Source organism: Phenylobacterium hankyongense (assembly GCF_003254505.1).
Taxonomy (GTDB): Bacteria; Pseudomonadota; Alphaproteobacteria; order Caulobacterales; family Caulobacteraceae; genus Phenylobacterium; species Phenylobacterium hankyongense.
In genome coordinates, this window is the sequence record NZ_QFYP01000001.1 from 2655935 (window position 1) to 2712373 (window position 56439).

Consider the following 56439-nt stretch of genomic DNA (forward strand, 5'->3'; position numbering starts at 1 on the left):
GACGCGGTTTTCCGCCGCCTTCGCCCGCGCCCCGTCCCGCTGCCGCGCCTTGCGGGCCTTGTTCAGATTGATCGGTTCGGCCATCCGCCGGAAACTCCACCGCACCTGATCCGTTTCCCAGCCTGCCCCGCAGACGAGGAGACGAGAAGATGATTCAACCGTCCGAGATCCACGAGCACATGGAAGTCGTAGGTTCCGACGGCGGCCATATCGGCCGCGTCGATCACGTGATCGGCGACGAGATCGAGCTGACCAAGTTCGGCCTAATGACCGGCCTGAAGCACCACATGATCCCGTTGAGCTGGGTCGACCACGTCGAGAACGACGCGCTCTGCCTCAACCTCACCAAGGACGCCGCCAAGTCGGCGTGGAAGACCAAGATGTAGGACTATTTCACCGCCGCGCAGAAACGCTGGATGCGGCCGCAGGCCTCTTCCAGCGTGGCGTTGGAGGTGGCGTAGCTGATCCGGAAGAAGGGCGAGAGACCGAAGGCGGCGCCGTGCACCACGGCCACGCCTTCGCTCTCCAGCAGCTCGGTGGCGAAGTCCTGGTCCGAGGCGATGGTGCGGCCGCTGGGCGCGGTCTTGCCGATCAGCCCCTCGCAGGACGGATAGACGTAGAACGCGCCTTCCGGCGTCGGGCAGCGCAGGCCCGTGGCCTGGTTGAGCATCGAGACCACCAGGTCGCGGCGGCCCTGGAACAGCTTCTGGTTCGGCTTGATGAAGGCCTGCGACCCGTTCAGCGCCTCGACCGCCGCCCACTGGGAGACGGACGAGGGGTTGGAGGTCGACTGGCTCATGACCTTGGCCATCAGCTTGATCAGCGGCTCGGGGCCGGCGGCGTAGCCGATCCGCCAGCCGGTCATGGCGTAGGCCTTGGAGACCCCGTTCATGGTCAGGGTGCGGTCGTAGAGCGCCGGCTCGACCTGGGCGATGGTCCAGAACTCGAAGTCGTCGAACAGCAGGTGCTCGTACATGTCGTCGGTCAGGATCCAGACGTCCGGGTGGCGCAGCAGGACGTCGGCGATCGCCCGCAGCTCGGCCTTGGTGTAGGCCGCGCCCGACGGGTTGGACGGCGAGTTCAGCAGCACCCAGCGGGTGCGCGGCGTGATGGCGGCCTCGAGGTCGGCCGGCTGCACCTTGAAGCCGGTCTCGGCGCGGGTGGTCACGAACCGCGGCTCGCCGCCGGCCAGCAGCACCATGTCCGGGTAGCTCACCCAGTAGGGCGCGGGGATCACCACCTCGTCGCCGGGGTTCAGGGTGGCGACCATGGCGTTGTAGATCACCGGCTTGCCGCCGGGCGAGACGTTCACCTGCGAGGTCTTGTAGGTCAGGCCGTTCTCGCGGGCGAACTTGGCGACGATCGCCTCCTTCAGCTCCACGATGCCGTCGACGGTGGTGTACTTGGTCTTGCCGTCGCGGATCGCCTTGATGGCGGCTTCCTTGACGTTGTCGGGGGTGTCGAAGTCGGGCTCGCCGGCGGCGAGGCCGATCACGTCGCGCCCCTGGGCCCGCAGTTCGCGCACTTTCTGGTCCGCCGCCAGCGTGGCGGACGGCTTGACGCGGGACAGGGCGGCGGACTGAAGCGACATGGCGACACGAACTTCCGGATGGGGTTGCAGGAACGCCGCGGGGTTTAGCCTAAGCCGCCCCCGCGGCAAACCCGCCTCGGAAGCGCTAGATGAAGTTCTCCAGGCCGATGTCGGCGAGGGCCCGGCCGACCAGCATGATGGCGACGTCAGCCCCGTCGGCGGGGTTGCCGTCGGTGTCGGCGAACACCAGCACGTCGTCGCCCACCTGCGCGGCCACATAGTGCGCGCCGGCCGCCGAGATGTGCTCGTTGGCGATCGCCAGGGCATGCTCGTAGCTGTCGGTGACGAACTCCGAGTAGGAGCGCGGCAGGATCGAATAGGCGCTCACTTCCGCGAAGTGCAGGCGGTCGCCGGACTCCCAGTCCACGATCAGGTCGTCGAAGCCCTGGCCCGGCGCGGCGCTGGAGGCGAACTCGAACTGGTCGCGGCCGGCCCCGCCATAGAGCACCGACTGCTCCGCCGAGGCCGAGACGAGGGTGTCGTTCCCGTCGCCGCCCTCGGCCAGGCTGGCGCCGGGGCCATAGATCACCAGCATGTCGTGGCCGTCGCCGCCGCGCAGCAGGTCCGAACCGTCGTTGGAATAGAGGGTGTCGTTCCCGGCCCCGCCGCTGACGGTGTCGTTCCCCGCGCCGGCATGGATCTCGTCGTCGCCGAGGTCGCCGCTGATGTAGTCGTCGCCCTCCTTGCCGCCGATGAAGTCGTTCCCCTGGCCGCCGTAGAGGGTGTCGTTCCCCGCGCCGCCGACGATCTCGTCGTCGCCCTGGTTGCCATGCGCCCAGGAGCCCGCGGTCTCGCGGAAAGCGGAGACGTTGATCACGTCATCGCCCTTGCCGCCGTAGATGGTGTTGGCGCCTGCGCCGCCGTTCAGCAGGTCGTTGCCGCTGTTGCCGTGCAGCAGGTCGCCGCCGTCGAAGCCGTTCAGGGTGTCGTCGCCCGCGCCGCCGTAGAGGCCGTCCGAGCCGTCAAAGCCGGTGAGGACCTCGCGGCCCTCGCCGCCGATCTTCAGCCGCGAGTGGTCGGCCACGTCCACGCCGCCGCGCACGCTGAGGTCCGACAACTCCTCGCCGAAGGCCACGGTGCGGCCCTGGAAGGTGACCTCGATGCGGGCAGGGAGCGGCAGGCTCTCGGGGACGTAGGCGACGCTCACCTGGCTGGCCGGGCCTCGCGCGAAGGTCAGGTAGTCGCCGGAGCGGATGTTCAGGGCCTGCTCGGGGGTGATGGTCTCGAAGGCGTAGGTGGTCACGTGGCGTCTCTTTCGAAGCGTAGAGTCCCTCTCGGCCCCAGCTTGGCCGTAACGCCGTTAGGTGAGTGACATTGCTTAACAACGCAACTTAAAAATACGCAATGTAGCTGCGCCGCTTGACCGGCTCCGCCTGATCGGCGACCTCAGGCGCACATGCGCCGCCTGTTCCAGTTCCTGTCCAACATGGACGCCAAGGCGTGGCGGACGCTGGCCATCTCCTTCCTGCTGTTCGGCGGCGTCGGCCTGGTCTTCCTGTTCGGCGCCCAGCTGTTCGGCTTCGGCGGCGAGGCCACCGTGGAGCACTGGCTGACCGCGGCCAGCGGGCCGTGGTCGCTGCCGGTGGCGGTGGCGGGCTTCGCGGCCCTGGCCTTCGTGGGCGTGCCGCAGTTCATGCTGATCGCCGCCGCGGTGGTGGCCTTCGGACCCTGGACCGGGCTCGCCTACAGCTGGGTCGGCACCATGGTCTCGTCGCTGGTGGGTTTCTATCTCGGCCGCGCGGCCGGCGCGCGGACCCTGGAGCGGTTCTCAGGCGCGGGCGTGAAGCGGTTCATGGACCTTGTGGGCCGCAACGGCTTCTTCGCCAGCCTGATCGTGCGGCTGGTGCCCTCGGCGCCCTTCATCGTCGTCAACATGGCGGCCGGGGTGACGCCGATGCGGGTGCTGGACTTCGCGGCCGGGACGGCGATCGGCATCGTGCCGAAGATCGCGCTCACCGCCTTCGCCGGCAATTCGATCTTCCAGGTCATGCGCGGCCAGGTCGGCCGCAACGCCATCTGGCTGGCCCTGGCCGTGGCGGCCTGGATCGGGATCGGCTGGCTGGCGCGTTCGTGGCTGCGGGCGCGGGAAAAGACGGAGGGCTGATGCTGAAGCTGTTCTATTCGCCGGGCGCCTGTTCGCTCGCCCCGCACATCGCGCTGGAGGAGGCGGGGGCGAGCTACGAGTGCGTGCGGACCAACACCGCCGAGGGCGAGCAGCGTCGGCCGGAGTACCTGGCGATCAATCCCAAGGGCCGCATCCCGGCGCTGGTGACGGAGCGCGGCGTGCTGACTGAGACGCCAGCCATCCTCGCCTTCGTGGCCCAGAGCTTCCCGGAGGCCAGGCTCGCGCCGCTCGACGATCCGTTCGCCTTCGCCGAGGCGCAGGCCTTCAACAGCTATCTCTGCTCCACCGTGCACGTGGCGCACGCCCACCGTCACCGCGGCTACCGCTGGGCCGACGATCCCGCCGCCCTGGCGGAGATGACCCGCAAGGTCCCCGAAACCATCGGCGCCTGCTTCCAGCTGATCGAGGACACGATGCTGCGCGGGCCATGGGTGATGGGTGAGGCCTACACCGTCTGCGACGGCTACCTGTTCACGCTCGCCGACTGGCTGGAGGGCGACGGCGTCGATCCGCGGCGCTTCCCCATGGTGTTCGAGCACCGGGAACGGGTGCGCGCCCGGCCGGCGGTGAGCCGCGCGCTGGCCACGGAGTCCGGCGCCTGAATGTCGCGCCGCGGAAATCCGTCACCACCCCTGGCGGCGTGCGGGCATTTTTGTGCGGGGAGGGGGCGCTCTTCGGAAGAACTTGCCGCCGCGGCGTTTAATGCCCCGGCGCGACGCATGTCTGTTGCGGCCCGAGGCCGATTCCGGTACATGCGAGGCCATGCGTATGCGGCTCGACAGCCTGCTTCTTCTCCCGCTGGGGCTTAGCCGCCCCTGGGCGCCCCTGTAGGCTGCGCGTCTTCGCGGCCGGGCGCTCAGGGGCTTTCCCCTCGCCCGACCCCAGCAATTTCCGCGAAGAGACCTTTCCCATGACCGCCACCGTTCCCGGATCCGACGTATCCGACATCGCCCCGCCGCGCTCCGAGCGTGACCGGGTCATCGTCTTCGACACCACCATGCGCGACGGCGAGCAGTCGCCCGGCGCCTCCATGTCGCTGGAGGAGAAGCTGGAGCTCGCCAAGATCCTGGAGGACATGCGCGTCGACGTGATCGAGGCCGGCTTCCCGATCGCCTCCAACGGCGACTTCGAGGCGGTGCGCCAGGTTTCCGAGATCATCACCGAGAGCATCGTCTGCGGCCTGGCCCGCGCCGGGATGGCCGACATCGACCGCTGCGCGGAGGCCATCAAGAAGGCCAAGCGCGGCCGCATCCACACCTTCCTGTCCACCAGCCCCTCGCACCGCGACCACATCCTGCACGCCAGCCAGGACGACATCCTGGAGATGATCACCAAGTCGGTGACGCACGCGCGCAACCTGTGCGGCGACGTGGAATGGTCGGCCCAGGACGCCACCCGCACCGAGCAGGACTTCCTGCGCCGCTGCGTCGACGCCGCCATCAAGGCCGGCGCCACGACGATCAACCTGCCGGACACGGTGGGCTACACCTACCCCTCTGAGTACGCCGACATCTTCCGCGACATCATCGAGAACGTGGACGGCGCGGACCGGGTGATCTTCTCCACCCACTGTCACAACGACCTGGGCCTGGCGGTCGCCAACAGCCTGGCCGGCGTCCAGGGCGGCGCGCGGCAGGTGGAGGTGGCGGTCAACGGCATCGGCGAGCGGGCCGGCAACGCGGCGCTGGAAGAGATCGTCATGGCGCTGAAGGTGCGCGGCGACCGGCTGCCGTTCCACACTGGCGTCGAGACCCAGCACATCACCCGCGCCAGCCGCTACGTCTCGGCGATCACCGGCTTCCCGGTGCAGTTCAACAAGGCCATCGTCGGCAAGAACGCCTTCGCCCACGAGAGCGGCATCCACCAGGACGGGATGCTGAAGGACCGCGGCACCTACGAGATCATGCAGCCCGACGACGTCGGGCAGGGCGCCTCCAACCTGGTGATGGGCAAGCACTCCGGCCGCCACGCCTTCCGCGAGAAGCTGAAGGCCCTGGGCTACGAGCTGGGCCAGAACGCCCTGAACGAGGCCTTCCAGCGCTTCAAGGACCTGGCCGACAAGAAGAAGCACGTGTTCGACGACGACCTGGTGGCCCTGGTGGACGACGCCCTGGCGTCCGGCGCCGACCGCATCCAGGTCAAGCACCTGCGGGTGATCGCCGGCACCGAGGGGCCGCAGGAGGCCTTCCTGACCGTCACCGTCGAGGGTGAGGAGAAGTCCGCCCAGGCGACCGGCGACGGTCCGGTGGACGCGGTGTTCAATGCCATCCACGCGGTCATGCCGCACGACGCGATCCTGCGCCTGTTCCAGGTGCACGCGGTCACCGAGGGCACCGACGCCCAGGCCCAGGTCTCCGTCCGGCTCGAGGAGGACGGCCGCATCGCCACCGGCCAGGCCGCCGACACCGACACCCTGACCGCCTCGGCCAAGGCCTACGTCAACGCGCTCAACAACCTCCTCGCGAGGAAGGAAAAGAACGCGCCGCAGGCGATCGCCAGCGGGTTCTAGCCGCCCACCGCTCGTCGTCACCCGGCCTGGCCGGGTGATCCATTCCAAAGTCGATCGTCACCAGCTGCGGCTGTCGCTCCGGGCTGGATGGCCCGGACCAGCCGGGCCATGACGAGGTGCGGGGGCGTCAATGCTCTGGATATTCCTGACCGCAGCGGCGGCGCCGCTGCAGGTGGCGCGCAATGCGCTGCAGCGCGGGCTGGTGGGCGACGCCGGGCCGTGGGGCGCGACCCTGGTGCGCTTCCTGTTCGGCTTGCCGTTCTCGCTGAGCCTGTTCGCGGTCGTCGCCCTGCTGACGCCCGGAGCCGCGCCGCACTTTTCCTGGCGTTTCGCAGCCGCTGTGGCGATCGGCGGGCTGTCGCAGATCGGCGCGACCGCGGCCCTGTTGGTGGCCATGCGGCGCGCCGGGTTCGCCGTGGCGACCGTGCTGCAACAATCCTCGCTGCCGCTCGCGGCGCTGTTCGGCTGGGCGCTGCTGGGGGACGCCCTGCGGCCGCACGCCTGGGCCGGCATCGCCCTGACCACGGCCGGCCTGGCGGTGCTGTCGTGGCCCCGGCGCGACCAGCTGCAGGGCGTCGGGCTCGGCTCGGCCCTGGGCCTGGCTTCCGGCGCGGCCTTCGCCGTCGCCCTCAACGCCTACCGGCAGGCGGGGCTGGCGCTGGAGCCGCATCACGCGATCTATTCGGCCACCGCCTCGGTGTGCGCCGCGCAGGCGATCCAGTCCGCCTTCCTGGTGGCCGTGCTCGCGGTCTGGCGGCCGGGCGTCCTGGGAGCCGTGGCGCAGTCCTGGCGTCCGTCGCTGGGCGCCGGCTTCTTCGGCGCGGCGGCCTCCGCCTGCTGGTTCGGAGCGCTGGCCATGGCCCCTGCGGGGCCAGTGCGGGCGGTGGGCGTCATCGAGGCGCCGATCGCCGCGGCGGCGGGGCGCCGACTGTTCAAGGAAAGGCTCAGCGCGCGCCAGCTGGCCGGCGGCGCCCTGGCGGCGGCAGGCGTGGCGATCACCGCCCTGGGCTGAGTTGAGGCCGCAGGCCCCTTCGGCCATAGTCGGGGCGCGGCAGGGCTCGAGGTCAATGGCAGACGCGCTTTCGATCCAGGGCCTCGCCAAGCGCTATGGCGCGAAGCCGGCGGTGGACGACCTGTCCCTGACGGTCCGCGCCGGCGAGCTCTACGCCCTGCTGGGCCCGAACGGGGCGGGCAAGACCACCACCTTGCGGATGGTGGCCGGCCTGCTGAAGCCCGACGCCGGCAGCATCTCTGTGTTCGGAGTCGACGCGCTCGCCGATCCCGCCGCCGCCAAGCGGCTGGTGGCCTGGGCGCCGGACGAGCCGATGCTCTACGACCGGCTGAATCCCATGGAGTACCTGGAATTCGTCGCCGGCCTCTGGGGCATGCCGCCGGACGTGGCGCAGCCCCGCGCCGAGGAGCTGCTGCGGCTGCTCGGCCTGTGGGACGACCGCGCCCAGCGCTGCGAGGGCTTCTCCCGCGGCATGAAGCAGAAGACCGCGCTGGCCGGGGCGCTGATCCACGACCCGCGCCTCTTGATCCTCGACGAGCCGCTGACCGGCCTCGACGCGGCGGTGGCCCGGCAGGTGAAGGAGCTGCTGCAGGACCGGGTGCGGGCCGGCGCGACGGTGATCCTCACCACCCACATCCTGGAGGTCGCCGAGCGGATGGCCGACCGCATCGGCATCATCCAGCACGGGCGCCTGCTGGCGCAGGGCACCCTCGACCAGCTGCGCGAGCGCTCCGGCGACGCGGAGGGCACGCTGGAGGACGTCTTCCTGGAGCTCACCGGCCAGCTCGGGGACTCCGCGGCGTGAGCCTCGCCCCGGGCTCCACGGCCTGGCTGCTGCGGCACGAACTGCGCCTGACGCTACGAGGGCTGCTGGCGCGGCGGAGCAAGGGGCGGGGCGGGACGATCTGGCTGACGCTGGCCGTGCCGCTGTTGCTGGCCGCCGTCGCCGGCGCGCCGCTCGGCTTGGTGCTGCGCGAGGTGGACGTGCCGATGATCCCGGCGAGCATCCTGATCGCCGACGCCGGCCTGGCGATGCTGTTCACCCTGATGCTGTCGCAGACCCTGGCCGCGGCGGTCGAGGCGCTCTTCCAGCGCGGCGACCTGGACCTGCTGTTCTCCTCGCCGATCGCGCCGCGGAAGGTGCTGACTATTCGGTTCCTCGGGGTCGCGGCGGGGATCTTCGGCGCCTTCGGCCTGTTCACCGCGCCGTTCATCATTCCCGTCGCCTTGCTCGGCCATCCAGGCTGGCTGGCGGCCCTGGTGGTGCTTTTCGACGTCGCCCTGGCCGCGACGGCGGTGGGCCTGCTGCTGGCCACCGGCCTCTTCCGGCTGATCGGACCCCGGCGCACGCGCACGGTTGGCCAGTTGCTGGCGGCGCTGATCGGGGCGCTGTTCTTCCTGGTCGCCCAGGCCCGCAACATCCTGGGCGGATCGCGAAGCGACAGCCTGTTCGCCAGCCTCGTGGCGCTGTCGCGCGACCCGCGGTTGCAGCTGCCGCCCGGCGCCGACTGGCCCCTGCGGGCCCTGGTGGGCGAGCCTGCGCCGCTGCTGGCGATGACCGCGCTCAGCGTCGGCGCCTTCCTGGTGGCCAACAACGTGCTCGGCGCCGCCTTCGCCAAGGACGCCGCCAGCGCCAGCGGCGCCGACACCGCCCGGGTCCGCGCCGGGGCAGCAGGCGGGCCGGCCTTCGCGGCGGGCGCCTTCGCCGTCACCCTGCGCAAGGAGCTGCGGCTGCTGGCCCGCGATCCGGCCCTGCTCAGCCAGGTGCTGCTGCGGGTCCTCTACATACTGCCGCTGGGCTTCGTGCTGCTGCGCCAGGCGGTCTCGCACCAGAGCGTCGTCCTGCCGGGCAGCGCGGCGGCCCTGGTCGTGCTGGCGGGGCAGGTGGCCGGCAGCCTCGCCTGGATCACCATCTCGGCCGAGGACGCGCCCGACCTGCTGGCCTGCGCGCCGACGCCGGTGCGCACCCTGCGCCGCGCCAAGCTGGCGGCGGCCTTCATTCCGGTGGCGGGTCTGCTGGTCCCGGTGCTGCTGCCGCTGATCGTCCTGGCGCCTTGGGTCGGCGTGACGGCGGCGCTGGGCTGCGCGGCCGTGGTGGTGGTCAGCGGCCTCCTGAACCTCTGGTGGCAGAAGCCCGGCAAGCGCGCGGACTTCCGCCGCCGCCGGTCGGGCTCATGGTTCGTGGCGCTGGCGGAGTTCCTGATCAGCGTGCTGATCGCCGCCGCCACCGGCCTGATCGCCGCCGGCTTCGCCTGGGGCGTGGCGCCCGCGGCGCTGGCCGCGCTGGCGACCTGGGCCCTGCGGCGCAGCGACGCCCAGATCGCCCGGGCGCTGGCCGCGGCCTGAACCGAACTTTGCCAGCGGTGCGGGTTGGCGTTATGTAGATCGACTGCATAACGGAACCGCCATGTCGCCCGACCCCCTCAGCGCCGCCTTCAGCCTTCGCCGCGGCGCCGGCGCGCGGGTCGGCCCCGAGCGCATGGCGCTGCTGCAGGCGGTGGGGGATTTCGGCTCGATCCGCGCCGCCGCCCTGCGCGTCGGCCTGAGCTACAAGGCCGCCTGGGACGCCATCCAGGCGCTCAACAACCTGTTCGACGCGCCGCTGGTGGCGGCCCGGCCCGGCGGCCGACAGGGCGGGGCGGCCGAGCTGACCCCGCGCGGGCGGGCGGTGCTCGCCGCCTTCCAGCGGGTGGAAACCGAACTCGCCGAGGTGGCGCAACGGCTGGAGCGGGGGCTGGCGGGCGCGCCGGCCGACGATCTCGGCGCGATCTTCTGGAGCCTGGGCATGCGGACAAGCGCACGAAACGCCCTGCGCGGCGTGGTCAGCCGCGTGGTCGAGGGCGAGGTCAACGCCGAGGTGGCCCTGCGGGTCGCCGAGGGGGTCGAGATCGTCGCCGTGGTCACCCGCCGCAGCGTGGCGGCGCTCGGTCTGGAGCCCGGCCGCGCAGCGGTGGCGCTGATCAAGTCGAGCTTCGTCCTGCTGGCCAAGGGCGAGGGGCTGGTGACGTCGGCCCGCAACCAGCTGGCCGGGCGAGTGCTGGCCCGCGACGACGGCGGGGTGTCGAGCGAGGTCACCCTGGAGATCGCCGACGGCAAGACGCTGACCGCCACCATAACCCGCGAAAGCGCCGACCGGCTGGGCCTCGCGCCCGACGAGGCGGTCACCGCGCTGATCAAGGCGCCGCACGTCATCCTGGCCGTGGAGTAGCCGATGCGATCGCTGATCTTCGCCCTGGCGCTGGTCCTCGCCCCGCTCGCCGCCCGCGCCGCGGACGCGCCGGCGGTGGCCGCGGCGTCGGATCTGTCGGCCGCCCTGCCGGAGGTCGCCGGCGCCTTCCAGAAGGCCACCGGCCAGACCGTGAAGCTGACCTTCGGCTCGTCGGGGAACTTCACCCAGCAGATCCAGAACGGCGCCCCCTACGAGATCTTCCTCTCGGCGGACGAGAGCTATGTGCAGACGCTGCAGGCCGCCGGGCGGACGCAAGGGCCGGGCGAGCTCTACGCCGTCGGCCGCATCGGCCTGTTCCTGCCCAAGGGTTCGCCGCTGAAGCCCGACGCCACGCTGAAGGACCTCGGCGCCGCGGCCCGCGACGGGCGGCTGCGGAAGTTCGCCATCGCAAACCCCGACCACGCCCCCTACGGCCGGGCGGCGCGCGAGGCGCTGCAGGCGGCGGGGGTCTGGGACGCCGTGCAGCCGAAGCTGGTGCTCGGCGAGAACGTCTCCCAGGCCACCCAGTTCGCCACCTCCGGGTCGGCGCAGGGCGGGGTGATCCCGCTATCGCTGGCGATCACGCCGCAGGTGAAGGCCGCCGGCCGCTTCGTCCCGCTCCCCGCCGACCGTCACCAGCCGCTGCGCCAGCGCATGGTGCTGCTGACCGGCGCCGGGCCCACGGCGCAGGCCTTCTACCGCTTCCTGCAGGGCCCACAGGCGCGCACCATCCTGGCGCGCTACGGCTTCACCCTGCCGGCGCGGCGCTGAGGTCCGGCTTGGGCGCAGCGGGCATGGACTGGCAGGCGTTCGGCGTCTCCCTGAAGCTGGCGGGCTGGACCGGCCTGCTGCTGCTGCCGGCCGGCCTGATCCTCGCCCGCACGCTGGCCTTCCACCGAGTTCCGGCCAAGGGGCTCGTCGAGGCGCTGGTGGCCGCGCCGCTGGTGCTGCCGCCCACCGTGCTGGGCTTCTACCTGCTGACGGCGTTCGGCGGGAACTCGGCCCTGGGCCAGGCCTGGACGGCGGCGTTCGGCCATCCGCTGGCGTTCAGCTTCGCGGGCCTGCTCGCCGCCTCGCTGATCTTCAACCTGCCGTTCGCCGTGCAGCCGATGCAGCGCGCCTTCGAGGCGCTGCCCACCGACGTGCGGCAGGCGGCCTGGGTGAGCGGCCTCTCCCCCTGGCGCACCTTCTGGCGCATCGAGCTGCCGCTGGCGTGGCCCGGCGTGCTGTCGGCCATGGCCCTGACCTTCGCCCACACCATGGGGGAGTTCGGGGTGGTGCTGATGGTCGGCGGCTCGATCCCGGGCGAGACCCGCACCCTGGCGCTCTCCATCTACGACCGGGTGCAGGCGTTCGACGCCCGGGCGGCGGGGGCCATGAGCGCCGTGCTGCTGGCGTTCTCGCTGGTCGCCATCGCGGTGGCCTACGGGCTGACCGGACGGGTGGGACGGCGGCATGGCTGAGGCCGGGCTCTCCGTCCGCCTGACCCAGGCGGGGCCGATCCCGCTGGACGTCGCGCTCACCTGCGCGCCCGGCGAGGTGCTGGGCGTGGTGGGTCCCTCCGGCGCCGGCAAGACCACGCTGCTGCGGGCCATCGCCGGCCTCTATCGCGCCAAGGCCGGGCGCATCGCCTGCGCCGGCGAGCTGTGGTTCGACAGCGCGGCCCGGATCGACCGGCCGGCTCACCGGCGCGCCGTCGGCCTGGTGTTCCAGGAGCATGCGCTGTTCCCCCACCTGAGCGCCCAGGCCAATGTGGCGGCGGCCATGGGGCATCATCCGCGCACGGAGCGCCGCGGCCGCGCGGCCGAGCTGCTGCGCCGGGTGCATCTGTCGGGGCTGGAGGACCGCAAGCCCGGCGAGCTCTCCGGCGGCCAGCGGCAACGGGTGGCCATCGCCCGTGCGCTCGCCCGGGATCCCAAGGTCCTGCTGCTGGACGAGCCGTTCTCGGCGGTGGATCGTCGCACGCGCACGCGGCTGCACGCGGAGATCGCCGACCTGCGTCAGGGATTGTCGATCCCGATGCTACTGGTGAGCCACGATATCGACGAGGTGGCGCGGCTTTCGGACCGCATCGCCGTGCTCGATCGGGGCGGCGTTCGCCTTGTCGGCAGCCCGATGGAGGTGCTCCGGGACCCCCTGGCGCGGGACCTCATCGGGGACGAGGCGGCGTTGGCGCCGATTCATGGCGAATGAGAGGCGAGACCTGACGCGAAAACTCGCGCGCGACGCGAACGCGCAGGCGGCTCTTTAAGCCTTGAATTCAACCATAGGGCAGGGCAGAGGGACTGCACGCCTGCCAGGAAGATCGTAGCGACTCGACGCATTATGTGTCGTCAATGACGTCGTTGCGGACACTGGCGGACCGCCCGTTTCAGCCCCCGACCCCTCAGGGCCTTGCATGATTTCTTCCCTCTTCGGCGCGATCTCCAACGACATCGCCATCGACCTCGGAACCGCCAACACCCTGATCTACATGAAGGGGAAGGGCATCGTTCTGAACGAGCCCTCGGTGGTGGCGTTGCGCAACGTCGGCGGGCGCAAGGTGGTGCACGCCGTCGGCATCGAGGCCAAGCAGATGCTCGGCCGCACGCCCGGCCACATGGAAGCCATCCGTCCCATGCGCGACGGGGTCATCGCCGACTTCGAAGTCGCCGAGGAGATGATCAAGTACTTCATCCGCAAGGTTCACAACCGTAAGGGTTTCGTGAACCCCAAGGTCATCGTCTGCGTGCCGTCGGGCGCGACCGCCGTGGAACGCCGCGCCATCAACGACAGCTGCCTGAACGCCGGCGGCCGCCGCGTCGGCCTGATCGACGAGCCGATGGCCGCGGCGATCGGCGCCGGCCTGCCGATCCACGAGCCGACCGGCTCGATGGTGGTCGACATCGGCGGCGGCACCACCGAGGTCGCCGTGCTCTCGCTCTCCGGCATCGTCTATTCGCGTTCGGTCCGCGTCGGCGGCGACAAGATGGATGAGGCGATCATCAGCTACATGCGCCGCAACCATAACCTGCTGATCGGCGAGACCACCGCCGAGCGCATCAAGAAAGAGATCGGCACCGCCCGCGCGCCGGCCGACGGCGAAGGCCTCTCCATCGAGGTCAAGGGCCGCGACCTGATGCAGGGCGTGCCGCGCGAGGTGCGCATCTCCGAGAAGCAGGCGTCCGACGCCCTGTCGGAGCCGGTCGGCCAGATCGTCGACGCGGTGAAGATGGCCCTGGAAGCCACCCCGCCGGAGCTCGCCTCCGACATCGCCGACAAGGGCATCATGCTGACCGGCGGCGGCGCGCTGCTGCGCGGCCTGGACGCCGAGATCCGCGACCACACGGGCCTGCCGGTGACCGTCGCCGACGATCCGCTGTCCTGCGTCGCGCTGGGATGCGGCAAGGTGCTCGAGCACCCGAAATGGATGAAGGGCGTCCTCGAATCCACGCTAGCCTAAGGGCCGCGCGAGTCGCGTCGTGGTTGGGGCGGCGGGGGCTGTCGCGTACCGCTGGGGGCGAGCCTAGATGTCCTTGAGGGACAGTCCGCTTGGAGAACTTAAGGTCCCGCTGACCTGGACGGCGGCCATCATGCTGGTGGTCGCCATCGTGGTGGCGATCGCCTTGCTGCTTTCCGACCGGCGCGAGACCTTCCAGGCCGAAGCCTATGGCGCGACCCGCAGCATGAGCGACCGGGTGCTGGCGCCGGTGGGCGACGTGCTGGCCGCGCCCGGGCGCTGGACCGGCGCGGGCATCGACACCATCCGCGGCTACTTCTTCGCCGTCTCCGAGAACCGCCGGCTGAAGGCCGAGCTGCAGGAGATGCGGCAGTGGCGCGACGTGGCCATCGCGCTGCGCGACACCAACGAGCGCTACCAGACCCTCCTGGGCCTGCAGACCGACCCGCCGATCCCCATGGTGGCGGCGCGGATCGTCACCGACTCCCGCGGGCCGTTCGCCAACACCCGCCTGGCCAACGCCGGCAAGGAGAAGGGCGTGAAGCCCGGCAATCCGGTGATGAGCGAGAACGGCCTGGTGGGCCGGGTGATCGGCGTCACCACCGGCGCCAGCCGCGTGCTGCTGCTGACCGACGTCGCTTCCCGCACCCCGGTGATGATCGACCGCACCAACGCCCGCGCCATCCTGACCGGCGACGGCGGCCCCAATCCGCGGCTCGACTACCTGCGCGGCGCCGAGCCGGTGCGCGAGGGCGACCGCATCCTCACCTCCGGCGACGGCGGCGTGGTCCCGCGCGGCCTGCCGGTGGGGGTGGCGGTGAAGGGCCTGGACGGCAAGTGGCGGGTGGTGTTGGCCTCCGACCGCGCCGCCGTCGACTTCGTGCGCATCCTGCTGTTCCAGGACTACACCCAGCTGGTGAACCAGAAGGAGCTGGCGCAGATGCCGGTGCCGCCGCCCACCGTCGGCGCCCAGACCGTCGGCGTCACGCCGGTCCCGGGCTCGCCCCCAGGCCCGCCAGCGCCCGCCGCCGGCAAGCCCGCGGCCAGTCCCGCCACGCCTGCGGCGGCGGCGACGGTGAAGCCCGCCGGGCCGGCCGGAACGGCTCCGGCCGCCGCGACCGCGCCGAAGCCGGCGACCGGCGCGCCGCCGGCGGCAAAGCCCGCCACGCCCACCGCTACGACGTCGGCCAAGCCCGCCGCGCCCAAGCCTTCGACGCCGAAGCCGACGGCGATCACCGCCGCGACGGCCAAGTCGCCTGCGCCGAAGCCCTCGACGCCGAAGCCTCCAACTCCCAAGCCCGCCACGCCTGAGCCGACCGTGGAGCCGCCCCATTGAGCGCCGCGCGCCCGCTCGATCCCTGGCGCTGGCTGGGCGTGCCCCTGCTCCAGGCGATCGGGTTGACGGTGCTGTTCGCCATCCCGCTGCGGATCTGGGGCCTGCGGCTGCCGGAGCCGGTGTTCCCGATGGCGGTGACCTTCGCCTGGGCGGTGATCCGGCCTTCGGTGCTGGCCCCGATCGGCGTGCTGTTCATGGGGCTGTTCCTGGACCTGTTCTGGGGCGGATCCATGGGCCTGTGGGCGCTGTGCCTGCTGATCGCCTACGGGATCGTGCTGATGGGCCGCAACATGATCGCCGGCCAGAGCCGCAGCTTCATGTGGGCCTGGTACGCCCTGGTCACCGGCACGGCGATGATGGCCGGCTTCCTGTTCATCATGCTCGACGACAAGACCATGCCGAGCCTGATCTCCGTCGGCTGGCAATTCCTGGCCACAATCCTGCTCTATCCCTTCAGTCACCGGCTCATCGAAATGTTCGAAGACGCCGACGTGCGGTTCCGGTGAGGTCGCTCGGGCATGGCTGAACCGTCGATCTTCTTTGAGGAGGTCAACGAGCGGCAGGGCGTGTTCCACCGCCGGGCCTTCCTGTTGGGCGGCTTCGCGGGCGTCGGCCTGCTGGCCCTGGGCGGCCGACTCGCCCACCTGCAGCTGATAGAGACCCAGCGCTACGAGAAGCTCTCGGCCTCCAACCAGTTCAATTTCAAGCTGATGCCGCCGCCGCGCGGCCTGATCGTCGACCGCAACGGCGTGGTGCTGGCGACCAACCGGCCGAACTTCCGGCTGATGGTGGCCCGCGACAAGGGCAGCGACCCGGCGGCGACGCTGAAGATCCTGGCCAACTTCGTGCCCCTCGACGACGCCAAGCAGGTCCGGCTGGCCAAGGAGATCGCCCGCGCCCCGAAGCGCGCGCCGGTGCAGATCCTGGAGGACCTCACCTGGGAACAGTTCAGCGCCATCGACATCCGCGGCCCTGAGCTGCCCGGCGTCACCGCCGACATGGGCGAGGTGCGGGTCTACCCGCAGGGCGGGGCCTTCACCCACGTCATCGGCTACGTGGCCAAGGTCAACAAGGACGACATCCAGCCCACCGGGCCGAACGCCGACCCGATCCTGCTCAACCCCGGCTTCCGGATCGGCAAGCAGGGCGTGGAGAAGTCCTTCGACCTCGACCTGCGGGGCAAGCCGGGCGCCCAGAAGGTGGAGGTCGACGCCAACGGCCGCGAGGTGCGCCAGGATTCCGCCGGCGACATCCCGGCGACGCCGGGCAAGCAGATCCAGCTCACTCTCGACGCCGACATCCAGACCCGCGCCATGGACGTGTTCGGCGAGGAGAGCGGCGCGGCGGTGATGATGGACTGCCGCTCCGGCGACATCCTGTGCATGTTCTCGGGGCCGAGCTTCGACGCCAACCGCTTCGTCCGCGGCCTGACCGGGGCGGAGTACCGCCAGCTGGCGATGTACGAGCGCAAGCCGCTGTTCAACAAGGCCCTGACCGCCACCTACCCGCCGGGCTCCACCTTCAAGACCATGGTGGCGCTGGCGGCGCTGGAGGCCGGCTACAATCCGGCGACCGTCCACGTCTGCAACAAGGCCTGGGCCTGGGGCGGGCGGGTCTGGCACTGCGACGAGGCGCACGGGGCGCAGGACCTGAAGGGCGCCATCGCCACCTCCTGCGACATCTATTTCTACCAGTGCGCGCTGTTCGTGGGGCCCGACCGGATCGCCGAGACGGCCCGCAAGTTCGGGCTGGGCGAGATCTTCGACATCGGCATCCCGGGTCAGAAGGCCGGCCTGGTGCCCGACACCGCCTACAAGCGGCGGACCTTCAAGAAGGACCCGGTCTGGCATCCGGGCGAGACGCCCAGCATGGGCATCGGCCAGGGCTACACCCACCTCAATCCGCTGCAGCTGTGCGTGATGGCGTCGCGGATCGCCAACGGCCAGAAAGCCCTGCACCCGCGGCTGGTGCAGTCGGTCGGCGGCGTCGAGCGGCCGCGCGGCTCCGAGTTCGGCGACCTGCCGGTCAACAAGGATCACCTGCATTTCGTGCGCGAGGCGATGGCCGCGGTGACCACCGGCCACGGCACCGCCGCCGCCGTCGCCGACATGGGCCTCGGCGACGTCAAGATGGCCGGCAAGACCGGCACCGCCCAGGCCTTCAACTACGGCGGCGGGCGCGGCGCGCACGGGGCCGTCGGCGAATGGCGCCTGCGCGACCACGCCTGGTTCATCGCCTTCGCCCCCTACGACGACCCCCGCTATGCGATCAGCGTCCTCGTCGAGCACGGCGGCTTCGGGGCCCAGGCGGCGGCGCCGCGGGCCCGCGAGATCATGCGGGTGGCGCTGCTCAAGGACCCGGAAGTCCGCAAGCGGATCGAGAAGCCGCTGCCGATGCCGCAACTGCCGCCCGACGCCAACCTGGGCGGCGACGCCCCCGAGGGGCCGACCCCCATCCCTGGACAGCCGCTGGCGCCCATCGGCCCGCCGCAGCCGCCGACGCCGCCCGTTGGAACGCCCACATGACCGTCTCGGCCCTCACACGCCCCGGCGAGCGCGACCGGCTGATCGTCAAGATCGGCGAGATCGACTGGATCTTCTGCCTGACCCTGTGCCTGATCGCCGGGGCAGGGGCGGTGATGCTGTTCTCCATCGCCGGCTCCTCGTGGACGCCCTGGGCCGCGCCGCACCTGATCCGCTTCGCCCTGTTCTTCGCGATCATGATCGTGCTGTCGCTGGTCGACCTGCGCGTCTGGTTCGCCATGGCCTATCCGGTCTACGCCGTCGGGCTGGTGCTGCTGGTGCTGGTGGATCTGGTGGGGCGCACCTCGCTCGGCGCGCAACGCTGGCTGCAGCTGGGGCCGATCGGCATCCAGCCGTCAGAGATCATGAAGATCGGCCTGGTGCTGGCGCTGGCGCGCTTCTACCACGGGCTCTCCAGCAAGAGCGCGACGCTCTCCTGGTGGCTGCTGGTCCCGGCGGCGCTGATCCTGCTGCCGGTGGGCCTGGTGGCCAAGCAGCCCGACCTCGGCACCGCCATGCTGATCCTGATGACCGGGGGGATCATGGTGGTCCTGGCCGGCCTCTCCTGGCGGCTGATCTCGGCGGGCATCCTGGGCGCGGTGCTGCTGGTGCCGCCGGCCATCATGTTCGGGATGCACGACTACCAGCGCAAGCGGGTCCTGACCTTCCTCGACCCGGAGGGCGACCCGTCGGGCTCCGGCTATCACATCCTGCAGTCGAAGATCGCGCTCGGCTCCGGCGGCCTGCTGGGCAAGGGCTACGGCCTGGGCTCGCAGAGCCAGCTGAACTTCCTTCCCGAGAAGCAGACCGACTTCATCTTCGCCACCCTGGCCGAGGAGTTCGGTTTCGTCGGCTGCATCTCCATCCTGATCCTCTACGCGGCGGTGATCTTCATGGCGCTGCGCACCGCCTACATCTCGCACAGCCATTTCGGCCGGCTGGCGGCGGCCGGCGTCACCGCCACCTTCGCCCTCTACGTGCTGATCAACGGCTCGATGGTGATGGGCCTGGCGCCGGTGGTGGGCGTGCCGATGCCGCTGCTCTCCTACGGCGGCACGGTGATGCTGACGGTGATGGTTGGCTTCGGTTTGGTCATGGCTGTGCGCGTGCACCGCTATTCCGAGATCACCAGCGGCAAAGGCTCGCTGCTCTAGTCCGCGCCCCATTGCAGCCTGAATTGCTCTTACCGTAAGGGAAGGTGCGGGGGCGACTGACGCCCCTGAGCGCAGCGCCGACCCCAGCGAGGAGAGAGAGTTGAGCAAGACCGTCCGAATGACCGCCCGAATGACCGCCCTGGCGATGGTCGCCGCGGCCTCCCTGACCGGCGCGGCCCAGGCCCAGACCGCCGCCGCCCCCGCGGCGCCCGCGGCGTCCGCCCCGACCCCGGATACCGGCGCCGGCGCGGCCTTCAACGACGAGCAGGTGAAGCACTTCGCCGCCGCCCTGATGTCGGTGAAGAAGGTGAGCGACGAATACCAGCCGAAGATCGCCGCCGCCTCCGGCGACGCCGCCACCACGCTGCGCAACGACATGGCCACCAAGATGCACGACGCCCTGACGTCCTCCGGCGTGTCCGACGCCGACTACGCCGCCATCGCCGCGGCGGTGCCGAAGGACCCGGCGCTGAAGATCCGCATCGGCCAGCAGATGGCCGACCTGCAGGCCGCGGCCGGGACCACCGGCCAGTAGGCGATCGCAACACGTCATCCCCGGGCTTGTCCCGGGGACCCGTGAACACCGAGGCTCGTGGCCCTGCCTGGCCGCGCCGTGTTCATGGGTGGCCGGGACAAGCCCGGCCATGACGGTTGGGCCTAGAACGGCTCGAAGCAGTCGTAATTGCGCTGCCGGCGGATCTTCTCGCCCTCGAACTCGAAGAACACCGCGAAGCGGGCCTTCATGGTGTCGCCGGGTTTCAGCGACTTCAGCGGGATGGCCATCACCCCGCGCCAGATGATCTCGGCCGCCACGGTGTCGTCGGCCTCGAGAAGGCTGACGATCTCGTAGGTCTCCGACTGCAGGACGTTCTGCCCGCGCGCGCTGGCGGCCTTCAGGTCGGCGAGGTCGCGGACCGCGCCGTTCGGGCTCAGCGCGTTGGGGAATTCCTCCTGCACCGCGTCCTCGGCGAAGAAGGACAGGGTGTCCTTCCGCATCTCGATGGCCTTCAGGTAGGCCCGGACGATCTTGGCCCGGCTCAAGGACGCCGCCTCAGAGGGTGAAGGCCTGGTCGGTGGCGCGCACCAGCGCGTCGACGATCCCCGGCTCGGTCGAGGCGTGGCCGGCGTCCCAGACCACCTCGAAGCGCGCCTCCGGCCACGCGGCCTTCAGGTTCCAGGCGGCCTCCATCGGCGTCACCACGTCGAACCGGCCCTGCACGATCCAGCCGGGCATGCCGCGGATCTTCTCCATGTTTTTCAGGATCCAGCCTTCCTCGGGGAAGAAGCCGTGGTTGGCGAAGAAGTGGCATTCGATCCGAGCGAAGGCGATGGCGAAGTCGATCTCGTTGAACTTCGAGGGCCGGGCTTCGGGTCCGCGGATCGAGATGGTGTCGCCTTCCCACTGGCTCCAGGCCGCGGCCGCCTCCGCCTGCACCCGGCGGTCGGCGTGGGTCAGGCGCTTGTGGTAGGCGCTGATCATGTCGCCGCGCTCTTCGGGCGGGATCGGGGCGCAGAACCGCGCCCAGGCGTCCGGGAACATCATCGAGGCCCCGTCCTGGTAGAACCAGCGCAGCTCCCGCGCGGTGAGCAGGAAGACGCCGCGCAGCACCAGGGCCTCGACCCGGTCGGGATGGGTGATGGCGTAGGCCAGCGCCAGGGTGGAGCCCCAGGAGCCGCCGAACACCGTCCACTTCTCGACGCCCAGGTGCTCGCGCAGCCGCTCGATGTCGGCGATCAGCGACCAGGTGGTGTTGTCCTCGAGGCTGGCGTTGGGCCGGCTCTTGCCGCAGCCGCGCTGGTCGAACAGCGCCATCCGCCATTTCGCAGGGTCGAAGAACCGCCGCATGGTCGGGTTGATCGCGCCGCCGGGGCCGCCGTGCAGGATGACGCACGGCTTGCCGTCCTTCTTGCCGCACTCCTCGTAGTAGATCTCGTGCGGGCCGCCGGTGGGCAGCCAGCCGGAGCTGAACGGATCGGTTTCCGGGAACAACCCGCGCCGGTTGGCGGAGGCCGAGACGGCGGGGGCAGGCGTGTTGCGTTCCATTGGCGGCAATCTACCGCGGGAAGCGCCGGTCCATCCAGTCAAGGATCAGCCGGTTGACCTCCTGCGGCTTCTCCTGCTGCGTCCAGTGGCCGGATCCGTGGATCATGTGCATCTCCAGGTCACCGATCATGCCGGGCATGCCCTCCGCCATGGCCGGCGTCAGCACGGCGTCGTTCTCGGCGGTGATCATCAGGCACGGCAATCCGTCGATGCGGGTGGGAAGGCCCTCCGAGCGCTCCCAGTTCCGCGTGAAGTTGCGGTACCAGTTGATCCCGCCGGTGAAGCCGGTGCGGCGGAAACTCTCGACGAACACCGCCAGCTCCTCGGCGCTCAGCAGCTGACTGCCCTGGTCGGTCGGGTCCCAGCGGGCCAGCAGGTCCTTGAAGGCGAAGGTGGAGCCGCCTTCCGGCGGCGGCTGCGTGGCGGCGGTCAGGGCGGCCGGCTTGCGCATGAAGAAGCGCATGGTCTTCTCCACGTCGGCGCCGAGCACGGCGTCGGCGTCCCCCGGCGTCTGGAACCAGACGATGTACATGTCGGGCCCGAAGCGGGCGCGGAAGATGACGATGGGATCGACCGGCGAGCGCGGCAGGAACGGCGTGTTCAGCCCGATGACCCCGGCCACCCGGTCGCGATGCATCAGCGGCATCTGCCAGACGACGATGCCGCCCCAGTCGTGGCCGCAGAACACCGCCTTCTCCGCGCCCAGGTGGTCCAGCAGGCCCACGAGGTCGCCGGTGAGGTGCTCCATGTCGTAGTCGGCGACCGCCTGCGGCCCGGAGGTCAGGCCATAGCCGCGCTGGTCCGGGGCGATCACCCAGCGGCCGGCGTCGGCCAGGGCCTTGATCTGGTGTCGCCAGGAGAAGGCCAGCTCCGGGAAGCCGTGGCACAGGACGATGGGAACGCCTTCGCGCGGGCCGGCTTCGTAGTAGGCCATGTCGAGGCCGTTCACCGCGGCGTGCTTCACCGCGGGCATTTGCGCTTGCAGGGCTGACATCCGGGTGGCCTTCCGTGTGTGGCGACAGCTTTGCAGCATAAGCCGCCGCACTGGAATGAGGGACGATGATCGAGCGGGCGCCAACTGAGCCGACGCCGTGGGGGCTGGTGATCCTGTTGGGGGCGCTCACCGCGCTCGGTCCGCTGGCCATCGACATGTACCTGCCGAGCCTGCCCTCCATCGGGTCGGACCTGCACGCCTCGGCCTCGCAGACGCAGTCCACCGTCGCCGCCTTCCTGGCCGGCATGGCCATCGGCCAGTTCCTCTATGGCCCGGCGTCGGACCGTTTCGGGCGCAAGCCGCCGATCCTGATCGGCATCGTGATCTATGTGGCGGCGTCGGCCGCCTGCGCCCTGGCGAAATCGCCCGACCTCCTGATCGTCGCCCGCTTCGTGCAGGCGTTCGGCGCCTGCGCCGGCGGGGTGGTCAGCCGCGCCGTCGTCCGCGACCGCTTCGGCCACGCCGAGACAGCGCGGGTGCTGTCGCTGATGATGCTGATCATGGGGCTGGCGCCGATCCTGGCGCCGCTGCTGGGCGGGGTGTTCCTGACCCTCGGCGGGTGGCGCGTGATCTTCTGGTTCATGACCGCCTTCGGCCTGATCATGGGCCTCGCCACCGTCTTGCGGATGAAGGAGTCGCGCTCGGAGGCGACCTCGGCCCAGGCCCGCTCGGAGAACCCGATCAAGGCCTATGCGGCGCTGCTCCGGCAGCCGCGGCTGATCGGCTACGCCCTGGCGGGGTGCCTGAACGGGGCGATGCTGTTCACCTATGTGGCGACCTCGCCGGAGCTGCTGATCCAGACCTACAGGATCCCGGCCTCGGCGTTCGGCTGGGTGTTCGGGCTGAACGCCGTGGGCATCATCGGCGGCAACCAGGTGAACCGGTTCCTGCTGCGCCGCCGCACCCCCGACCAGGTGCTGGCGCGCTCCAGCCTGATCGCCGTGGGGTTCGCCCTGGTGCTGGCGCTGGCCGCGGTGACCGGGATCGGCGGGGCGTGGAGCGTGCTCGGCGTGCTGTTCCTGCTGCTCTCGACCTACGGCTTCATGCAGGGCAACACCATGGCCGGCGCCCTCAACGTCGATCCGCTGCGGGCCGGCTCGACCTCGGCGCTGATCGGCGGCCTGTCGTTCGGCACCGGGGCCATCGCCTCCTGGGCGGCCGGCGTGCTGTACGACGGCACGCCGCGGCCGATGGCGCTGGTGATGCTGGTGACGCTGATCGGGTCGGCGCTGGCCGTCCACCTGCTGGCGTTGCCCAAGCGCGGCTGAGGCGCGGGCGACCGGATCAGCTGCGCTCGATCTCCGCCGCTGCCCAGGCCAGCACCAGCCAGCCGGCGAGGAACAGCAGGCCGCCGATCGGCGTCACCGCCCCCAGCCAGCGCGGGCCGCCCAGCGCCATCGCATAGAGCGAGCCCGAGAACAGCGCGACGCCCGGCAGGAACAGCGCCGGCGCGAAGCGGGCGCGGCGGGCGCCCAGCTGCATCATCCCCGCGGCGGCGTAGGTCGCCAGCACGTGCATGAAGCCGTACTGCGCGCCGGTCCGCAGCCACTCCTGGGCCTTGGGATCGGCGATCCCGTGCGCCGCGAACGCGCCCATGGCCACGGAGGCGAACCCGCCGAGCGCCGCCAGCACCAGCCAGGTGCGGCGGGTCCAGAACGCCCTCAACCCCAGACCTGCGGGCGGCGGCGCTTCCAGGGAACTTCCTTCTCCAGCTGCGCGGCGAGGCGGAAGAGGGTGGCCTCGTCGGCGAAGCGGGCGGTGAACATCATCCCCACCGGCAGGCCGTCGGCGGACATCTCCAGCGGCAGGGAGAGGGACGGCTGGCCGGAGAAGTTGAACGGCGGCGTGAACGGGAAGACCGCGCCCTGCCGGCGGTTCACCTCCCGCGGCTCCAGGTTCACCGGGTCCATGTGGCCGATCTCCGGGACCGGCGCGCCCATCACCGGGCTGAGGTAGACGTCCCAGTCCTGGAAGAAGGCCAGCGTCCGGCGGTTCAACACCCGCAGGTCCTGCCAGCCGCGCCAGGCCATCTCCCCGGTCACCTTGCGGCCGCCCTTCAGCGAGGCCCAGGTCAGCGGCTCCAGCTCGTCCTGTTCGGGTTCGCGGCCGACCTGTTCGATCAGCCGCGCCATGTCGGCGGCGAAGTTGGCGCCCGAGACCGGCGCGCGGGCGGCGTAGAGCGCGCGGTAGTCGAGCCCCATGCCCTTCTCGACCACCTCGTGCCCGAGTTGCTTCAGGAGGTCCGCGGTCCGCTCCAGCGCCGCCTGGATCTGCGGATCGATCGGCCGGCCGGACGGCGTCTCGGAGGACCAGGCGATGCGCAGCCGGCCCGGGCTGCGCTCGATCTCCTCGACGTAGGGGCGCTCCTTCGGCGGGGCGGCGAACGGGGCGTCGGCGCGCGGCGTGCCGGTGGCGTCCAGCATGGCGGCGCTGTCGCGGACGGTGCGGGTGACCACGTGGTCGACGGTGAAGCCCATGGCGTAGGCGGTGTCGTCGGCGCCGTTCGGGTTGCGGTCGCGGGTCACCTTCAGCCCCACCAGGCCGCAGCAGGCGGCGGGGATGCGGATCGAGCCCAGGCCGTCGGAGGCGTGCGCCATCGGCACGATCCCGGCCGCCACCGCCGCGGCCGCGCCGCCGGAGGAGCCGCCGGAGATGTGGCGCGGGTTCCAGGGATTGCGGCAGGCGCCGAGGAAGGCGCCCTCCGTCGTGCCGGTGATGCCGTATTCCGGCGTGTTGGTCTTGCCCAGCGGCACGACGCCGGCCTGGCGGTAGCGGCGGGTGAGGTCGCCATCCTCGGTGTCGACCACGCCGCGTGCGAAGCGGCTGCCGTAGCTGCGCGGCCAGCCGGCGACCGGCATGCCGAGGTCCTTGATCAGGAAGGGCACGCCGCGGAACGGCCCGTCGGGCAGCTCGCCCTTCGCCCAGGCGCGGGCGTCGTCGTAGCCCTTGTAGACCACCGCGTTGAGCGTGGGATTGTGCCGCTCGATCCGTTCGATGGCGGCCTCGGCCAGCTCGCCCGGCGTGACCTCGCGCTTGCGGACCAGCTCCGCCAGACCGAGCCCGTCGTAGTCGGAATAGTCGTCCACACGCCGCCTCCCTTATCGCTGATCAGACATTACGCCCCGAAGCGTCGGCGGCAACCGGGCGTGAACTCCGCAGGGTTTCGCGACTCGATCCGGTGTCGGCTAGAACGTGGTGATGTCGCTCCCCGTCCGCCTGGGCCTCTTCTATGGGACGATCTTCGTCGGCACCGGGGCGAACTCGCCCTACATGCCGGTGTGGTTCGCCCATCACGGCCTGTCGGGGGCGCAGATCGGGCTGATCCTGTCGCTGCCGATGCTGGCGCGGGTGTTCACCGCGCCGCTGCTGGCGGTCTGGGCCGACAGCTTCAAATATCGCCGCACCGGTCTGATTTTGCTGAGCCTTGCGGTGGCGATCGCCTACGCCCTGATGGCCCTGCCGTTCGGCTTCGCCTGGTGGATGGTGGTCTGGTTCGCCGCCTCGTCGATGTTCCCGACGCTGTCGCCGCTGACCGACGTCATCGTCCTGTCGCGGGCGCGGAAAGACGGGTTCAACTACGGCTGGCCGCGCGGCATCGGCTCGGCCGCCTTCATCGTCGCCAACCTCGGGATGGGCGCCCTCTTGGCCCGCGGCTCGCCGGAGCTGGTGCTGGTGTGGATCACCGCGGCGGTGACCCTGACCGCGGTGGGCGCGCGGCTGCTGTTGCCGCCCGACCTGGTGCACGAGGCCGGCCACGTCCCGGCCGCCGGCGAGCGGATGGCGGGCCTCGGCGGCCTGCTGCGCGACCCGGCGTTCCTGACCGCGGTGCTGGCGGCCGGCCTGATCCAGTCGGCGCACGCCTTCTACTACGGCTTCTCGACGCTGGCCTGGAAGCAGCAGGGCATCCCGGAGCACGTCACCGGCATGCTCTGGGCGGTGGGGGTGACGGCGGAGGTCGGCTTCCTCTGGTTCATGGAGCCGTGGCGGCGGCGGGTGGGGCCGCGCAACCTGCTGGTGCTGGGCGGCGCGGGGGCCGTCGTGCGCTGGGGCGCGCTGGCGTTCTCGCCGCCGCTCTGGGCGCTGTTCCCCCTGCAGACCCTGCACGTGCTCAGCTATGCGGCGACCTTCCTGGCCTCCCTGCAGCTGGTGGAGCGGCTGTCGACGCCGCGCAACGCCACGGCCGCCCAGGCGATCAACTCGGCGCTCTCCGGCGGCGTGCTCTCCGGCCTCGCCACCCTGGGCTCCGGCTGGCTGTTCGACCGCTTCGGGGCTCACGGCTACCTGCTGATGGCGGCGATGACCGCCGCCGGCCTGGTGGGCGCGGTCCGGCTCTACGGGGTGCGCCGGCTCGATCCCGCCTAGCTCGGCGCGCGCCTGACCCCGCGACAGCCTTGCGGAGGCGCCGCCGCCGGCGCCTAGATGAGCCATGCGCGCGCTCAACGTTTCGGAACCCTGGGGCCTCGACCATCTGAAGGTGGTCGAACTGCCCGACCCCAAGCCTGGCCCCGGCGAGGTGCTGGTGCGGATGCGGACGGTCTCGCTGAACTACCGCGACCTGATGATGGTCCAGGGGATGTACGGCCGCGCGGGCGCCATGGCCGGCGCGATCACGCCCTTCTCGGACGGCTGCGGGGTGGTGGAGGCGCTGGGCGAGGGCGTCACCCGCCTGGCGGTCGGCGACCGCGTGGCGACCATGTTCTTCCAGGGCTGGATCTGCGGGCCGCCCACCCTGGAGAAGGCGCAGACCGCGCTCGGCTATCCGATCCCGGGCGCCGGGCGGGAGCTCGGTGTGTTCAGCCAAGAGGGGCTGTCAAAGGTCCCGGATTTCCTCAGCGACCAGGAGGTCGCGACGCTGCCGTGCGCGGGGCTCACCGCCTGGCGGGCGCTGTTCGAGGACGCCCGGCTGCAGCCGGGCGACACGGTTGTCCTGCAGGGCACGGGCGGGGTCTCGGTGTTCGGGCTGCAGTTCGCGCACGCGGCGGGCCTGAAGACGGTGATCACCTCGTCCTCCGACGAGAAGCTGGAGCGGGCCAGGGCGCTGGGTGCGGACCACCTGGTGAACTATCGCCAGACGCCGGAATGGTCGAAGCCGGTGCGCGAGGCCACCGGCGGGCGCGGCGCGGACTTCGTCATGGAGGTTGGCGGCGGCGGCACCATCCAGCAGAGCATGCGGGCGGTCCGCATCGGCGGGCACATCGCCATCATCGGCGTGGTGGCCGGCGCCGGCGAGGGCTTCAACCCCGCGGGCCTGATCGGCAACTCCGCCCGGCTGCAAGGCGTGTTCGTGGGCTCGCGGGACATGTTCGAAGCCATGTGCCGGGCCATCGAGCTGCATCGGATCCACCCGGTGGTCGACCGGGTCTTTCCATGGACCGAGGCGGCCGCCGGGCTGGAGGCCATGCGCGCCGGCCAGCACTTCGGCAAGATCGTGCTCGAGTTCTGAAACAGGAGTTCCGGCCGGCGGGTCAGATGCCGGGGTCGAAGCCGCCTTCCAGCCGCGCCACGATGATCTCAGCCGCCTCTTCCGGCGAGAGCCTGGTGGTGTCGATGTGGATCTCGGGGTGCTCCGGCGGCTCGTAGGGGCTGTCGACGCCGGTGAAGTTCTTCAGCTCGCCGGCCCGGGCCTTCTTGTAGAGGCCCTTGACGTCGCGGCGCTCGGCCTCGGCCAGGGGAGTGTCGACGAACACCTCGACGAACTCGCGCTCGCCCACCAGCTCGCGGGCCATCCGCCGCTCGGCGCGGAACGGGGAGATGAAGGACACCAGCACGATCAGCCCGGCGTCGACCATCAGCTTGGCCACCTCGGCGACGCGGCGGATGTTCTCGACCCGGTCCTCGTCGGTGAAGCCCAGGTCCTTGTTGAGGCCGTGGCGGACGTTGTCGCCGTCGAGCAGGTAGGTGTGGCGGCCGTCCACGTGCAGGCGGCGCTCGACCATGTTGGCGATGGTCGACTTGCCGGCGCCCGACAGCCCGGTCAGCCAGACGACGCGCGCCTTCTGGCCCTTGGACGCGGAGCGGACCTCCTTGTTCAGGTCCAGCGCCTGCCAGTGGATGTTCTGGCTGCGGCGCAGCGCGAAATGCAGCATGCCCGCGCCGACCGTGCGGTTGGAGATCCGGTCGATGAGGATGAAGCCGCCGAGGTCCTTGTTGTCGGCGTAGGGGTCGAAGGCGATGGCCGCGTCGAGCGCCAGGTTGCAGACGCCGATCTCGTTCAGCTCCAGCCGCGTCGCGGCCAGGTGCTCGAGGGTGTTGACGTTGACCTTGTACTTGGGCTCGGCGATCTGCGCGGCGGTGGTGCGGGTCCCGAGCTTCATCAGGTAGGAGCGGCCCGGCAGCATGGCCTCCTCGTCGAACCAGACGATGGTGGCCTCGAACTGGTCGGCGACGGCCGGCGGCGCGTCGGCCTGGGCGAGGACGTCGCCGCGGGAGACGTCGATCTCGTCGGCCAGGGTCAGGGTCACCGACTGGCCGGCCGCCGCCTCGGGCAGGTCGCCGCCCAGGGTGACGATGCGCTCGACCCTGCTCTCGCGGCCGGACGGCAGGGCCTTCAGCCTGTCGCCGGGCCGCACCACGCCCGAGGCGATGAAGCCGGAGAAGCCGCGGAAGTCGAGGTTGGGGCGGTTCACCCACTGCACCGGCATGCGGAACGGCTGGCTGCGCAGGTCGTCCTCGACCGGCGCGTCCTCCAGCCAGCGCATCAGCGGCGGGCCGGCGTACCAGGGCGTCTTGGCCGAGGGCTCGGTGATGTTCTCGCCCTTCAGCGCCGACATCGGGATGGCGGTGAAGTCGGTGAGGCCGATCTGGGCGGCGAAGGCGCGGTAGTCGGCGAGGATCTCGTCGAACCGGGCTTGCGACCAGTCCACCAGGTCCATCTTGTTGATCGCCAGCACCACGTGGCGGATGCCCAGGAGGCTCACCAGATAGCTGTGCCGGCGGGTCTGGGTCAGCACGCCCTTGCGGGCGTCGATTAGGATCACCGCGGCGTCGGCGGTCGAGGCGCCGGTGACCATGTTGCGGGTGTACTGCTCGTGGCCGGGGGTGTCGGCGACGATGAACTTGCGCTTGTCCGTCGAGAAGAAGCGGTAGGCGACGTCGATGGTGATGCCCTGCTCGCGCTCGGCGGCGAGGCCGTCCACCAAGAGGGCGAAGTCGATGTCGCCGCCCTGGGTGCCGACCCGCTTGGAGTCGGCTTCGAGGGCCGCCAGCTGGTCCTCGAAGATCATCTTGGAGTCGTAGAGCAGCCGGCCGATCAGCGTCGACTTGCCGTCGTCCACCGAGCCGCAGGTGAGGAAGCGCAGCAGCGACTTGTGCTGGTGCTGATGGAGGTAGGCCTCGATGTCCTCGGCGATCAGGTCGGATTGGTGGGCCATCAGAAATAGCCCTCCTGCTTCTTCTTCTCCATCGAGGCGGCCTGGTCGTGGTCGATCATCCGGCCCTGGCGCTCGGAGGTGGTGGTGAGCAGCATCTCCTGGATGATCTCGGGCAGGGTGGCGGCGGTGCTCTCGACGGCGCCGGTCAGCGGATAGCAGCCGAGCGTGCGGAACCGCACCGACTTCATCATCGGGGTCTCGCCGGGGCGCAGCGGCATGCGGTCGTCGTCGACCATGATCAGCGCGCCGTCGCGCTCCACCACCGGGCGCTCGGCCGAATAGTAGAGCGGCACGATCGGGATCTTCTCCAGGTGGATGTATTGCCAGATGTCGAGCTCGGTCCAGTTGGAGATCGGGAACACCCGGATGCTCTCGCCGGGGTTCTTGCGGGCGTTGTAGAGCCGCCAGAGCTCGGGGCGCTGGTTCTTCGGGTCCCAGCGGTGTTGGGCCGAGCGGAAGGAGAAGATCCGCTCCTTGGCCCGCGACTTCTCCTCGTCGCGCCGCGCGCCGCCGAAGGCCGCGTCGAAGCCGTACTTGTCCAGCGCCTGCTTCAGTCCCTCGGTCTTCCAGATGTCGGTGTGCAGTGCCGAGCCGTGGTCGAAGGGGTTGATGTTGCGGGCGATCGCGTCGGGGTTCTTGTGCACCAGCAGCTCGAAGCCGAGCTCCTGGGCCATGCGCTCGCGCATCTCGTACATCGCCCGGAACTTCCAGGTGGTGTCGACGTGCAGCAGCGGGAACGGCGGCTTGGAGGGATAGAAGGCCTTGGCCGCCAGGTGCAGCATCACGGCCGAGTCCTTGCCGATCGAATAGAGCATCACCGGCCGCTCGCACTCGGCGACGACCTCGCGCATGATGTGGATGCTCTCGGCCTCGAGGCGCTGCAGGTGGGTGAGCATCGGGGCGGACGTGACGCCTTCAGCTGAAATCGGGGAGGGCGCGACACGAGCGTCCATCTGCGGGACCTTACAACAAACGTGAAAAAAGCCGCCAACCGCATCCCGCGGCAGGCGGATCGGCCCTGGGCGGTGACTTAGAGAAGGGGTCGGAGGGGCGCAAGGCGAGGGGCGCCGAGTAAATCTGCAGGCGGATGCAGCGCGGCTTGTGGCGGCCGCAGGCTTCGCTAAGCTGCAAGTGCACTTAGTATACAGACGCTGGTCGGCTCGAACCGATCGCGCGGGGAGGGCTTACATGCGGATCGGACGGGAAGACGGCCGTGGTCGTGCGGGACGGGGGCTCCTGACGCTGAGCCTGGCGATCGGGGCGGTGTTCGCCGCCACGGGCGCGGGGCTGGCGCAGGCGCCGGCCGACACCCCCACCAACCCGTTCGCCGCCGATCCCGCGGCGGCGGAAGCCGGGCGCGCGGTGTTCGAATCCACCTGCGCGGCTTGCCACGGACCCGGTGCGTCGGGCGGGCGCGGACCTGCCCTCAACACCGGCCGGTTCGCACACGGCGGCCAGGACTACGAGATCTTCCACACCATCCAGGAGGGCGTGCCGAGCGCCGGGATGCCGTCGTTCAAGGCGCTGCCGACGCAGGACGTCTGGCGGGTGGTCAGCTACCTGCGCTCGCTGTCCGGCGGCGCGACCGCCGCCGTCGCCGCGCCGGCCGATCCCGCCGCTGTGGCGCGGGGCGAGAAGATCTTCTTCGGCGCGGGCCAGTGCGCCAGCTGCCACGAGGTGAACGGCCGCGGCCGGGCGGTCGCCGCCGACCTCTCGAACATCGGCCCCGCCGGCGGGTCACTCCGCGACCGCGTGCTGCACAAGGCCGCCCCTCCGCGCTCCGGTCTCGGTCGGGCGGTGGAGGTGCGCCAGAAGGACGGCGCCGCGGTGCAGGGCCTGGTGCGCGCCGAGGACGCCTTCAACCTGCTGGTCATGGCCCGCGACGGCGAGCTGCGCCGCTATGACCGCCGGGCCCTGACGTCGGTCCGCACCCTGCCCGAGGGCCTCGCGCCCCGCGACGTGGCGGAGCGGCTGAAGCCGGCCGAACTGGACGACGTGGTCGCCTACCTGTCCAGCCAGAAGGGGCGCTCGGTGAGCGGCGCCATCGCCCCCAGCGGCACCAGCGGCCTGTCGGCCAAGCGGCTCGTGGCCGGGCGCGCCGAGCCGCAGAACTGGCCGACCTACTGGGGCGACTACCAGGGCCGGCACTTCTCCGAGCTGTCGCAGATCACGCCGCGCAACGTCGCCGGCCTGCAGGCGCGCTGGGCGGCCCCGCTGCCGGGCGGCTCGCCGGTCCAGGCCACCCCCATCGTCGTCGACGGGGTGATCTACGTCTCCGGCCCGCCGGGCGACCTCTACGCGATCGACGCCCGCAGCGGCCTGCAGATCTGGGCGTTCAAGCGCAAGCAGGACGTCACCAATCCCTACCAGATCAACCCCGCCAACCGCGGCGTCGCGGTGCTCGACGGCCGGGTGTTCATGACCACCCTCGACAACCTGCTGATCGCCGTCGACGCCCGCACCGGGCGCGAGCTCTGGGAGCGGCGGGTCGCCGACACCCTGCAGGGCTACGAGATGACCGGCGCGCCGCTGGCGGTGGGCGACAAGATCGTGGTCGGGATCGGCTGCGGGGAGTTCGCCGCCCGCGGCTTCCTAGAGGCCTATTCGCCGGTCGACGGCCGCAAGCTCTGGCATTTCGAGACCATCCCGAAGCCCGGGGAGCCCGGCATCGAGACCTGGGCCGGCGAGTCCTGGAAGCACGGCGGCGGCGGCACCTGGCTGACCGGCAGCTACGACCCGGCCCTGCGCACCCTCTACTGGGCGGTGGGCAACCCGGCGCCGAGCTTCAATCCCCAGGTGCGCAAGGGCGACAACCTCTACACCAACTCCGTCATCGCCCTGGACCCGGACACCGGCAAGCTGAAGTGGTGGTACCAGTTCACGCCCAACGACAGCCACGACTGGGACTCGGTGCAGGACCTGGTGCTGGCCGACCGGGTGATCGACGGCAAGCCGCGCAAGGTGCTGCTGCACGCCGACCGCAACGGCTTCTTCTACGTGCTCGACCGCACCGACGGCTCGTTCATCTCGGCCAAGCCCTTCACCCGCCAGACCTGGAACAACGGCTTCGATCCCAAGGGCCGGCCGATCGTGCGGCCGGACTCGATCTCCACGCCGCAGGGGCATCCGGTCTTCCCGGCGGTGGGCGGCACCAACTTCCAGGCGCCGTCCTACGACGACCGGACCGGCGCCTTCTACCTGGCCTTCCTCGACGCCGAGGGCTTCGCCGCCTTCGGTCCGCCGAAGCTCGAGCCCGGCAAGCTCTACACCTCGGCCAGCCGCCAGCCCCGGCCCACGCCGGCGGTGGAGCCGATCTTCGGGATCCGGGCGCTGGACTCCGGCACGGGCAAGGTGCTGTGGACCTTCCCGACCACCCGCGGCGCCCTGGCGCCGGGCGTGCTCGGCACCCGCGGCGGCGTGCTGTTCGCCTCCACCGCGGACGGCTCGCTGGTGGGGCTGGACATGGCGTCGGGGGCGCCGCTGTGGACCTTCCGCACCGGGGTGACGATGAGCGCCTCGCCGATCTCCTACGCCCTCGACGGCCAGCAATACGTCGCGGTCGCGGCCGGCAACATGCTCTACAGTTTCGCCCTGCCAGACCTGGCGAAGGAGACCAGACGATGAAGGCCCTGCGGCTCGCGGTGCTCTGCGGCGCTCTCTCCCTGGCCGGCGCGGCGCAGGCGGCCGAGAAGCCGCTGACCGTGGTCATGGTCGACGTGGACGGCGGCGCGGCGACGCTGTTCGTCACGCCCGAGGGCAAGTCGCTGCTGGTCGACACCGGCTGGCCCGCCGGCATGGGCGTTCCGCGCCCGGCGCCCGGCGCGACAGCCCCGCCCCAGCCGACCAGCGCCGAGCGGATCGTCGCCGCCGCCGCCAAGCTGGGCGTGCGCAAGATCGACTACCTGCTGATCACCCACTACCACGTGGACCACATCGGCGGGCTGCAGGGCGTGATGGCCCGGATGCCGGTCGGCACGTTCCTCGACCACGGCGTGAACCGGGAGGAGACCCCGCCCGACACGCCGCCCGCCATGGCGGCGAACCTGCCGGCGTCCTTCTATCCGGGCTACCTCAAGGCCATCGCCGGTCACCCGCACCGGGTGGTGAAGCCCGGCGACAAGGTGCAGATCGGCTCGCTGGCGCTGACCTTCGTCGCCGCCGACGCCACCCTCATCCCTGCGCCGCCCCACGCCCGGCCCGGACCCGGGCCCGAATGCGTTCTCGGCTCGGGCGTGCCGCAGGTCGACGAGAACCCCCGCTCGGCCGGCTTCGTCGCCAGCTACGGCAAGGCCCGGATTCTCGACCTGGCCGATCTGACGCTCGATCAGGAGAAGCAACTGGTCTGCCCGGCCAACCGCCTGGGCAGGGTCGACGTGTTGCTGGTCTCCCATCACGGCACGGCGCTCAGCACCGGGCCGGCCCTGCTGGCGGCGACGGCGCCCCGGGTGGCGCTGATGGCCAACGGTTCGCGCAAGGGCGGCGACAAGGAGGTGTTCGAGAACCTGGCGGCCGCCCGGTCCAAGCCGGCGGTCTGGCAGTTGCACGGCGCGACCCGCAGCCCGGAGACCAACCGGCCGGCCGACTACATCGCCAACCCGCTGCCGACCCCGGACGGCTTCTATGCGGTGACCGCGCTGGTCTCGCCGAACGGCGCCGTCCGCGTGACCAACGCCCGCAACGGCTTCAGCGAGACCTATCCGGGCCGCTGACGCCTCAGTCCTTGGCGCGTTCCTGGTAGGAGCCGTCTTCGGTCAGCACGACGATGCGCGTGCCCACGGCGATGTACGGCGGCACCATGGTGCGCAGGCCGTTCGACAGCATGGCGGGCTTGTAGGACGACGACGCCGTCTGGTTCTTCACCGCCGGCTCGGTGTCGACCACCTCGAAGGTCGCCAGGCGCGGCAGGTCGATGGCGATCGGCACGCCGTCGTGGGTCGACAGGGTGACCGTCATGCCGTCCTGCAGGTAGGGCGCGGCGTCGCCGACCACGTCGGTGGTGGCGGTGACCTGGTCGTAGTTCTCCGGGTTCATGAAGTGGAACCCTTCCCCGTCGTGGTAGAGGAAGGTGTAGGAGCGGTCGTCGACGATGGCGCGCTCCACCGTCTCGGTGGTGCGATAGCGTTCCGACACCTTCACGCCGTCGGAGATGCGACGCATGTTCAGCTGGGTCACGGGCGTGCCCTTGCCGGGGTGGATATTCTCGGCGCTGAGGACGACATAGAGCTTGCCGTCCATGTCGACGACGGCGCCCTTCCGGAGCGAGCTGGCGGAGACCTTCACGTGGCTTGATCCTCGAAGATGACGGGCGCGCCTAGGATCGCGCGATTCCGCTAATCAATTGGTTGTCGCGCCCCTATAGCGATTGACGCCGAAATCTCCAGCCCCCCGCCGGTCGCACCTTTGGACGAACCTGCCGCATCGCCCTGGTGGGCGCCCGAAAGACACCGCGACCGCCGGCCGTTCCTGCTGGCGCGCAACGCGCTGACCCGCGCCGTGCGCGGCTGGTTCGAGGGGCAGGGCTTCGTGGAGGTGGAGACCGCGGCGCTGCAGGTTTCGCCCGGCAACGAGGCCCACCTGCACGCCTTCGCCACCGAGATCACCGGCCCGGCCGGCGAGCGTGAGACGCTCTACCTGCACACCTCGCCGGAGTTCGCCTGCAAGAAGCTGCTGGCCGCAGGCGAGACCAGGATCTTCGACTTCGCCAAGGTGTGGCGCAATCGGGAGCGCGGGCCGCTGCACCATCCGGAGTTCACCCTCCTGGAATGGTACCGCGCCGAGGCGCCCTACGAGACGCTGATGGACGACTGCGCGGCGCTGCTGCGGCTCGCCGCCGAGACCACGGGCGCGCGGACCTTCAGCTTCCGTGGCCGCAGCGCCGATCCGTTCGCCGAGCCGGAGCGGGTGACCGTCGCCGAGGCCTTCGAGCGCTTCGCCGGCCTCGACCTGCTGGCCACCATCGCCGACGGCGGCGACACCGATCGCCACGCCCTGGCCGCAGCGGCGACCGCCGCCGGCGTGCGGGTGGTGGCCGACGACACCTGGTCGGACGTCTTCAGTCGGGTGCTGGTGGAGCGGATCGAGCCGCGGCTGGGGGAGGGGCGGGCGACCGTGCTCTGCGAATATCCGACGCCCGAGGCGGCGCTGGCGCGGCCCAAGCCTGGCCAGCCGAAGGTCGCCGAGCGGTTCGAGCTCTACGCCTGCGGGGTGGAGCTGGCGAACGCCTTCGGGGAACTCACCGACGCCGCCGAGCAGCGCCGCAGGTTCGAGGCGGAAATGGCTGAAAAGGCGCGGGTTTACGGCGAGCGCTATCCGCTCGACGAGGACTTCCTGGCGGCGCTCGCCCAGATGCCGCCGGCCAGCGGCGCGGCGCTGGGCTTCGACCGGCTGGCGATGCTGGCCACGGGCGCCGAGCGGATCGAGCAGGTCCTGTGGGCGCCGGTCGCCGAGATCGGCTGACATTGCCCCGCAGGCCCGTTCGGGCCATATGCGGCCGGACCCCATGACCGCCGCCGCCAACCCCCTCCGCAGCGCAGAGGCGCTCATTCGCGCCGGCCTCGTCGCGCCCGGGCAGCTGGCGGCCCTGGAGCGGGTCGCCGCGCAATATGCGGTGGCGATCACCCCGGCGATGGCGGACCTGATCGATCCCACCGACCTCGCCGATCCCATCGCGCGCCAGTTCACGCCGTCGGCCGCCGAACTGGAGGTCCAGGCCGTCGAGGCCGCCGATCCGGTGGGCGATGACACCCACAGCCCGGTCGAGGGGATCGTCCACCGCTATCCCGACCGGGTGCTGCTGAAGATCACCCACACCTGCGCGGTCTACTGCCGGTTCTGCTTCCGCCGCGAGATGGTGGGGCCGGGCGGGGTGAGGGCGCTGTCGCCCGCCGCCCTGGACGCGGCGCTGGCCTACATCGCCGGGCGCCCGGAGATCTGGGAGGTGATCCTCACCGGCGGCGACCCGTTCGTGCTGTCGCCGCGCCGGCTGGGCGCGCTGATGAAGCGGCTGTCGGCCATCGACCACGTCAAGGTGGTCCGCTTCCACACCCGCGTGCCGGCGGTGGACCCGCAGGCGGTGACGCCGGCCCTGGTGGCGGCGCTGAAGAGCCCGACCCAGGCGGTCTATGTGGCGCTGCACGCCAACCACGCCCGCGAACTGACTCCCGCCGCCCGCGCCGCCTGCGCCCGCATCGTCGACGCCGGCATTCCGATGCTCGGCCAGACCGTGCTGCTGCGCGGCGTCAACGACGAGCCGGAGGCGCTGGGCGCCCTCATGCGGGCCTTCGTCGAGACGCGGATCAAGCCCTATTACCTGCACCACGGCGACCTCGCGCCCGGCACCGGCCACCTGCGCGTCGGCGTCGCCGAGGGCCAGGCGGTGATGCGCGCCCTGCGCGGGACCATTTCCGGGCTCTGTCAGCCGACCTATGTGCTCGACATCCCCGGCGGCCACGGCAAGGTCCCGATCGGCCCCGACTACCTGACGGCGACAGGCGAGGGCGGGCTGACGGTCGAGGACCCCAACGGCGGCTCCCACCTCTATCCGCCCAAGCCTGCCGGGTAGCGCAGGGCCCGCCGACATACCCCCTTTTCGGGCGCCGCCGTCGCGTGCGAGACTTCGCAAGCTGCGGCGCGCCTCGAGCCAGAAAACTGGCCGGCGTCGCGATCCCTAGGGGGGAACAACCTATGACCGCCGCCGCCGCGCCCGGCGCCCGGACCTCGACCGGCTATCGCTATGTGGTCGTCTGGTTCCTGGCCATCGTCTACACCTTCAACTTCATGGACCGGCAGATCATGTCGATCCTGGCTGAGCCGATCCGCAAGGACCTGGGGCTCAGCGACACCCAGCTCGGCATGCTCACCGGCCTGGCGTTCGCGGCCTTCTACACGACGTTCGGCATCCCGGTGGCCTGGCTGGCCGACCGCGCCCGGCGGGTGTGGATCATGGCCGCCGCCTGCGGCATCTGGAGCGTCTTCACCGCCGCCTGCGGCCTCGCCACCAACTTCACCCAGCTGGCGCTGGCGCGGGTCTTCGTCGGCGTCGGCGAGGCGGGCGGCTCGCCGCCGTCCTACAGCCTGATCTCCGACTATTTCCCGCCGAAGGAGCGCGGCACGGGCCTCGCCATCTATTCGCTGGGCGTGCCGGCCGGGTCGATGGTCGGCTCGGCGCTGGGCGGCTGGGTGGCCGCCAACCACGGCTGGCGGATGGCCTTCTTCGTGGTCGGCCTGCCGGGCGTGCTGCTGGCGCTGCTCTTGCTGGTGGTGGTGCGCGAGCCCAAGCGCGGCGGCCTCGACGCGTTGGCCGCCGGCCACGCGGCGCACCCGCCAAGCCCGCCGATCGGCGCCGCCATCGCCAGCTTCTTCGCCAACCGCACCCTGGTGCTCACCGCCATCTCGAGCGGCCTGTCGGCCTTCGTAGGCTACGCCATGCTGAGCTGGAACCCGGCGTTCCTGATCCGCGTCAAGGAGATGAGCCTCAAGGACGTCGCGGTCTACTACAGCCTGGTGATGGGGATCACCGGCATGATCGGCACCTTCGGCGCGGGCTTCATCGTCGACCGCCTCGGCCAGATCGACCGCCGCTGGTACGCCTGGGTGCCGGCCATCGCCTTCACCCTCAGCGTGCCGTTCTTCGCCGGCTTCCTGCTGGCGCCGAACTGGCGCGTGGCGCTCGCCTTCCTGGCCGTGCCGGCGCTGATGAACAACATGTACCTGGCGCCGGCGATCACGGTGATCCAGAACGCCGTCGCCCCGGCTCAGCGGACCGTCTCCTCGGCGATCCTGCTGTTCATCCTCAACCTGGTGGGCCTGGGCGGCGGGCCGGTGTTCGTGGGCATGATCAGCGACCACGCCAAGCCGCAGTACGGCGAGCATTCGCTGCTGATCGGCCTGGCGGCCCTGTTCCCGATGATCGCCCTGACCGTCGGCGCCCACCTGGCGGCGTCGCTTTCCATCGGCCGCGACAAGCGACTCGCCGACGCCCTGTGACCTCAAGGATGCAGCGTCTCCGGCCCGGCCCATGTAAGGTGCCGGTGGGGGCGCTTCTTTGAGTCGGGATTGAAAGGTGAGTGACGTGAGTGAGCCGCAGTGGATCCGGAGCTTCGCGCTCGCGCCGCGGCGTTTGAGTGAGGGCGGCTGGGTGTGGTTCCGGCCCTATGAGTGGCGCTGGCAACGGCCGAACGGTCCGCTGCCGAGCGCCGTGAACCCGCCGCGGATCGTCAGCCGAAAGCTGCACGCCGCGGCCGCCGCAGCGCGTTAAGCGAAAACGGGGATTGGCCGCCTCAGGCGGCGTCGGCCAGGGTGTCGAAGCGTCGCGCGCCCTGGCGATCGAGGACGACCTCGCCGGCGGAGAACCGCCGGTTGAGGGCGCCTGCGAAGGGAATGTCGGCGACCGCGACATAGTCGCCGGAGGGCCGGCGCTCCACCAGCAGCAGGACCGCGGGCTTGGCCTGCTGGTGCAGCCGCACGGCGCTGCGCACGGCGTCGGGATGCAGGCCGGCCTGGCCGTCCAGTTTCGACGCCCGCTGCATCAGCGTCCGCAGGCTGACCGGCGCGCCGACCTCGCAGACGCAGGCGAAGGCCCGCGACCGCAGCGAGCCGCTTTGCACCGCCGGGTCGCGGCCGGTCCAGATGACGTAGTGGTCGAGAGGCGTTCGCGCCAAGGCGTCCGCCAACACCGCATCGGGGATCACTTCAGCTTCCCTGTGGCGCACGCCAGTCCTCCAATCGACTGTTGGCGACTCCTGTGGGTCCGGGGCCGCTTGGCACATCGTCGCGAGGGGACGACCGGCGTCGGCGCCAGGTTCGTCCCATGTTCGACGGATGCCGTAACCATAACCGATCCGGTTCAAACTGTATACTGCATGCAGATTTGTTGACAGCCCACGGCGCGCTGATAGGTTGCCGCCAACCAAGACTGGTGCGCCCTCAGGCAAGCGAGCCGACGGCCTGCGACCGGCCGTACAAGGGGAAGGGCGTCAATGTTCCAGAGCAAGTCTTACGCGGCGCGGCGGCTCGGCTGCGCGTCGCTTGGCGTCATCGCCGCGGTGGCTTTGGGCGGGACGGCTCTGGCCGGGCCGGGCGACTGGCCCAGCGTTCACCACGACCCGGGCGGGGAGCGCTATTCGCCCCTGACCCAGATCACGCCGGCCAACGTCAGCGGGCTGAAGGTCGCCTGGACCTATCACATGCAGACGCCGGCCGCGGCCGCGGCGGCCAAGGCCGCGATGGAGCGCGCGGCGACGGCAGCGCCGACCATCGGCCCGCACCGCACCGGACCGACCGGCCTGCGCGCCTCCGAATCCATCCCGCTGGTGATCGGCACGACCATGTACCTCGGCACGCCGTACGGGCGGATCGTGGCGCTGGACTCGGCGACCGGCAAGGAGAAGTGGGTCTTCGAACTGCCCAACGGCGACGTGCCCTCGATCCGCGGCGTCTCCTACTGGCCGGGCGACGGCAAGGCGCCGGCCTCGATCGTGTTCGGCACCCGCGACGGCAAGCTGATGTCGATCAACGCCGCCACCGGCAAGCCCAACCCCGGCTTCGGCGTCGACGGGACGGTCAACGTCAAGACCCCGGAAGTCATGCAGACCGGGATGGACAAGTACTACTTCATCCCGTCGCCGCCGGTGATCTACAAGAACCTGATCATCACCGGCGCGGGCATGGGCGAAGGCCCGGGCGGGGCCATGGCCGGCCCCGGGCCGCGCGGCGATAGCCGGGCCTGGGACGCGCGCACGGGCAAGCTGGTGTGGACCTTCCACTCCGTGCCGCAGCCCGGCGAGAAGGGCCACGAGACCTGGGGCGGCGACAGCTGGAAGCTGCGGGCCGGGGTCAACGTCTGGGGCCACATGACCCTCGATGCGCAACGGGGCATCGTCTACATGCCGTTCGGCGCGCCCAACAACGACCGGGTCGGCGTCGATCGTCCGGGCGACAACCTGTACGGCTCCTCGCTGGTGGCGGTGGACGCCAACACCGGCAAGTACCTGTGGCACTTCCAGGTCGTGCACCACGACGTCTGGGACATGGACACCCAGGCGCCGCCGACCCTGTTCGACGTCCACAAGAACGGCAAGGTGATCCCCGCGGTCGGCACCGTGAACAAGAACGGGCTGATGTTCATCCTCGACCGGGTGACCGGCAAGCCGATCTTCGGCGTCGAGGAGCGGCCGGTGGAGCCGGGCGACGTGCCCGGCGAGAAGTACTCGCCGACCCAGCCGTTCCCCGTGGCGCCCGAGCCGCTGTCGCAGATCACCGTCAGCCGCGACAACCTCTACAAGGATACGCCCGAGCATAAGGCCTATTGCGAGAAGCTGGTCGACGACAACAACATGCTGCTCGCCGACAAGCCGTTCACCGCGCCGCGCCTGAACCGCTACACGGTCAACTTCCCCGGTACGCAGGGCGGCGTGAACTTCTACGGCGGCGCCGTGGACCCGAAGCTGCACCTCTTCGTGGTCAACGTGAACAACCTCGCCCAGCCGATGCGGATCGTCCAGAACCCGGACGGCAGCTATTCCAACTCCGGCCCGCTGGCCGGCACCCGCCGCTTCTGGGACGCCGACAACCACCTGCCGTGCGGCCCGCTGCCCTGGGGCCAGATGGTCGCCGTCGACCTCGACACCGGCAAGATCGCCTGGCGCACGACGCTGGGGGTGACCGAGTCCATGCCGGCCGGCCACCAGAACACCGGCCGTCCGGGCCTCGGCGGTCCGATCACCACGGCGGCCGGCCTGACCTTCGTGGCGGCCACCGACGACGAGCGCTTCCGCGCCTTCGACACCCGCACCGGCAAAGAGCTCTGGGAAGATCGGCTGCCGGCGTCCGGCTACGCCACGCCGATGACCTACTCGGACGCCAAGGGTAAGCAGTACGTCGCCGTCGTCGCCACCGGCGGCAGCCAGATCGGCGCGCCGCTGAAGAGCGACGCGCTGGTGGTCTACAGCCTTCCGTAGGCGCGCCCACGGCGCCCACAGCCTGAGAGTGATGTCATTGCGTAGTTTCCTGCCTGCTCTCGCCGCCGCCCTGCTCGTCGCAGGCGCGGCGGTCGCCCAGCCCGCCGCCGCCCCGGAACCGCCCGGCGCCAACCTGCTGCCGCCCGGCGACGGGCGCGACCTGGCCGTGCGCACCTGCTCGGCCTGTCACGCCCTGGAAATCGTCGCGCAGAAGCGGCTGGACCAGGATGGCTGGTACGAGATCGTGCAGATGATGCACGACCGCGGCGCGCAGGGCTCCGACGACCAGATGGCGCAGATCGCGACCTATCTCGCCAAGGCCTTCCCGGCGACGGCGGCCGGCGCGGCCGCCCCCGCGGCCCACAAGCCGTAGGGGCGGAGCGCAGCCCCTACTTGCGGGGCTGGGCGGGGCTCTGCGAGGCCAGGTAGGCGGCGAGCGCCGCGCGTTGCTGGGCGTCGCCGATGCTGACCATCATCTTGGTGCCGGGCACGAGCTGGGCCGGGCCCTTCAGGAACTTGTCGACCTGGGCGGTCGTCCAGGCGAAGTGCGCCTTCTTCATGCCGTCGCTGTAGCCGTAGCCGGCGACCGAGCCGGCGGGGCGGCCGATCACGCCCTTCAGCGGCGGGCCCATCTTGCCGGCCGCCGGCTCTATGGAATGGCAGACCGAGCAGCGTTGTTGGAACAGGGTCTCGCCAGGGGAGGCGGCGAGCGCGCTCGACGCGGCCGCGCAGGCCAGCGCCAGGGTGGTGGTCAGCAACAGCCGGTAAGCCATCTACTCAGGTCTCCTTGTCGTTCCAGCTTTGGGGGAGGCCGCCTGACGCTGCGATGAACGCGACGCCAGGCGCAGCCGAAATCAGAGGCTCATGCCGCCGTCGATGACGATGTTCTCGCCCGTCATGAACCCGGCCTCGTCGGAGGCCAGCAGCACGGCGATCTCGGCGATCTCCTGCGGCGTGCCCAGCCGGCCCATGGGCTGGCGGGCGATGAAGCCGGCGCGGGCCTTGTCGAAGTCGCCCTGCGCGGCCATCCGGTCCTGCAGCGACGGGCTCTCCACCGTGCCGGGGCTGATGGAGTTGCAGCGCACGCCCGAGGCGATGAAGTCGCGGGCCACAGACTTGGTCAGCCCGATCACCGCGGCCTTGGTGGTGCCGTAGCTGAACCGGTCCGGCGCGGCCTTGATCGACGACACCACCGAGGCGACGTTGACGATCGAGCCGGCGCGCCGCTCGAGCATGCGCGGCAGGAAGGCGCGGATCGAGTGGGACATGGTCACCACGTTGACCCGGAAGGCGAGCTCCAGGTCCGCCGGCGCGCAGTCCAGGATGGTGTTCACGCCGACCATGCCGACGCTGTTCACCAGCACGGAGGTCTCCGGGAACTCGGCGGCCAGCGCCGCGATGCCCGCCGCGTCGGTGGCGTCCACCGCCCGGGCGGCGACCCCTGCGGCCGGGGCCCAGGCGTCCAGCAGCTCCTGCTTCAGGTCCACGGCCACCACCGTGGCGCCCTCGCGCACGAAGGCCTCCGCGATGGCGCGGCCGATGCCCTGGCCCGCGGCGGTCACGACGCAGGTCTTGCCGTTCAATCTGTTACTCATAGGTCCAGTCCTCAGCCGGGATAGAGGCCGGCGCCGCCGTCGACGCGCAGCACCTGACCGCTCACGAAGCGGGCGTCGTCGCTCGACAGGAAGCTCACCGCGTCGGCGATCTCGCTCGGCGTGCCGTAGCGGACCAGCGACGGGCCTTCCTCCATCATCACCGGATCGGTTTCGCGGGTGGCCAGGAAGCGGGCGGTCTTGGCCGGGCCGGGGCTGATGGCGTTCACGCGCACCCCGTGCGGGCGCATCTCCAGCGCCAGGCAGCGGGTGTAGTGCAGGACGGCGGCCTTGGCGCAGGCGTAGCCGACTTCCGTCGCGATGCCGGCATGCGCCGAGACGGAGCCGACATTGACGATCGAGCCCTGCTGGCGCGCGGCCATGCCGGGGGCGATGGCGCGGCACATCAGCATGGTGCCGATCAGGTTGCGGTTGACCACCGCCTGCACGTCCTCGACCTCGAAGTCCGTCGGGGTGTTGGGATTGGGCTTGGTGCCGCGCGCGCCGATATCGCCGCCGGCGCAGTTCACCAGGATGGAGATCGGGCCGAGCTGATCCTGCCCGGCGGCGACCATCTTCTCGACGGCCGCGTTGTCGGTGATGTCCCCGGTCACCGCCATCGCCCGGCTGGCGTTGCGCGTCAGCGCGGCGGCCAGGGCCGACAGGCTCTCGAACTCGCCGAACTGGGCCGGAGCCTGTTCGTTGATGTCGTGCAGCACCAGGTCGGCGCCCAGTCGCATCAGCGCCTCGGCGATCGTGCGGCCGAGCCCACGCCCGGAGCCCGTGACCAAGGCGACCCGCCCTTCCAGCGGGCGCCTGCCGGAGCTACCCGCTTCCGCCGCAAGCAATGTCTCGCCCATCCAGCTTCCTCTCTACGTTGTGTTTGGGGCGCACGAAGGCGCAGGCCGGAAGGCCGCTCGTCGTGTCACCAGTGTTTCGGATCGGCCTGCGCCCGGTCGCCGCACGCCGGGTGCAGGCTAGTTCTTCGGTAGGCCGGCCGAGGGGAGGCCCGAGCTGAAGCTCGAGAACCGCTCGGGGTCCTTGTAGTGCATGCGCAGGTGGCTGATCACCGCCGCCTCGGCCGAGGCTTCGGACTTGCCGAGCGCCACGTCCAGCAGGTCGCGGTGGTGGTTGAGCCGCCACAGCATGGCGTCATGGCCGACGTTCTCCAGGGCGGTGTGCGCGAACAGCACCGTGGAGAGCGAGTCCAGGGTCTTGGTCAGGTAGGGGTTGCCCGCCGCGGCCCAGATGGTGCGGTGGAACTCGAGGTCGACGTCGGCGGCGTCGATCTCGCTCGACGCCTCCCAGTTTTCCATCTGTTCGACCAGGTGGGTGAGCCGCACGGCGATCTGCTTGGTCATGTTGGCCCGGCACAGGCGCAGCGCCTCGGCCTCCAGCACCACCCGCAGGCTGTTGATCCGCTGCACGTCCTCTTCGGAGAGCTCGGTGACGAACATGCCCCGCCGCTCGTGGTTCATCACCAGCCCGTGCTCCTGAAGCTGCATGAGCGCTTCGCGGATCGGGATGCGGCTGATGTTGAATTCGCGCGCCAGCTGGCTTTCGTTCAGCCGGGCGCCGGGCCGGTAGCGGCCGCTGACGATGGCGTCGCGCAACATGTTGTAAACGTACGACTTCAGGGTGGAGGGAGCCCCGCCCACCGGATTTTCAAAAACCTGTGTGGTTGTCGGTGCGGGCATATCTCTCTGCTCAAAACCTGTCGACGAGAAACTCGGCCGCCCGGCCCAGGCCCCGTTGACACCCCCAAATCCGTATTTAGTATACAGATCACGCCGTCGATGGAAAGCGTGTTTCGGTCACACGCGGACGACGCTGGCGGTGAGGCCGGTAGGGCAGATAAGACGCAAGTCTATCCGAACGTCCTGCCGGGACCAGCAATAAAGAATAACCTGCCCAAGCGCGCTGTGGCGTGACTGGACAGTGCAGGATAGGGGGGTCTCGAATGGATCAAATGATATCGGAACGCGCAGACTCGTCGCTGAACCGCCGCAACAGCCTATTGGCGCTGCTTGGCGCAGTCGCGGCGACGGCCGCCGATGACTTGACGCACGGTCACCCGGCGGTGCGGGCGTGAAAGCCAGCCGCGCGCGCTACGGGGTCATCGGTTTCGCCCTGACCCTGGCCATGCTGGCCTATGTCCAGCGCGTGGCGATTTCCCAGGCGGCCGGCCCGATCTCGGCCGACATGCACCTCAACAAGGCCCAGATGGGCGCCATCTTCGGCGCCTTCGGCCTGTCCTACGCCATCTTCGAGATCCCCATGGGCACCCTGGGCGACCGCCTGGGCGTGCGCCGGGTGCTGACCCAGATCGTGCTGCTGTGGTCGGTGTTCACCGCGCTCACGGGCGCGGCGTGGAACGCCTCGGCGCTGTGGGGCATCCGCTTCCTGTTCGGGGCCGGCGAAGCGGGCTGCTTCCCGAACCTCACCAAGATGCTGTCGGTCTGGCTTCCGGCCGGCGAGCGGGTGAAGGCGCAGGCGCTGATGTGGGCCTTCACGCGCTGGGGCGGGGCGGTGACGCCGCCGCTGGCGCTCTTGGCGATCACCGCCTTCGGCTGGCGCTACGCCTTCGTGGCCTTCGGCCTGATGGGCGTCGTCTGGCTGGGCTTCTTCCTGCGCTTCTTCAAGGACGACCCGGCCCAGCACAAGGGCGTCAACGCCGAGGAGCTGAAGCTGCTCGAAGGCTCGCGCGCCATCGCCGGCGACCACAGCGTCAAGTGGGGCTCGCTGTTCCTGAAGCCCGCGGTGCTGGTGCTGGTCATCCAGTACTTCTGCTTCTCCTTCGTCTGGTACTTCTACGTCACCTGGCTGCCGACCTACCTGAAGGAGGCCTGGAGCCTGACCGCGACGCAGGCGGCCGGCTATGCGGTGCTGCCGCTGCTGTTCGGCGGCTTCGGCTCGCTGATCTCCGGCCTGCTGCCGCTGAAGATCCCGCGGCGCTGGGTGGCGTTCGGCGGCTTCGCGGCGACGGCGGTGCTGCTGTTCGCGGTGACCCGCATCCACAGCGTCGGCCTGGCCATGGTCGCCATGGCGATCGCCAGCTTCTGCAGCGACCTGACCATGCCGATCTCGTGGAACACCTGCGTGGAGATCGGCCGGCGCTATACCGCGACGGTCGCGGCCACCATGAACATGATGGGCAACCTCGCCGGCTTCGTGGCCCCGGTGGTCAGCGGGATCATCCTGCAGCGGTCCGGCAACGACTGGAACGCGCTGCTTTATGTGATGGTGGGCTCGGCCTGTATCTCCGCGGTCTGCTGGCTCTATCTCGACCCCGACAAGATCGCCCGGCGCAACGCCGAGGCGCCGCTGATCGCCGGCAATGCGCCGTCGCTCGGCACGCCCTGACACCTTCCTTCTTCGCGTAACCTCCCCAGACGGACAGTAGACATTATGAAAATCGACCTTTCGGGCCGGGTTGCGGTCATCACCGGCGGCAGCCGCGGGCTGGGCGAGGCCATGGCCCATGCGCTCGCCGGCGCCGGCGCGACCATCGCCCTGGTGGCGCGCGACAAGGCGCGGCTTGAGCAGGTGAAGTCGGACCTCGAGGCCAAGGGCGGCAAGGCGGCCTGGTTCACCGGCGACGTCACCAACGAAGCCGACGTGGCGCGCATCGTCGAAGAAGTCGGCGCCAAGCTCGGCAAGCCGCAGATCGTCATCAACAACGCCGGCACCAACCTGCGCAAGAACCTGGTCGACCTCAGCCTGGAGGAGTTCCGCAGCGTCGTGGATTCCAGCCTGGTCTCCACCTTCCTGGTCACCCGCGGCTTCCTGCCCGGCATGCTGGGCACCGGCTACGGCCGGGTGATCAACATGACCTCGATGCTCAGCCACGTGTCGCTGCCGCAGCGCACGCCCTATTCCTCGGCCAAGACCGCGCTGCTGGGCTTCAACCGCGCGCTGGCGCTGGAAGTCGCGGGCGAGGGGATCACCGTCAACGGCATCAGCCCGGGCCCGTTCGGCACCGAGATGAACGCGCCGGTGATGAACGACCCGACCGCCAACGCCAACTTCCTGGCCAACCTGCCGGTCGGCCGCTGGGGCAAGGTCGAGGAGATCGGCGGCCTGGCCTGCTACCTGTGCTCGGACCTGGCCGGCTTCATCACCGGCACGGACGTCGTCATCGACGGCGGCTGGACCGCGAAGTAGTCGATGAGCGAACGCACGCCCGTGCGGCCGTTCCGCTCGCGCGAGTGGTTCGCCGACTCCAGCCGCAGCGACATGACCGCGGTCTATCTCGAGCGGTTCATGAATTACGGGCTGACCCCGGCCGAACTGCGGTCGGGGCGGCCGATCATCGGCATCGCCCAGACCGGCAGCGACCTGTCGCCGTGCAACCGGGGCCACATCGAGCTGGCCAAGCGCACCCGCGAGGGCATCCGCGACGCCGGCGGCATCCCGATGGAGTTCCCGGTCCACCCGATCTTCGAGAACTGCCGCCGGCCGACCGCGGCGCTCGACCGCAACCTCGCCTATCTGGGGCTGGTGGAGACCCTCCACGGCTATCCGCTCGACGCCGTCGTGCTGACCACCGGCTGCGACAAGACCACGCCCAGCGGGATCATGGCCGCCTCGACGGTGGATATCCCGGCCATCGTGCTCTCCGGCGGCCCGATGCTGGACGGCTGGCACGAGGGTGAGCTGGTGGGGTCCGGCACGGTGATCTGGCGCTCGCGGCGCAAGCTCGCCGCCGGCGAGATCACCGAAGAAGAGTTCATCGACCTGGCGGCGGCTTCGGCGCCCTCCATCGGCCACTGCAACACCATGGGCACGGCCTCGACGATGAACGCCATCGCCGAGGCGCTGGGGCTGTCGCTGCCCGGCTGTTCGGCGATCCCCGCGCCCTACCGCGAGCGCGGCCAGATGGCCTACGAGACCGGCAAGCGCATCGTCGAGATGGCCTATGAGGACCTTAAGCCGTCGCAGATCCTGACGCGCGAGGCCTTCCTGGACGCCATCGCCCTGACCACCGTCATCGGCGGCTCCACCAACGCCCAGCCGCACATCTCCGCCATGGCCCGGCACGCCGGCGTGGAGATCACCGCCGACGACTGGGTGGAGCACGGCTATCCGCTGCCGCTGATCCTCAACATGCAGCCGGCCGGCCAGTACCTGGGCGAGCGGTTCCACCGCGCGGGCGGCACCCCGGCGATCCTCTGGGAGCTGCTGCAGGCCGGCAAGCTCAACGCCGACCGGATCACCGTCAGCGGCCGCACGATGCGCGAGAACGTCGAGGGCCGCGAGACCCACGACCGCGAGATGATCCGCCGCTTCGACGATCCGCTGAAGACCGACGCCGGCTTCGTGGTGCTGTCGGGCAACCTGTTCGACTTCGCGCTGATGAAGACCAGCGTGATCTCCGAGGAATTCCGCGCCCGTTACCTCTCGACCCCCGGCCGTGAAGGCGTCTTCGAAGGCGTGGCGGTGGTGTTCGACAGCGCCGAGGACTATCACCACCGCATCAACGACCCGGTGCTCGGGATCGACGAGAACTCGATCCTGGTGGTGCGCGGGGCCGGCCCCGTCGGCTGGCCGGGGTCCGCGGAGGTGGTCAACATGCAGCCCCCCGACGAACTGATCCGCCGCGGCGTCGCCAGCCTGCCGGTGATCGGCGACGGCCGGCAGTCCGGCACCTCCGACAGCCCGGCCATCCTGCACGCCACGCCCGAGGCGGCGATCGGCGGCGGCCTCTCCCTGCTGCGCACCGGCGACCGGATCCGCATCGACCTCACCCAGCGCCGCTGCGACCTGCTGGTGGACGAGGCGGAGCTTGCCCAACGGACGCCCGTCACCGACCATCCGCCCAGCCAGACGCCTTGGCAGGAGCTCTACCGCGCCCATGTCGGCCAGCTGGCCGACGGCGCGGTGCTGGAGTTCGCCGTCAAGTACCGCGGCGTCGCCCGGACCACGCCGCGCCACAATCACTAGCCAAAGACCGACCTCGAAAGTGAGCCGATAGATGAAGCTGCTTCGCTATGGACCCGCCGGCGCCGAGAAGCCCGGCCTGATCGACGCCTCGGGCGCGATCCGCGACCTCTCCGGCCATGTGGCCGACATCACCCCGGCGGAGCTGTCGCCCGAGGGCCTGAAGCGCCTGGCGGCCATCGACCCGAACAGCCTGCCGAAGGTCGAGGGGAACGTCCGCTACGGCGCGCCGCTCACCGGCGTCGGCAAGTTCCTGGCCATCGGCCTGAACTTCTCCGACCACGCTGCGGAATCCAACATGCCGGTGCCGACCGAGCCGATCGTGTTCATGAAGTCGACGACCTGCATCCAGGGCCCGGACGACGAGGTGATGCTGCCCAAGGACTCGGTGAAGTCCGACTGGGAAGTCGAGCTGGGCGTGGTGATCGGCAAGACCGCCCGCTACGTCGAAGAGAGTGACGCGCTGAGCTACGTCGCCGGCTACGTGACGGTGAACGACCTCTCGGAGCGCGAATACCAGCTGGAGCGCGGCGGCACCTGGGACAAGGGCAAGGGCTGCGACACCTTCGGTCCGATCGGCCCCTGGCTGGTCACCGGCGACGAGGTCGGCGATCCGCAGGACCTCGACATGTGGCTCGACGTCAACGGCAAGCGCATGCAGACCGGCAACACCAGGACCATGGTGTTCGGGGTCGCGGCGCTGGTCAGCTACTGCAGCCGGTTCATGACGCTGGCGCCCGGCGACGTCATCACCACCGGCACGCCGCCCGGCGTCGGCCTCGGCCAGAAGCCTGTGCCGATCTATCTGAAGGCCGGCGACACGATGAAGGTGGGAATCGCCAAACTGGGCGAGCAGAATCAGACGGTGGTCCCGTTCCGCCACCTGGGCTGATCCGATGCAGATGCCCGAACCCGATGCCGGCGTGATCGGACGGCGCCGCGAGCTGATCGCGGCGCTGCGCGCCATCGTGCCGGGCGAGGGCGTCATCGCCGACAACGCCGAGCTCGGCGCCTACGAGAGCGACGGCCTGACCGCCTATCGCCAGCGGCCGCTGGTGGTGGTGCTGCCGGAGACGGTGGCGCAGGTCTCGGCCGTGCTCGCCTACTGCCACGCCCACGGCGTGAAGGTGGTGCCGCGCGGCGCCGGCACCTCGCTGTCCGGCGGGGCGCTGCCGCTGGCCGACGGCGTGCTGCTGGGGCTGTCGAAGTTCAACCGCATCCTCGACCTCGACTACGACAACCGCTGCGCGGTGGTGCAGCCGGGGGTGACCAACCTCGCCATCACCAACGCGGTGTCGCACCGCGGCTTCTATTATGCGCCGGACCCGTCCAGCCAGATCGCCTGCTCGATCGGCGGCAACGTCGCCGAGAACTCCGGCGGCGTGCACTGCCTGAAGTACGGCATGACCACCAACAACCTGCTGGGCGTCGAGCTGGTGCTGATGACCGGCGAGGTCGTGCGCCTGGGCGGCAAGCACCTGGATCCGGCCGCCCTGGACCTGCTGGGCGTGATCTGCGGCTCCGAAGGCCTGCTGGGCGTGGTCACCGAGGTCACCGTGCGCATCCTGCAGAGCCCGGAGACCCAGCGCGCCCTGCTGCTCGGCTTCCGCGAGGTGGAGGCCGCCGGCGCCTGCGTCGCCCAGGTGATCGCCGAGGGCATCATTCCGGCCGCCATGGAGATGATGGACCGCCCCGCGATCCACGCCGCCGAGGCTTTCGTCAACGTCGGCTATCCGCTGGACGTCGACGCCCTGCTGATCGTCGAGCTGGACGGCCCGCCGGCCGAGGTCGACCACCTGATCGAGGTGGTGCGCGGGATCGGCGTGGCCTGCGGCGCCTGCACGGTGCAGCTGTCCAACAGCGAGGCCGAGCGCAAGGCGTTCTGGGCCGGGCGCAAGGCGGCCTTCCCGGCGGTCGGGCGGATCTCGCCGGACTACTACTGCATGGACGGCACCATCCCCAGGCGGGCCCTGCCGCAGGTGCTCCAGCGGATCCGCGAGCTGTCGGAGAGCTACGGCCTGGGCGTCGCCAACGTCTTCCACGCCGGCGACGGCAACCTGCACCCGATGGTGCTCTACGACGCCAACATCCCCGGCCAACTGGAAGAGGCCGAGGCCTTCGGCTCCGACATCCTGACCCTGTGCGTCGAGGTGGGCGGGGTGCTCACCGGCGAGCACGGCGTCGGCGTCGAGAAGCGCGACCTGATGGAGGTCCAGTTCGGTCCGGCCGACCTCGAGCAGCAGCAGCGCCTGAAGTGCGCCTTCGACGACCAGGGCCTGCTCAACCCCGGCAAGGTCTTCCCCCAACTCTGCCGCTGCGCCGAGCTCGGTCGGATGCACATCCACCGCGGCCAGGTGCGCTTCCCCGAACTGGACCGGTTCTGAGCATGACGACGGTGTGGACGGCGTCCAGCGAGATCGAGGCGTTCGACGCCGTGCACGCCGCGCTCTCCGAAGGCGTGCGCCTGGAGCTGGTCGGCGGCGGCAGCCGCCGCGACCTCGGCCGTCCGGTGGAGGCCGACGTGGTGCTGGATCTGTCGGGCCTGAGCGGCGTGGTCGACTACCAGCCGGAGGAACTGGTGCTGACGGTGCGGCCCGGCACGCCCATGGCCGAGCTGGAGGCGCTGCTCGCCGCCCGCAACCAGCAGCTGGCCTTCGAGCCGCCGGACTTCGGCCCGCTGTGGGGCCGGGCCGCAGGGCAGGGAACCATCGGCGGCTGCGTCATGATCGGCCGCGGCGGTCCGCGGCGGCTGACCGCCGGCGCGCCGCGCGACCACTTCCTGGGGGTGAAGGGCGTCAACGGCTTCGGCCAGGCCTTCGCCGCCGGCGGCCGGGTCGTGAAGAACGTCACCGGCTTCGACCTGACCAAGCTGGTCGCCGGCAGTTTCGGCACGCTCTGCGTGGCCACCGAGATGACCTTCAAGGTGCTGCCGGAGCCGGCCGACACGCTGACCCTCGTGCTGCGCGGCCTGGAGGACGAGGCCGCGGTGCGGGCCATGTCGCAGGCGCTCGGCAGCCCTGCGGCGGTCTCGGCCGCCGCCCACCTGCCGGCCGACGTCGCGCCGGACGGCGCGCCGGCGACCCTGATCCGCCTGGAAGGGGTGACGCCGTCGATCCGCGCGCGCGGCGCGCACCTCACCGCCTTCCTGCAGGACTTCGGCCCCATCGAGAGCCTGGACCGTGACGACTCCCGTGCGCTCTGGAAGCGGGTCGGCGACGCAGCGTTCTTCGCGGGCGACACGGACGCCGTGGTCTGGAAGCTGTCCGTCCCGCCCACCGCGGCGCCGGCGATCGCGGCCGCCGTGGGCGGCCGGCATTTCTACGACTGGGGCGGCGGCGGCCTTTGGCTGGCGCTGCCGCCGGCGCCCGACGCCCACGCGGCGCGCGTCCGCGCGGCGCTGGCGCAGGTCGTGGACGGCGACGGCCACGCCACCCTGATGCGCGCGCCTGAGGCGCTGCGCGCCACAGCCTCGCCGTTCCAGCCGCTGGCCCCGGTGCTGGCGGCGCTGACCGGGCGGGTGAAGCAGCAGTTCGATCCCAAGGGCCTGTTCAATCCTGGCCGCATGTACGCAGGCGCCTGACCATGCAGACCCGTTTCAGCCCCGCCCAGCTTGCCGAGCCCGAGACCGCCGCCTCGGAGAAGATCATCCGCACCTGCGTGCACTGCGGCTTCTGCACGGCGACCTGTCCCACCTACCTGCTGCTCGGCGACGAGCTCGATAGTCCGCGCGGCCGCATCTACCTGATGAAGGAGATGCTGGAGACCGGCGGGCCGCCGGCGGCCGAGACCGTCAAGCATGTCGACCGCTGCCTGAGCTGCCTCAGCTGCATGACCACCTGCCCGTCGGGCGTGAACTACATGCACCTGGTCGATCACGCCCGGGCCTACATCGAGGAGAACTACCGCCGGCCGTGGCCGGAGCGGACGCTGCGCGCCATCCTCGCCGCGGTGCTGTCCAGGCCCGCCCTGTTCCGTTGGGCGCTGCGGCTGGCGGCGATCGGCCGGCCGTTCGCGCCGCTGCTGCCGGGGCGGCTGAAGGGCATGGTGGCCATGGCGCCGGACCGGCTGCCCGCGCCGGGCGCCGCCGAGCGTCCGGGCGTCTTTCCCGCGCAAGGTCCCCGGCGCGGCCGCGTGGCGGTGCTGGCCGGCTGCGCCCAGGCCGTGGTCGGGCCGGGCATCAACGAATCCGCCATCCGCCTCTTGACCCGGCTGGGCGTCGAGGTGGTGACGGCCAAGGGCGCCGGCTGCTGCGGGGCGCTGCCGCACCACCTGGGCAAGGCCGAGCGCTCGCACGCGCTGGCCCAGGCCAACATCGCCGCCTGGACCGCCGAGCTGGACGGGGAGGGGCTGGACGCCATCGTCATCACCGCCTCCGGCTGCGGCACCAGCGTCAAGGACTACGGCTATATGTTCCGCGACGACCCGGAGTGGGCGGGGCGCGCGGCGCGCGTGTCGGCGCTCACACGCGACGTGACGGAGTTCCTGGCCGGGATGGACGCCCCGATCCCGGCGACCGCGCCCGAAGGCGTCCGCGTCGCCTACCAGTCCGCCTGCTCGCTGCAGCACGGCCAGGGCGTGCGCGAGACCCCGAAGGACCTGCTGCGGGCGGCCGGCTTCGAAGTGGTGGAGCCCGCGGAGCCGCACATCTGCTGCGGCTCGGCCGGCACCTACAACCTGCTGCAGCCGAAGATCGCCAGCCAGCTGCGGGCGCGCAAGGTCGGCAACCTGGAGGCCACGCGCCCGGACGTCATCGCCACCGGCAACATCGGCTGCATGACCCAGATCGCCGGCGGCACGCAGGTGCCGGTGGTCCACACCGTCGAGCTGCTCGACTGGGCGACCGGCGGGCCGAGGCCCGCGGCGCTGAGCTGACCCCCGGTCCGCTCATCCCGGCTGCGCCGTAGCCGATCATCTACGGCGCCTCGTGAGGGCGCGCTTGGCGAGCGGCTCGGCTACCGCCCAGCTACACCACGTCCTCGACACGACCTTTGCGCACCCGCAGCGTCCGCGTCGTGGCATTTCAGCCACGGGATGTGGCCCCCTCCGAACTGTCACGCGGCTGAGGCCAAAGTGTCATCTGTCGATCCTATGTCCCCACCGTCACACTACGGAAACGTCGCCGTAGCGGTCATGTCGGCGCGGTGAGCGAGTTCCCGCCGGCCCAAAACAGGGGGCTGAGTCTATGAAATTTCTAATGTCCACGGCTGCATGGAGCTGTTTTGCGCTGGCTTTGGCGGGACCCGCCTGCGCGGCCGACGCCGCCACCGCGGGCGCCGCGGAATCCTCTGGCCGGACGCTCGATGAGGTCGTGGTCACCGCCACCAAGACCGAAACCAACCTGCAGAAAACGCCGATCGCGGTCTCGGTGCTGAGCGCCACCGCCATGGCCGACCGGCACGCCGAAAGCCTGATCAGCCTGCAGGATGGGGCCATTCCTTCTCTGCGCGTCGCCACCTTTGAAGCGCGCCAGTCGGCGCTGACGATCGGCATCCGCGGCATCGTTCCGTTCGACGCCAACCAGACGGCCCGTGACCAGGGCGTCGGCGTCTACCTCGACGGCGTCTATCTTGGCCGCCAACAGGGCCTCAACGCGGCGCTGTTCGACCTCGAGCGCATCGAAGTCCTGCGCGGCCCGCAAGGCACACTGTTCGGCCGCAACACCGAAGGCGGCGCCCTGAATATCATCACCAAGGGTCCGACCGGCGTGTTCGGCGGTCGGATCACCGCCGGCGTCGGCAACTTCGGCTCCTACAATGGCGAACTGCACCAGGACTTCCAGGAATTCTCCAACGTTTCGGTCAAGGTCGACGCGCTGATCCAGCATCAGGATCCGACGGTGAAGAACCCCCTGGCCGGCCAGGCCGGCTGGAATCAGTATGACCGCAAGGGCGGCCGGGTCACCGCCCTCTACAAGCCGAACGACCAGTTCAGCGCCCAACTCTCGGGCGACTTCGCCAAGGACGACAACACCCCGTTCTTCAGCCAGTTGGTCAGCTTCAATCCTTACGGCAAGCGCGTCCGTACCCTGGCCGAGCTGCAGGCCGGGCCGGCTAACGCTCCAGCCGGTACGATCAACCCGCTTGCGCCCCTGGTGAAGGTCTCCACCGATCGCCAGACCGTGTCAGATATCGGCACCATCCAGCAGCCCAGCGTCGACGAGACCGGCGGCCTTTCGGCGGTGCTGAAGTACAAGGTATCGCCTGACCTGGAGCTGCGCTCGATCACTGCGGCCCGCGGCGTCGCCACCAACCAGTGGGACAACTCCGGCATCGAAAGCCGCAACGTCTTCGCGCCGAACGTGAACTTCGGCCGCTACAGCCTGTCGGACCTCTTCCAGCGTCAGTTCAGCCAGGAATTCCAGGCGGTCGGCAGCCTCGGCGACAGCCTCACCTATGTGGCCGGGCTTTACTACTTCAAGGAACATGCCAAGGAATCGGCGGCCACGCCGTTCTCGAACCAGTGGAACGCCGATGGCACCGCCTACACGATCCGCTCCCCGCTTGGCACCTCGGCGGCTTCGGGCGCGACCTCTGGCTGGCAGCCCGGCACCCGGTTCATCAGCCGCGCCAGCGCGGCGGATGCGACCAGCTACGCGGCCTATGGCCAGGGTACCTACACCCCGGCCTCGATGGACGCGCTGCACCTGACGGTTGGCGGTCGCGTGACCGAGGACAAGCGCAACGGCACGCTCTACATCGTCAACGGCAAGGCGACGAACTTCACGTTCAACTACGACAAAAGCCGCTTCGACCCGCTGATCAACGTGTCCTATGACGCGGCTGACGGCGTCAGCCTCTACGCCAAATATTCGACCGGCTATCGCGCGGGCGGGGCCAACGACCGCTCGGCGACCTTCCAGTCGTTCGACGCCGAAGAGGTGAAAGCCTACGAGATCGGCGCAAAGACTGAATTCTTGGACCGGCGCCTGCGCGTCAACGTGGCCGCCTACGCCATGGACCGCACCAACACCCAGATCGACTTCGACGCGGTCGACACCACCCCGGGGAGCCCCACCCAGGGCGCTCACACCGAGGAGACGCGCAACGCACCCGGCACGTCGAAGATCAGGGGCTTCGAGGCCGACGTGACCGCCAAGGTCACGGAGAACATGACGATGGGCTTCTCCTACGCCTACACGGACGTGAAAATCCCCGCCGCGCCGTTCCCCTTCACCGGCAACGCCGCCGTTCCGCAGGGCACGCCGTTCCCGGTCAACGTGGTCTATACGCCGCCGAACGCCTGGTCGGCCTTCGTCGACTATGAGGTCCCGGCGGGTCGGATGACCGTCCGCGCCCACCTTGACGCCAACTACGCGGACGCCCAGTACGCCTTCCAGAGCGAGTTCGCGGACGTTTCGCCCACGGGGACTCTCGTCCAGAGCGTCGCGGTGAAGACGGACTCCAGCTTCATCGTCAACGGCAGCCTGACCTTGGCCGACATCAACATGGGCGGCAACGGCGCGACCGCCTCTCTGTCGGCGTGGAGCCGCAACCTGCTGGACGAGTCGCACATCTACCGGATCTCGGCCGCCAACCGCGGCACGATCGGCGACTACGCCAACTTCAACCCGCCGCGTACCATCGGCCTGGAGCTGCGCGTAACGTACTAGATCTCGGCGACGGTGCTGAAATGAGGAAGGGCGGCTC

51 protein-coding genes (1 of these 51 running past the window's edge) are annotated in these 56439 nt (G+C 70.5%); 35 read left to right on the forward strand and 16 right to left on the reverse strand.

The genetic code is table 11. The annotated features are described in order from the left end of the window. A protein-coding gene (locus DJ021_RS12790; RefSeq protein WP_111457914.1) for a DUF4169 family protein crosses the window boundary here: on the reverse strand, positions 1 to 84 show its 5' portion. The gene continues 93 nt to the left of window position 1, outside the view; the window shows 84 of its 177 coding nt (coding positions 1-84); its start codon is at positions 82 to 84; the stop codon falls past the left edge of the window. 65 nt (positions 85 to 149) lie between these two features. On the opposite strand from DJ021_RS12790, the gene DJ021_RS12795 reads away from it, so the two are divergent. Then, positions 150 to 386 carry a DUF2171 domain-containing protein gene (locus DJ021_RS12795; RefSeq protein WP_111457915.1) on the forward strand — a complete coding sequence of 79 codons (237 nt, stop codon included), beginning with the start codon at positions 150 to 152 and terminating at the stop codon, positions 384 to 386. Positions 387 to 388: 2 nt separating this feature from the next. On the opposite strand, the gene DJ021_RS12800 is transcribed toward DJ021_RS12795, so the two are convergent. Both DJ021_RS12800 and DJ021_RS12805 read right to left on the reverse strand, forming a co-directional pair. Beyond that, positions 389 to 1591, reverse strand: coding sequence for a pyridoxal phosphate-dependent aminotransferase (locus DJ021_RS12800; RefSeq protein WP_111457916.1), 1203 nt, complete (start codon positions 1589 to 1591; stop codon positions 389 to 391). A gap of 85 nt (positions 1592 to 1676) precedes the next feature. Next, on the reverse strand, positions 1677 to 2834 hold the full coding sequence (locus DJ021_RS12805) for a calcium-binding protein (RefSeq protein ID WP_111457917.1): 1158 nt from the start codon (positions 2832 to 2834) through the stop codon (positions 1677 to 1679). Between the two features lie 153 nt (positions 2835 to 2987). Here DJ021_RS12805 and DJ021_RS12810 point away from each other — a divergent pair, with 153 nt between their 5' ends. From DJ021_RS12810 to DJ021_RS12885, 16 genes are all read left to right on the forward strand, one after another. Further along, positions 2988 to 3695: a TVP38/TMEM64 family protein gene (locus tag DJ021_RS12810; protein WP_111457918.1), complete on the forward strand. Its 708-nt coding sequence runs from the start codon at positions 2988 to 2990 to the stop codon at positions 3693 to 3695. Next, positions 3695 to 4318 carry a glutathione S-transferase family protein gene (locus DJ021_RS12815; RefSeq protein WP_111457919.1) on the forward strand — a complete coding sequence of 208 codons (624 nt, stop codon included), beginning with the start codon at positions 3695 to 3697 and terminating at the stop codon, positions 4316 to 4318. Before DJ021_RS12810 ends, DJ021_RS12815 begins: the two co-directional genes overlap by 1 nt. 308 nt (positions 4319 to 4626) lie before the next feature. Next, positions 4627 to 6225: a 2-isopropylmalate synthase gene (locus tag DJ021_RS12820; RefSeq protein WP_111457920.1), complete on the forward strand. Its 1599-nt coding sequence runs from the start codon at positions 4627 to 4629 to the stop codon at positions 6223 to 6225. A 130-nt stretch (positions 6226 to 6355) separates the two neighbouring features. Continuing rightward, on the forward strand, positions 6356 to 7237 hold the full coding sequence (locus DJ021_RS12825) for a DMT family transporter (protein WP_111457921.1): 882 nt from the start codon (positions 6356 to 6358) through the stop codon (positions 7235 to 7237). Positions 7238 to 7292: 55 nt separating this feature from the next. After that, complete coding sequence (locus DJ021_RS12830) at positions 7293 to 8042, forward strand: ABC transporter ATP-binding protein (protein ID WP_111457922.1); 750 nt, start codon at positions 7293 to 7295, stop codon at positions 8040 to 8042. Continuing rightward, positions 8039 to 9583, forward strand: coding sequence for a hypothetical protein (locus DJ021_RS12835; RefSeq protein ID WP_111457923.1), 1545 nt, complete (start codon positions 8039 to 8041; stop codon positions 9581 to 9583). The genes DJ021_RS12830 and DJ021_RS12835 overlap by 4 nt, the downstream gene beginning before the upstream one ends. Before the next feature lie 61 nt (positions 9584 to 9644). Then, entirely contained in the window at positions 9645 to 10445 is an 801-nt protein-coding gene (locus DJ021_RS12840) for a TOBE domain-containing protein (RefSeq protein ID WP_111457924.1), read from the forward strand. A gap of 3 nt (positions 10446 to 10448) precedes the next feature. Next, positions 10449 to 11216, forward strand: coding sequence for a molybdate ABC transporter substrate-binding protein (gene modA / locus DJ021_RS12845; protein ID WP_111457925.1), 768 nt, complete (start codon positions 10449 to 10451; stop codon positions 11214 to 11216). A gap of 8 nt (positions 11217 to 11224) precedes the next feature. Further along, entirely contained in the window at positions 11225 to 11908 is a 684-nt protein-coding gene (gene modB / locus DJ021_RS12850; RefSeq protein WP_243626000.1) for a molybdate ABC transporter permease subunit, read from the forward strand. After that, positions 11901 to 12638, forward strand: coding sequence for an ATP-binding cassette domain-containing protein (locus DJ021_RS12855; RefSeq protein WP_111457927.1), 738 nt, complete (start codon positions 11901 to 11903; stop codon positions 12636 to 12638). The genes modB and DJ021_RS12855 overlap by 8 nt, the downstream gene beginning before the upstream one ends. 205 nt (positions 12639 to 12843) lie before the next feature. Further along, positions 12844 to 13887 (forward strand): rod shape-determining protein, encoded by a 1044-nt coding sequence (locus DJ021_RS12860; protein WP_012522835.1) that lies wholly within the window; start codon positions 12844 to 12846, stop codon positions 13885 to 13887. A 67-nt stretch (positions 13888 to 13954) separates the two neighbouring features. Beyond that, entirely contained in the window at positions 13955 to 15220 is a 1266-nt protein-coding gene (gene mreC / locus DJ021_RS12865) for a rod shape-determining protein MreC (protein ID WP_111457928.1), read from the forward strand. Then, a complete protein-coding gene (locus DJ021_RS12870; protein WP_111457929.1) occupies positions 15217 to 15726 on the forward strand; it encodes a hypothetical protein in 510 nt (169 codons plus the stop codon). The genes mreC and DJ021_RS12870 overlap by 4 nt, the downstream gene beginning before the upstream one ends. A gap of 12 nt (positions 15727 to 15738) precedes the next feature. Next, positions 15739 to 17745 carry a penicillin-binding protein 2 gene (gene mrdA / locus DJ021_RS12875; protein ID WP_111457930.1) on the forward strand — a complete coding sequence of 669 codons (2007 nt, stop codon included), beginning with the start codon at positions 15739 to 15741 and terminating at the stop codon, positions 17743 to 17745. Continuing rightward, entirely contained in the window at positions 17742 to 18896 is a 1155-nt protein-coding gene (gene rodA, locus DJ021_RS12880; RefSeq protein WP_111457931.1) for a rod shape-determining protein RodA, read from the forward strand. Before mrdA ends, rodA begins: the two co-directional genes overlap by 4 nt. Positions 18897 to 18996: 100 nt before the next feature. Beyond that, positions 18997 to 19431: a DUF4168 domain-containing protein gene (locus tag DJ021_RS12885; RefSeq protein WP_133255005.1), complete on the forward strand. Its 435-nt coding sequence runs from the start codon at positions 18997 to 18999 to the stop codon at positions 19429 to 19431. Between the two features lie 122 nt (positions 19432 to 19553). On the opposite strand, the gene DJ021_RS12890 is transcribed toward DJ021_RS12885, so the two are convergent. The 3 genes from DJ021_RS12890 to DJ021_RS12900 are packed head-to-tail and all read right to left on the reverse strand — an operon-like array spanning position 19554 to position 21934. Further along, positions 19554 to 19937, reverse strand: a complete 384-nt coding sequence (locus DJ021_RS12890) for a nuclear transport factor 2 family protein (protein ID WP_111457933.1) — start codon at positions 19935 to 19937, stop codon at positions 19554 to 19556. A gap of 10 nt (positions 19938 to 19947) precedes the next feature. Continuing rightward, the gene (gene pip, locus DJ021_RS12895; RefSeq protein ID WP_111457934.1) at positions 19948 to 20940 is read right to left on the reverse strand and encodes a prolyl aminopeptidase; all 993 of its coding nucleotides are present in this window, start codon (positions 20938 to 20940) and stop codon (positions 19948 to 19950) included. Between the two features lie 10 nt (positions 20941 to 20950). Beyond that, complete coding sequence (locus tag DJ021_RS12900) at positions 20951 to 21934, reverse strand: alpha/beta fold hydrolase (protein ID WP_111457935.1); 984 nt, start codon at positions 21932 to 21934, stop codon at positions 20951 to 20953. A gap of 65 nt (positions 21935 to 21999) precedes the next feature. Between DJ021_RS12900 and DJ021_RS12905 the strand changes: the two genes are divergently transcribed. Further along, positions 22000 to 23202: a multidrug effflux MFS transporter gene (locus tag DJ021_RS12905; protein ID WP_111457936.1), complete on the forward strand. Its 1203-nt coding sequence runs from the start codon at positions 22000 to 22002 to the stop codon at positions 23200 to 23202. Positions 23203 to 23218: 16 nt separating this feature from the next. On the opposite strand, the gene DJ021_RS12910 is transcribed toward DJ021_RS12905, so the two are convergent. Both DJ021_RS12910 and DJ021_RS12915 read right to left on the reverse strand, forming a co-directional pair. Continuing rightward, complete coding sequence (locus DJ021_RS12910) at positions 23219 to 23530, reverse strand: DUF423 domain-containing protein (protein ID WP_111459094.1); 312 nt, start codon at positions 23528 to 23530, stop codon at positions 23219 to 23221. A 65-nt stretch (positions 23531 to 23595) separates the two neighbouring features. Next, positions 23596 to 25020 carry an amidase gene (locus tag DJ021_RS12915; RefSeq protein WP_111457937.1) on the reverse strand — a complete coding sequence of 475 codons (1425 nt, stop codon included), beginning with the start codon at positions 25018 to 25020 and terminating at the stop codon, positions 23596 to 23598. A gap of 112 nt (positions 25021 to 25132) precedes the next feature. On the opposite strand from DJ021_RS12915, the gene DJ021_RS12920 reads away from it, so the two are divergent. Together DJ021_RS12920 and DJ021_RS12925 are read left to right on the forward strand one after the other, a co-directional pair. Next, the gene (locus DJ021_RS12920) at positions 25133 to 26296 is read left to right on the forward strand and encodes an MFS transporter (protein WP_111457938.1); all 1164 of its coding nucleotides are present in this window, start codon (positions 25133 to 25135) and stop codon (positions 26294 to 26296) included. A 64-nt stretch (positions 26297 to 26360) separates the two neighbouring features. Further along, positions 26361 to 27377 (forward strand): zinc-dependent alcohol dehydrogenase family protein, encoded by a 1017-nt coding sequence (locus DJ021_RS12925; protein WP_111457939.1) that lies wholly within the window; start codon positions 26361 to 26363, stop codon positions 27375 to 27377. A gap of 22 nt (positions 27378 to 27399) precedes the next feature. Here the strand turns inward: DJ021_RS12925 and cysN are convergent, their stop codons facing one another. Both cysN and cysD read right to left on the reverse strand, forming a co-directional pair. Then, positions 27400 to 29304 carry a sulfate adenylyltransferase subunit CysN gene (gene cysN, locus DJ021_RS12930; RefSeq protein ID WP_111457940.1) on the reverse strand — a complete coding sequence of 635 codons (1905 nt, stop codon included), beginning with the start codon at positions 29302 to 29304 and terminating at the stop codon, positions 27400 to 27402. Beyond that, complete coding sequence (gene cysD / locus DJ021_RS12935; RefSeq protein WP_111457941.1) at positions 29304 to 30257, reverse strand: sulfate adenylyltransferase subunit CysD; 954 nt, start codon at positions 30255 to 30257, stop codon at positions 29304 to 29306. The genes cysN and cysD overlap by 1 nt, the downstream gene beginning before the upstream one ends. A gap of 235 nt (positions 30258 to 30492) precedes the next feature. On the opposite strand from cysD, the gene DJ021_RS12940 reads away from it, so the two are divergent. Together DJ021_RS12940 and DJ021_RS12945 are read left to right on the forward strand one after the other, a co-directional pair. Beyond that, entirely contained in the window at positions 30493 to 32928 is a 2436-nt protein-coding gene (locus DJ021_RS12940) for an outer membrane protein assembly factor BamB family protein (RefSeq protein ID WP_111457942.1), read from the forward strand. Continuing rightward, a complete protein-coding gene (locus DJ021_RS12945) occupies positions 32925 to 34013 on the forward strand; it encodes a ComEC/Rec2 family competence protein (protein WP_111457943.1) in 1089 nt (362 codons plus the stop codon). The genes DJ021_RS12940 and DJ021_RS12945 overlap by 4 nt, the downstream gene beginning before the upstream one ends. A 4-nt stretch (positions 34014 to 34017) precedes the next feature. Here DJ021_RS12945 and efp read toward each other — a convergent pair whose 3' ends face one another. Then, positions 34018 to 34584: an elongation factor P gene (efp, locus tag DJ021_RS12950; RefSeq protein WP_111457944.1), complete on the reverse strand. Its 567-nt coding sequence runs from the start codon at positions 34582 to 34584 to the stop codon at positions 34018 to 34020. A 120-nt stretch (positions 34585 to 34704) separates the two neighbouring features. Between efp and epmA the strand changes: the two genes are divergently transcribed. The 3 genes from epmA (at position 34705) to DJ021_RS12965 (ending at position 38289) form a co-directional block, all read left to right on the forward strand. Then, positions 34705 to 35760, forward strand: coding sequence for an EF-P lysine aminoacylase EpmA (gene epmA, locus DJ021_RS12955; RefSeq protein WP_111457945.1), 1056 nt, complete (start codon positions 34705 to 34707; stop codon positions 35758 to 35760). Between the two features lie 43 nt (positions 35761 to 35803). After that, positions 35804 to 36865 (forward strand): lysine-2,3-aminomutase-like protein, encoded by a 1062-nt coding sequence (locus DJ021_RS12960; protein WP_111457946.1) that lies wholly within the window; start codon positions 35804 to 35806, stop codon positions 36863 to 36865. A 122-nt stretch (positions 36866 to 36987) separates the two neighbouring features. After that, the gene (locus tag DJ021_RS12965) at positions 36988 to 38289 is read left to right on the forward strand and encodes a spinster family MFS transporter (RefSeq protein WP_111457947.1); all 1302 of its coding nucleotides are present in this window, start codon (positions 36988 to 36990) and stop codon (positions 38287 to 38289) included. A gap of 293 nt (positions 38290 to 38582) precedes the next feature. Here DJ021_RS12965 and DJ021_RS12970 read toward each other — a convergent pair whose 3' ends face one another. Next, complete coding sequence (locus DJ021_RS12970; protein WP_133255006.1) at positions 38583 to 39014, reverse strand: hypothetical protein; 432 nt, start codon at positions 39012 to 39014, stop codon at positions 38583 to 38585. A 267-nt stretch (positions 39015 to 39281) separates the two neighbouring features. Here DJ021_RS12970 and DJ021_RS12975 point away from each other — a divergent pair, with 267 nt between their 5' ends. Together DJ021_RS12975 and DJ021_RS12980 are read left to right on the forward strand one after the other, a co-directional pair. Continuing rightward, positions 39282 to 41261, forward strand: a complete 1980-nt coding sequence (locus DJ021_RS12975) for a pyrroloquinoline quinone-dependent dehydrogenase (protein ID WP_111457949.1) — start codon at positions 39282 to 39284, stop codon at positions 41259 to 41261. Between the two features lie 31 nt (positions 41262 to 41292). Then, positions 41293 to 41634, forward strand: coding sequence for a c-type cytochrome (locus DJ021_RS12980; RefSeq protein ID WP_133255007.1), 342 nt, complete (start codon positions 41293 to 41295; stop codon positions 41632 to 41634). A gap of 16 nt (positions 41635 to 41650) precedes the next feature. Here DJ021_RS12980 and DJ021_RS12985 read toward each other — a convergent pair whose 3' ends face one another. The 4 genes from DJ021_RS12985 to DJ021_RS13000 all read right to left on the reverse strand — a co-directional run bounded on the left by DJ021_RS12985 (position 41651) and on the right by DJ021_RS13000 (position 44511). Beyond that, complete coding sequence (locus DJ021_RS12985) at positions 41651 to 42034, reverse strand: c-type cytochrome (RefSeq protein ID WP_111457951.1); 384 nt, start codon at positions 42032 to 42034, stop codon at positions 41651 to 41653. Positions 42035 to 42115: 81 nt separating this feature from the next. After that, positions 42116 to 42856: an SDR family oxidoreductase gene (locus DJ021_RS12990; RefSeq protein WP_111457952.1), complete on the reverse strand. Its 741-nt coding sequence runs from the start codon at positions 42854 to 42856 to the stop codon at positions 42116 to 42118. A gap of 11 nt (positions 42857 to 42867) precedes the next feature. Then, positions 42868 to 43644 (reverse strand): SDR family NAD(P)-dependent oxidoreductase, encoded by a 777-nt coding sequence (locus DJ021_RS12995; protein ID WP_207801835.1) that lies wholly within the window; start codon positions 43642 to 43644, stop codon positions 42868 to 42870. Between the two features lie 186 nt (positions 43645 to 43830). Further along, a complete protein-coding gene (locus DJ021_RS13000; protein WP_165837209.1) occupies positions 43831 to 44511 on the reverse strand; it encodes a GntR family transcriptional regulator in 681 nt (226 codons plus the stop codon). A 430-nt stretch (positions 44512 to 44941) separates the two neighbouring features. Between DJ021_RS13000 and DJ021_RS13005 the strand changes: the two genes are divergently transcribed. The 8 genes from DJ021_RS13005 (at position 44942) to DJ021_RS13040 (ending at position 56402) form a co-directional block, all read left to right on the forward strand. After that, positions 44942 to 46216, forward strand: coding sequence for an MFS transporter (locus tag DJ021_RS13005; protein WP_111457955.1), 1275 nt, complete (start codon positions 44942 to 44944; stop codon positions 46214 to 46216). A gap of 45 nt (positions 46217 to 46261) precedes the next feature. Continuing rightward, positions 46262 to 47017, forward strand: coding sequence for an SDR family NAD(P)-dependent oxidoreductase (locus tag DJ021_RS13010; protein ID WP_111457956.1), 756 nt, complete (start codon positions 46262 to 46264; stop codon positions 47015 to 47017). Positions 47018 to 47020: 3 nt separating this feature from the next. Then, complete coding sequence (locus DJ021_RS13015) at positions 47021 to 48796, forward strand: IlvD/Edd family dehydratase (protein WP_111457957.1); 1776 nt, start codon at positions 47021 to 47023, stop codon at positions 48794 to 48796. A 31-nt stretch (positions 48797 to 48827) separates the two neighbouring features. Next, positions 48828 to 49685, forward strand: a complete 858-nt coding sequence (locus tag DJ021_RS13020) for a 2,4-didehydro-3-deoxy-L-rhamnonate hydrolase (RefSeq protein WP_111457958.1) — start codon at positions 48828 to 48830, stop codon at positions 49683 to 49685. A 10-nt stretch (positions 49686 to 49695) separates the two neighbouring features. Further along, positions 49696 to 51177: an FAD-linked oxidase C-terminal domain-containing protein gene (locus tag DJ021_RS13025; protein WP_207801836.1), complete on the forward strand. Its 1482-nt coding sequence runs from the start codon at positions 49696 to 49698 to the stop codon at positions 51175 to 51177. 2 nt (positions 51178 to 51179) lie between these two features. Next, complete coding sequence (gene glcE / locus DJ021_RS13030) at positions 51180 to 52373, forward strand: glycolate oxidase subunit GlcE (RefSeq protein ID WP_111457960.1); 1194 nt, start codon at positions 51180 to 51182, stop codon at positions 52371 to 52373. A gap of 2 nt (positions 52374 to 52375) precedes the next feature. Further along, a complete protein-coding gene (glcF, locus tag DJ021_RS13035; protein WP_111457961.1) occupies positions 52376 to 53665 on the forward strand; it encodes a glycolate oxidase subunit GlcF in 1290 nt (429 codons plus the stop codon). 322 nt (positions 53666 to 53987) lie between these two features. Further along, positions 53988 to 56402: a TonB-dependent receptor gene (locus tag DJ021_RS13040; protein ID WP_243626002.1), complete on the forward strand. Its 2415-nt coding sequence runs from the start codon at positions 53988 to 53990 to the stop codon at positions 56400 to 56402. Positions 56403 to 56439 lie beyond the last annotated feature (37 nt).

Bases quoted from the DNA above. Each gene is read 5' to 3' on its own strand.
- DJ021_RS12795 (WP_111457915.1), top strand. From the start codon at position 150: ATGATTCAACCGTCCGAGATCCACGAGCACATGGAAGTCGTAGGTTCC.
- DJ021_RS12800 (WP_111457916.1), bottom strand. From the start codon at position 1,591: ATGTCGCTTCAGTCCGCCGCCCTGTCCCGCGTCAAGCCGTCCGCCACG.
- DJ021_RS12810 (WP_111457918.1), top strand. From the start codon at position 2,988: ATGCGCCGCCTGTTCCAGTTCCTGTCCAACATGGACGCCAAGGCGTGG.
- DJ021_RS12815 (WP_111457919.1), top strand. From the start codon at position 3,695: ATGCTGAAGCTGTTCTATTCGCCGGGCGCCTGTTCGCTCGCCCCGCAC.
- DJ021_RS12820 (WP_111457920.1), top strand. From the start codon at position 4,627: ATGACCGCCACCGTTCCCGGATCCGACGTATCCGACATCGCCCCGCCG.
- DJ021_RS12825 (WP_111457921.1), top strand. From the start codon at position 6,356: ATGCTCTGGATATTCCTGACCGCAGCGGCGGCGCCGCTGCAGGTGGCG.
- DJ021_RS12830 (WP_111457922.1), top strand. From the start codon at position 7,293: ATGGCAGACGCGCTTTCGATCCAGGGCCTCGCCAAGCGCTATGGCGCG.
- DJ021_RS12840 (WP_111457924.1), top strand. From the start codon at position 9,645: ATGTCGCCCGACCCCCTCAGCGCCGCCTTCAGCCTTCGCCGCGGCGCC.
- modA (WP_111457925.1), top strand. From the start codon at position 10,449: ATGCGATCGCTGATCTTCGCCCTGGCGCTGGTCCTCGCCCCGCTCGCC.
- DJ021_RS12855 (WP_111457927.1), top strand. From the start codon at position 11,901: ATGGCTGAGGCCGGGCTCTCCGTCCGCCTGACCCAGGCGGGGCCGATC.
- DJ021_RS12860 (WP_012522835.1), top strand. From the start codon at position 12,844: ATGATTTCTTCCCTCTTCGGCGCGATCTCCAACGACATCGCCATCGAC.
- mreC (WP_111457928.1), top strand. From the start codon at position 13,955: ATGTCCTTGAGGGACAGTCCGCTTGGAGAACTTAAGGTCCCGCTGACC.
- mrdA (WP_111457930.1), top strand. From the start codon at position 15,739: ATGGCTGAACCGTCGATCTTCTTTGAGGAGGTCAACGAGCGGCAGGGC.
- rodA (WP_111457931.1), top strand. From the start codon at position 17,742: ATGACCGTCTCGGCCCTCACACGCCCCGGCGAGCGCGACCGGCTGATC.
- pip (WP_111457934.1), bottom strand. From the start codon at position 20,940: ATGGAACGCAACACGCCTGCCCCCGCCGTCTCGGCCTCCGCCAACCGG.
- DJ021_RS12900 (WP_111457935.1), bottom strand. From the start codon at position 21,934: ATGTCAGCCCTGCAAGCGCAAATGCCCGCGGTGAAGCACGCCGCGGTG.
- DJ021_RS12905 (WP_111457936.1), top strand. From the start codon at position 22,000: ATGATCGAGCGGGCGCCAACTGAGCCGACGCCGTGGGGGCTGGTGATC.
- DJ021_RS12910 (WP_111459094.1), bottom strand. From the start codon at position 23,530: ATGGGCGCGTTCGCGGCGCACGGGATCGCCGATCCCAAGGCCCAGGAG.
- DJ021_RS12920 (WP_111457938.1), top strand. From the start codon at position 25,133: ATGTCGCTCCCCGTCCGCCTGGGCCTCTTCTATGGGACGATCTTCGTC.
- DJ021_RS12925 (WP_111457939.1), top strand. From the start codon at position 26,361: ATGCGCGCGCTCAACGTTTCGGAACCCTGGGGCCTCGACCATCTGAAG.
- cysN (WP_111457940.1), bottom strand. From the start codon at position 29,304: ATGGCCCACCAATCCGACCTGATCGCCGAGGACATCGAGGCCTACCTC.
- cysD (WP_111457941.1), bottom strand. From the start codon at position 30,257: ATGGACGCTCGTGTCGCGCCCTCCCCGATTTCAGCTGAAGGCGTCACG.
- DJ021_RS12940 (WP_111457942.1), top strand. From the start codon at position 30,493: ATGCGGATCGGACGGGAAGACGGCCGTGGTCGTGCGGGACGGGGGCTC.
- DJ021_RS12945 (WP_111457943.1), top strand. From the start codon at position 32,925: ATGAAGGCCCTGCGGCTCGCGGTGCTCTGCGGCGCTCTCTCCCTGGCC.
- DJ021_RS12960 (WP_111457946.1), top strand. From the start codon at position 35,804: ATGACCGCCGCCGCCAACCCCCTCCGCAGCGCAGAGGCGCTCATTCGC.
- DJ021_RS12965 (WP_111457947.1), top strand. From the start codon at position 36,988: ATGACCGCCGCCGCCGCGCCCGGCGCCCGGACCTCGACCGGCTATCGC.
- DJ021_RS12975 (WP_111457949.1), top strand. From the start codon at position 39,282: ATGTTCCAGAGCAAGTCTTACGCGGCGCGGCGGCTCGGCTGCGCGTCG.
- DJ021_RS12980 (WP_133255007.1), top strand. From the start codon at position 41,293: ATGTCATTGCGTAGTTTCCTGCCTGCTCTCGCCGCCGCCCTGCTCGTC.
- DJ021_RS12985 (WP_111457951.1), bottom strand. From the start codon at position 42,034: ATGGCTTACCGGCTGTTGCTGACCACCACCCTGGCGCTGGCCTGCGCG.
- DJ021_RS12990 (WP_111457952.1), bottom strand. From the start codon at position 42,856: ATGAGTAACAGATTGAACGGCAAGACCTGCGTCGTGACCGCCGCGGGC.
- DJ021_RS13010 (WP_111457956.1), top strand. From the start codon at position 46,262: ATGAAAATCGACCTTTCGGGCCGGGTTGCGGTCATCACCGGCGGCAGC.
- DJ021_RS13015 (WP_111457957.1), top strand. From the start codon at position 47,021: ATGAGCGAACGCACGCCCGTGCGGCCGTTCCGCTCGCGCGAGTGGTTC.
- DJ021_RS13020 (WP_111457958.1), top strand. From the start codon at position 48,828: ATGAAGCTGCTTCGCTATGGACCCGCCGGCGCCGAGAAGCCCGGCCTG.
- DJ021_RS13025 (WP_207801836.1), top strand. From the start codon at position 49,696: ATGCCCGAACCCGATGCCGGCGTGATCGGACGGCGCCGCGAGCTGATC.
- glcE (WP_111457960.1), top strand. From the start codon at position 51,180: ATGACGACGGTGTGGACGGCGTCCAGCGAGATCGAGGCGTTCGACGCC.
- glcF (WP_111457961.1), top strand. From the start codon at position 52,376: ATGCAGACCCGTTTCAGCCCCGCCCAGCTTGCCGAGCCCGAGACCGCC.
- DJ021_RS13040 (WP_243626002.1), top strand. From the start codon at position 53,988: ATGTCCACGGCTGCATGGAGCTGTTTTGCGCTGGCTTTGGCGGGACCC.